Here is a 57373-nt window from a genome sequence, read left to right on the forward strand (position 1 = left end):
GCAGCAGCGCACCAGCACGCGCTCGGGTAAGGGCGCGCTCGCCGCATGCTGCAGATCTTCGATGCGGATCAGCGGGCCGCAGCCGATCGCGTGGATGACGCGGCAGGGGCCTAGATAGGCCTGCAGGTCCACCTCGGCGGCCGAGGCCACGCCATCGGCATAGTGCAGCGGCGCATCGGCATGCGCGCCCACATGGGGCGACATGGTGATGGCGCTGAGGTTCACCGGGCAGTCAGGCGAGAGGCGCGCGGTCCAGCGCAGCGCATAGGGCTCGTCGCCGGGGAAGATGGGCGCATCCTCTGCCACCAGCGGCGAGATGTCCCAGAGTCTCTTGTTCATCGGGATTCCTTCGATCGGCGCGCACCTTATCAAGGCTTCCGGTGGCGTGGTGTCGGTTAATTCCAACAGGAAACGCGCTGCCTGGAAAGTCCCGCTCGCAGCGGGGTGCGAGCGCGGGAATGTCCGTAGTCTGGCACATTTTCTATTTAATTGACACCTAAACGATCTAGGCCTAAAGTTCGCCGCAGGCTCAGTAAACATTAGGCAAGGTTCACGATCATGCGCATCACCTGCATAGGCGGAGGGCCGGCCGGCCTCTATTTCGGGCTGCTGATGAAGAAGCTCAATCCGGCGCATGACATCACCGTGGTGGAGCGCAACAAGCCCTACGACACCTTTGGCTGGGGCGTGGTGTTCTCCGATGCCACGATGGAGAACATGCGTGCCTGGGACCCGGAGACCGCCGCCGAGATCCAGGAGGCCTTCAACCACTGGGACGACATCGAGCTGCACTTCAAGGGCCGCGCCATCCGCTCGGGTGGCCATGGCTTCGTCGGCATCGGCCGCAAGAAGCTGCTCAACATCCTGCAGGCGCGCTGCGAGGCGCTGGGCGTGAAGTTGGTGTTCGAGTGCGACGCGCAGTCCGACGAGGACTACGCCGACTCCGACCTCATCATCGCCAGCGACGGCATCAACTCGCGCATCCGCGGCCGCTACGCGGAGGTCTTCAAGCCCGACATCGTGACGCGCCCGAACCGCTATATCTGGCTGGGCACGCACAAGAACTACGACGCCTTCAACTTCCTGTTCGAGAAGACCGAGCATGGCTGGTTCCAGGCCCATGTCTACAAGTTCGACGAGCAGACCACCACCTTCATCGTCGAATGCCCCGAGCATGTCTGGCTGGCCCATGGCCTGGACCAGGCCGACCAGGAGCAGTCGATCGCCTTCTGCGAGCAGCTCTTCGCCAAGAACCTGCAGGGCGCCAAGCTGATGACCAATGCGCGCCATCTGCGCGGCTCGGCCTGGCTGAACTTCCAGCGCGTGGTGTGCGAGCAATGGTCGCTGCAGAACCGGCATGGCAGCCATGTGGTGCTGATGGGCGATGCGGTGCACACGGCGCATTTCGCGATCGGCTCGGGTACCAAGCTGGCGATCGAGGATGCGATCGAGCTGACGCGGCTGTTCAAGGAGCAGGGCGACGAGGCCGGCCACATCCCGCAAGTGCTGGCCGACTACCAGGCGGCGCGCCGCATCGAGACCCTGCGCCTGCAGAACGCGGCCTGGAACGCGATGGAGTGGTTCGAGGTCTGCGGCCTGCGCTACTGCGACCAGCTGGATCCCGAGCAGTTCATGTACTCGATGCTGACGCGCAGCCAGCGCATCAGCCACGAGAACCTGCGCCTGCGCGACAAGGCCTGGCTGGAAGGCTATGAGCGCTGGTTCGCCGCCCGTGCCGGCCTCGAGCGCGACCCGGCTCAGCCCGCCGTGCCGCCGATGTTCACGCCCTACACGCTGCGCTCGGTGACGCTGAAGAACCGCGTCGTGGTTTCGCCGATGGCGCAGTACTCGGCGGTGGACGGCATTGCCGGCGACTACCACCTGGTGCATCTGGGCGCCCGTGCCATGGGCGGCGCCGGCCTGGTGTTCGCGGAGATGACCTGCGTCAGCCCCGATGCCCGCATCACCCCGGGCTGCCCGGGCCTGTGGACCGATGCGCAGGGCGCGGCCTGGAAGCGCATCGTCGACTGGGCCCACACCCACTCCGACGCCAAGATGGCCATCCAGCTGGGCCACGCCGGCGCCAAGGGCTCGACGCGGCGCGCCTGGGATGGCATCGACCGGCCGCTGCTGGAGACCGATACGGAACCGAACTGGCCGCTGATCAGCGCCTCGCCCCAGCAATACCTGGAGGGCGTGAGCCAGACCTCGCATGCCATGACGCGCGCTGATATGGACCGCGTGAAGGCTGACTTCGTCGCCGCCACGCAGCGCGCCGCCGCGGCCGGTTTCGATTGGCTGGAGCTGCATTGCGCGCACGGCTATCTGCTCTCATCCTTCATCTCGCCGCTCACCAACCAGCGCAGCGACGAGTACGGCGGCAGCCTGGAGAACCGCCTGCGCTATCCGCTCGAGGTGTTTGCCGCGGTGCGCGCCGCCTGGCCGGCGCAGCTGCCGATGTCGGTGCGCATCTCGGCGCACGACTGGGTGGAGGGTGGCATCACCCCGGCGGACGCGGTGTTGATTGCCAAGGCCTTCAAGGCGGCGGGCGCGGACCTGATCGACTGCTCCTCGGGCCAGGTCAGCAAGCAGGAAAAGATCAGCTTCGGCCGCATGTTCCAGACCCCGTTCGCCGACCGCGTGCGCCAGGAGGCCGGCATCCCCACCATCGCGGTGGGCGCGATCAGCGAGGCCGACCATGTGAACTCCATCATCGCCGCCGGCCGCGCCGACCTCTGCGCGGTGGCCCGCCCGCACCTGGCGAACCCGGCCTGGACCCTCACCGAGGCCGCCAAGATCGGCTTCACCGAACTGGGCTGGCCCAAGCAATACCGCTCGGCCAAGCCGCAGATGGAAAGCCTGTTTGCGCGGGCCAAGGCGCAGCCATGAGCGAGTTGCACGATCTGCACGCGGTGGTCACGGGTGGTGGCTCGGGCATCGGTGCCGCGGTGGCGCGCGAGTTGCTGCTGCGCGGCGCCCGCGTCACCCTGATGGGGCGTGACTTGGCGCGCTTGCAGGCGCAGCGCGCCCGCCTCGCCGAGCAGGGCCCGGTGGCCGAGCAGCGCTGCGACGTGGCTGATGAGGCCAGCGTGCAGACCGCGTTTGCCGCCGCTGTGGCGGACTTCGGCGCCATCGACATCCTCGTCAACAACGCCGGCCAGGCCCAGACCGCGCCCTTTGTGAAGACCAGCCTGGCGCAATGGCAGCAGATGCTGCAGGTCAACCTCACCGGCACCTTTTTGTGCACCCAGCAGGTGGTGGCGGGCATGGCCGAACGCGGCTTCGGCCGCATCGTCAATGTGGCCAGCACCGCTTCGCTGAAGGGCTATGCCTATGTGGCGGCCTATTGCGCCGCCAAGCATGGGGTGCTGGGCCTGACGCGCGCGCTGGCGCTGGAAATGGCCAAGAAGGGCGTGACGGTGAATGCCGTCTGCCCCGGCTATACCGAGACCGAGATCGTCGAGCAGGCGGTGGCCAATATCGTCGCCAAGACCGGGCGCAGCGCCGAGGCGGCGCGCCAGGAGCTGGCCGCGGGCAATCCGCAGGGTCGCCTGGTGCAGCCCGAGGAGGTGGCGCACACCGTCGCCTGGCTGGCCTCGCGCGGCGCCAGCGCGATGACGGGCCAGGCGATTGCCGTCTGTGGCGGGGAGTGGTCATGAATCTGATCGATGCCATCGAAGGCCTGGGGCCGGATCTGGAATCCCGTGTGGTGGCCGATGACCACCAGGCGCTCAAGCTCTGGCTGCGCCTGCTGGCCTGCACCACCCGCATCGAGGGCCAGATCCGCAAGCGCCTGAGCCAGGACTTCGCCACCACGCTGCCGCGCTTCGACCTGCTGGCCCAGCTGGAGCGCCACCCCGACGGCCTGGCGATGCGCGAGCTCTCGCAGCGCCTGATGGTCACGGGCGGCAATATCACCGGCATCACCGACCAGCTGGAGGCGGAAGGCCTGGTGCTGCGCGTGCCGCATCCCAGCGACCGGCGCTCCTTCAGCGTCAGGCTCACGCCCGCCGGCCGGCGCCAGTTCAAGAAGATGGCGGCCACCCACGAGGGCTGGATCATCGAGCTGCTGGGCGGCTGGGCGCCCGAGCAGAAGGCCCAGGTCTACGGCCTGCTGGCCGACCTCAAGCAACACCTGGGCGGCCTGGAAGCCGCGCCCGCGGCGGACATAAAGAAGCCGGCCCGCAAGGAAGCAAGAAAAAGTAGGAAGGCATCATCATGACCCGAGCCATCGATTCGCATCTGGCCGGCGGCAACCGCCGCAGCCTCGCCGGCTACCAGCCCGAGCACTTCCTCTGGCGCCAGCAGGGCGGCGTGGGCGTGATTACGCTGAACCGCCCGGAGCGCAAGAACCCCCTGACCTTCGAGTCCTACGCCGAGCTGCGCGATCTGTTCCGCGTGCTCTGCTATGTGGACGAGGTCAAGACCATCGTGGTGCAGGGCGCGGGCGGCAACTTCTGCTCGGGTGGCGACGTGCACGAGATCATCGGCCCGCTGACCCAGATGACCATGCCGGACCTGCTGGCCTTCACGCGCATGACCGGCGATCTGGTCAAGGCGATGCGGGCCTGCCCGCAGCCCATCGTGGCGGCCATCGACGGCGTATGTGCCGGTGCCGGCGCCATCATGGCGATGGCCTCGGACCTGCGCGTGGGCACGGCGCGTTCCAAGCTAGCGTTTCTGTTCTCGCGCGTCGGCCTGGCCGGCTGCGATATGGGCGCTTGCGCCATCCTGCCGCGCATCATCGGCCAGGGGCGCGCCTCGGACCTGCTTTACTCCGGCCGCTCGCTCGGTGGCGAGGAAGCCTACCAATGGGGGTTCCACAACCGCCTGGCCGAGCCCGAGGCCTTGGAGGCCACGGCCCTGCAATGGGCGCAGGAAATCGCCAGCGGCCCCACCTTCGGCCACGCCATGACCAAGAAGATGCTGCACCAGGAGTGGTCCATGAGCGTGGACGACGCCATCGAGGCCGAGGCCCTGGCCCAGGCGGTCTGCATGATGACGCAGGATTTCCAGCGCGCCTATCACGCCTTTGTCGCGAAGCAGAAACCTGTATTCGAGGGAGACTGACCATGCATCTCAAACACCTTGAATGGCCCTTCTTCGACGACAAGCATCGTCAACTCGCCGGTGAGCTCGACGCCTGGTGTGCTGCCCATCTGCATGCCGGCCATGGTCATGACATCGATGCGGAATGCCGTTCCCTGGTCAAGACCCTGGGCGAGGGCGGCTGGCTCAAGCATGCGATCGCCGGCCAGGCCCTGGGCGGCGCGGCCGAGGTGATCGACACCCGCGCCATCTGCCTCTTGCGCGAGACCCTGGCGCGCTACAACGGGCTGGCCGACTTCGCCTTCGCGATGCAGGGCCTGGGCTCGGGTGCGATCTCGCTGGCTGGCACGGACGCGCAGCGTGAACGCTATCTGCCGCGCGTGGCGCGCGGCGAGGCGCTGGCCGCGTTTGCGCTCTCCGAACCCGAGGCGGGCTCGGATGTGGCTGCGATGCAGTGCAGCGCCGTCGAGGACGGCGATGCCTATGTGCTGAACGGCGAGAAGACCTGGATCTCCAACGGCGGCATCGCGGACTTCTACGTGCTGTTTGCCCGCACGGGGGAAGCTGCGGGGTCGCGTGGGATCAGCGCCTTCATCGTCGATGCCGGGCTGCCGGGCTTCGAGATCGCCGAGCGCATCGAAGTGATCGCCCCGCATCCGCTGGCGCGCCTGAAGTTCACGAATTGCCGGGTGGCCAAGAGCCAGCTGATTGGCGCGCCGGGCGAGGGCTTCAAGGTGGCGATGCGCACGCTGGACGTGTTCCGCACCTCGGTGGCCGCGGCCTCGCTGGGCTTTGCGCGCCGCGCCCTGCAGGAGGGGCTGCAGCAGGCCAGGGAAAGAAAAATGTTCGGCGCCACGCTGGCCGACCTGCCGCTCACCCAGGCCAAGCTGGCCGACATGGCCTGCACGGTGGACAGCTCGGCGCTGCTGGTCTACCGCGCCGCCTGGCAGCGCGACCAGGGCCAGACCGTGACGCGCGAGGCCGCCATGGCCAAGCTGATGGCCACCGAGGGCGCACAGCGCGTCATCGATGCCGCGGTGCAGCTGTTCGGCGGCCGCGGCGTGAAGAGCGGCGAGATGGTCGAGTCGCTCTACCGCGAGATCCGCGCGCTGCGCATCTACGAGGGCGCCAGCGAGGTCCAGCAGCTCATCATCGGACGCGACTTGTTGAAGAACAACGGCTAGAGCAGAACACCATGAGCTATACCGCACATGTCGACACCTTCGCCCGCGACAACCTGCCGCCAGCCGATCAGTGGCCCGAGCTGATCTTCGACGGCCCCGGGCTGCAGTTCCCCGCGCGCCTGAATTGCGCCACCGAGCTGCTGGACCGCTGGGTCGAGCGGGAAGGGCAGGGCGAGCGTCTGTGCATGCAGGCGCCGGGCCTGCGCTGGAGCTATGCCGATCTGCAGGCGCAGGCCAACCGCATCGCCCATGTGCTGGTGCAGGACCTGGGTGTGCAACCCGGCAACCGCGTGCTCTTGCGCGGCGCCAACACGCCGATGCTGGCGGCCTGCTGGTTCGCCATCATGAAGGTCGGTGCCATTGCGGTGGCGACCATGCCGCTGCTGCGCGCCAAGGAACTGGCCCAGGTGATAGACAAGGCCCAGGTCAGCCATGCGCTGTGCGATGCGCGCCTGGCCGAGGAGCTGAACCTGGCCCAGGCGCAATGCGCGGACCTCAAGTCGGTGGCGCACTATATGAGCGACGCCGCCGACGGCATCGAGGCGCGCGCCGCCGCCAAGCCGGCCAGCTTCCTGAACGTGGACACCGCGGCGGACGACTGCTGCATCATCGCCTTCACCTCGGGCACGACCGGCCAGCCCAAGGGCACCATGCACTTCCATCGCGACGTGATGGCGATCTGTGCCTGCTGGCCGCCGCATGTGCTCAAGCCCGTGGCGGCGGACATCTTCATCGGCAGCCCGCCGCTGGCCTTCACCTTCGGCCTCGGCGGCCTGGTGCTGTTCCCGATGAGCGTGGGCGCTTCCACGGTGCTGCTGGAAAAGGCTGCGCCCGATGCGCTGCTGGCCGCCATCGCGCAGTACCGCGCGACCGTGTGCTTCACCGCGCCCACCGCCTACCGCGCCATGGCGGCCCAGGTGAAACAGCATGATCTCTCCAGCCTGCGCAAATGCGTCAGCGCCGGCGAGGCCCTGCCGGCCGCCACGCGCAAGCTCTGGAAGGACAGCACCGGCATCGAGATGATCGACGGCATCGGCGCCACCGAGCTGCTGCACATCTTCATCTCGCACACGGAAGAGCAGGCCCGCCCCGGCGCCACCGGCAAGCCCGTGCCCGGCTACCAGGCCTGCGTGATGAGCGACGAGGGTCAGGTCTTGCCGGCCGGCCAGGTGGGCAAGCTGGCGGTCAAGGGCCCCACCGGCTGCCGCTACCTGGCCGACGAGCGCCAGCGCGGCTATGTGATGAAGGGCTGGAACCTCACCGGCGACGCCTATCTGATCGACGCGGACGGCTATTTCGTCTACCAGGCGCGCACCGACGACATGATCATCTCCGGCGGCTACAACATCGCCGGCCCCGAGGTGGAGGCGGCCCTGCTGGCGCACCCGGCGGTGGCCGAATGCGGCGTGATCGGCGTGGCCGACGAGGAGCGCGGCCAGATCGTCAAGGCCTTTGTGGTGCTGCGCCCCGGCCATGCGGAGGATGGGGCCATGGTCAAGACCCTGCAGGACTTCGTCAAGGCGACGGTGGCGCCCTACAAATACCCCCGTGCGATAGAGTTCCGCGCCAGCCTGCCGCGCACCGAAACGGGCAAGCTGCAGCGCTTCAAGTTGAAGCAATCCATGTGACCCTCAGGAGACAAAGACAATGAAGACGAGGACGATGCTCTGCGCCGCACTGGCGCTGCTTGCGGCTCAGCAAACGACTTATGCCGCCGACAAGGTCAAGGTGGGCATGCTCAGCACGCTCTCGGGCCCCGGCGCCGGTCTGGGCGTGGACATCCGCGACGGCTTCAACCTGGCGCTCAAGCACCAGGGTGGCAAGCTGGGAGGTCTGCCGGCCGAGGTGATCACCGCCGACGACCAGCAGAACCCCGATGTGGCCAAGCAGACCACCGACCGCCTGATCAAGCGCGACAAGGTCGACTTCATGACCGGCATCGTGTTCTCCAACATCATGCTGGCGGTGGGCCAGGGCGTGTTCGACAGCAAGACGCCCTATATCAGCGCCAATGCCGGCCCCTCGCAGTACGCCGGCGAGCAGTGCAACCCCTTCTTCTTCAACGTGGCCTGGCAGAACGACAACCTGCACGAGGCGGTGGGCAAGACGGTGCTGGACAAGGGCTTCAAGAAGGTGGTGGTGCTGGCGCCCAACTATCCCGCGGGCAAGGACGCCATCACGGGCTTCAAGCGCTTCTACAAGGGGCCGAATGCGGTGGTGGCCGAGGAGATCTACACCAAGCTGGGCCAGCTGGACTATGCGGCCGAGCTGGCGCAAGCGCGCGCCGCCAAGCCCGACGCGATGTACATCTTCCTGCCGGGCGGCATGGGCATCAACTTCATCAAGCAGTTCGTCGGCGCCGGCCTGTCCAGGGACATCACCCTGTTCGGCCCCGGCTTCTCGGCCGACGAGGACGTGATCAAGGCGGTGGGCGAGCCCATGCTGGGCATGTTCAACAGCTCGCATTGGGCGCACGACATGGACAACGCCGCCAACAAGAAGTTCGTGGCCGATTTCCAGAAGGACTATGGCCGCCTGCCTTCGCTGTACGCCAGCCAGGGCTATGACGCGGCGCTGCTGATCAATGCCGCGGTGCGCGATGTGAAGGGCAAGATCGAGGACAAGGACGCGGTGCTGAAGGCGCTCAAGGCGGCCAAGTTCGAGTCGGTGCGCGGCCCCTTCAAGTTCAACAACAACCAGTACCCGATCCAGGACTACTACCTGCGCGTGATCGGCAAAGACGCGCAGGGCCGTGTCACCAACAAGACCCTGGGCAAGATCTTCGCGAACCACGCCGACGCCTATGCCTCAGCGTGCAAGATGAAGTGAGCTGAAGAGCAAGCGCGCAAATGGACTGGATCCTCGTTGCCGAGCAGGCCCTCAACGGCCTGCAGTTCGGGCTGATGCTGTTCCTGCTGGCGGCCGGGCTCACGCTCGTGTTCGGCATCATGGACATGATCAACCTGGCCCATGGCTCGCTGTACATGGTGGGGGCCTATCTGGCCGCCGCCACGGCGCTGGCGACGGGGTCTTTTGTGCTGGCCGTGGCGGCCGCGGTGATCGGCACCGCGCTGCTGGGCATGCTGCTGGAGCTGGCGCTGCTGCGCCGCCTCTACCAGCGCGACCACCTCAGCCAGGTGCTGGCCACCTTTGCGCTGATCCTGATCAGCAACGAGGGCGTGCGCATGATCTGGGGCGAGCAGCCGCTGATGCTCAACACGCCGGCCGCGCTCTCGGGGCCGGTGGAGCTGCTGCCCGGCCTGATGTATCCGGCCTACCGCCTGCTCATCATCGGCGTGGGCCTGGCGGTGGCGCTGCTGCTGTTTCTGCTGGTGACGCGCACCCGCATCGGCATGTGGGTGCGCGCCGGCGCCTCGAATCGCGCCATGGCCACCGCCATGGGCGTCAATATCAAGCGCCTCTTCACCCTGGTGTTCGGCTTCGGTGCGGCGCTGTGTGCGCTGGCCGGCGCGCTGCTGGGGCCGCTGCTGGCGGTGCAGGTGGGCATGGGCGAGAGCATCCTGATCCTCGCCTTCGTGGTGATCGTGATCGGTGGCATCGGCTCGATCCGCGGTGCCCTGGTGGGCGCCTTGCTGGTGGGCCTGGTGGACACGCTCAGCCGCACCCTGCTGCCGGCCGTGATGCGGCAGCTGGCCTCGCCCGAGGTGGCCTCCAATCTGGGCCCGGCGCTGGCGTCCATCCTGATCTATGTGCTGATGGCGGCGGTGCTGTTCTGGAAACCGCAGGGCCTGTTCCCGGCCAGGGGTTGATGCATGAGTTCCTTGAGCAGTTCCGTTTCCTTGCATCACAAGGGCCTCGGCCGCTGGGGCTCGCTGGCCCTGCTGCTGGCGCTGGCCGCCTTACCCTTTGTGCTCACGGCCCTTGGCTGGGAGTTCTACACCGGCGTGGCCACGCGCGTGCTGATCTTTGCCATCGCCGCCACCAGCCTGAATCTGATCCTGGGCTTTGGCGGCATGGTCAGCTTTGGCCACGCCGCCTTCGTGGGCCTGGGTGCCTACACGGTGGGCATCTTGATGGATGCGGGCGTGAGCAGCGCCTGGATCGCCTGGCCGGCGGCGATGCTGGCGAGCGCCGCCGCCGCGGCGCTGATCGGCGCCATCAGCCTGCGCACGCGCGGCGTCTACTTCATCATGATCACGCTGGCCTTTGCCCAGATGTTCTATTACCTGATGGTCTCGCTGAAGGCCTATGGCGGCGACGACGGCCTGCCACTGCCGCAGCGCTCGGCCCTGCTTGGCCTGGACCTGAAGAACGACCAGAGCTTTTACTTCACCGTGCTGCTGCTGGCCGCCCTGGTGATGGCGGGCGTGCAGCGCCTCCTGAATTCGCCCTTTGGCTGGCTGCTGCAAGGCATCAAGGAAAACGAGACGCGCATGGCGGCCGTGGGCACGCGCGTGTTTGCGCTGCAATGGCAGGCCTTCGTGCTGGCCGGCGCCATCGCCGGGCTGGCGGGCGCGCTGCTGGCCAATCTGAACGGGCTGGTGACGCCGCACCTGATGCATTGGTCGCAATCGGGCCAGCTGATGATCATGGTCATCATCGGCGGCGCGGGGGCGCTGTGGGGCGGCGCGCTCGGCGCGGCGGCGCTGCTGCTGCTGGAGGAGCTGCTGTCCGGCTACACGCTGCACTGGCAGATGGCGCTGGGCCTGCTGCTGCTGGCGGTGGTGCTGTTTGCGCCGCAAGGCCTCAGCGGCCTGGTGCGCAGAAGCAAGGCGGTGCGCCATGGCTGAGTTGCTGGAAGTCCAGGGCCTGGTGAAGCGCTTCGGCGCGCTGGCCGCCACCGACCACGCCAGCTTCGAGGTGCGCCGCGGCGAGGTGCATGCGCTGATCGGCCCCAACGGCGCCGGCAAGACCACGCTGATCCACCAGATCTCCGGCGCGCTGCGCCCGGATGCCGGCCGGGTGATGTTTGCTGGGCAAAACCTGACCCTGGCCAGCGTCGACACCCATGTGCGCGCCGGCCTGGTGCGCTCTTACCAGATCACCAGCATCTTCAAGCGCTTCAGCGTGCTGGACAACCTGGTGCTGGCGGTGCTGGCACGCCAGGGCGGCCAGCGCAGCGCCTGGCGCGTGGCGCGCAAGGACCATGTGGCGCATGCGCGCGCCGAGGCCCTGGCCCAGCGTGTGGGCCTCACCGCCCAGCTGGACCGTGCCGCCGGCAGCCTGGGCCATGGCGAGCAGCGCCAGCTGGAGCTGGGCCTGGCGCTGGCGGCCGAGCCGCGCCTGCTGCTGCTGGACGAGCCCATGGCCGGCATGGGGCCGGATGAATCCGAGCGCATGGTGGAGTTGCTGCAGCTGCTGCGCGAGAAGCACACGCTGCTGCTGGTGGAGCACGACATGGCGGCGGTGTTCAAGCTCGCCGACCGCATCTCCACCCTGGTGTTCGGCCGCGTCATCGCCACCGGCAGCCCGGACGAGATCCGCGAGCATCCCGAGGTGCGCAAGGCCTACCTCGGTGACGAGATGGAGAACGTATGAGCGCCGTGCTGGAGATCCAAGGCCTGGAGGCCGCCTATGGCAGCAGCCAGGTGCTGTTCGGCATTGATCTGCGCATCCGCCATGGCGAGGTGGTGACGCTGCTGGGCCGCAACGGCATGGGCAAGAGCAGCCTCCTGAAATGCCTGACCGGCTGGCTCGCGCCCAGGGGCGGGCGCATCCGCTTTGCCGGCACGGACGTGACCGGCTGGAGCGCCGATCGCATTGCGCGTCTGGGGCTGGCCATCGTGCCCGAGGGCCGGCAGATCTTCCCCAATCTGAGCGTGCGCGAGAACCTCGAGGCCTTTGCCGGCAACCGCTGTGCGGCCCGCGAGCCCTGGGATCTGGAGCGCGTCTATGCGCTGTTCCCGCGTCTGCAGGAGCGCAGCGCCCATATGGGCAACCAGCTCTCCGGCGGCGAGCAGCAGATGCTCGCGATCGGCCGCGCCCTCATCACCAACCCGCAGCTGCTGGTGCTGGACGAGGCCACCGAGGGCCTGGCGCCGCTGATACGCGAGGAGATCTGGCGCTGCCTGCGCACCCTGCGCGAGGCCGGCCAGACGATTCTTGTGGTGGACAAGTATGTGAAGCGCCTGATCGCGCTGGCCGACCAGCACCACATCGTCGAGCGCGGCCAGCTGGTGTGGAGCGGCGACTCCGCGGCCCTCGATGCCGATCACACGCTCTGGCAGCGCTACCTGGGAGTCTGACGATGAGCATCTGCTACCAACGACAGGAACTGGTGCGCTTCGGCCATTGCGACCCGGCCGGCATCGTCTTCTACCCGCGCTATTTCGAGATGCTCAATGCCTGCGTGGAAGACTGGTTCACGCTGGGCCTGGGCGTCGACTATGCCGAGCTGCTGGGGCCGCGCCGGGTGGGCATGCCGACCGTGCAGCTGAACACCGAGTTCAAGCGCGTCAGCCGCATGGGCGAGCTGCTGACCCAGGCCATCACCATCGTGAAACTCGGCCGCAGCTCGCTGACGCTGGACGTGCGCTTCAGCGGTAGCGACGGCGAGCGTGTGGCCTTTCAACAGGTGCTGGTGTGCACCTCGCTGGCGACCCACCGGCCCATCCCCTTTCCCGATGACCTGCGCGCCGCACTTGAGCGTGCGCAAGGAGTGACCCCATGAGCAGTATTTACAGCAGCAACAGCAACGGCAACGAGAAGACCATCCTGCAACCCGCGGGCTGGGCCGCCCCCAAGGGCTATGCCAACGGCGTGGCCGCCACCGGTCGCCAGGTCTTCGTGGCCGGGCAGATTGGCTGGAATGCGCAATGCCAGTTCGAGAGCGATGACTTCATCGCGCAGGTGCGCCAGACCCTCGTCAACATCAAGGCCGTGCTGGCCGAGGCCGGCGCCGGGCCCGAGCACATCTGCCGCATGACCTGGTATGTCATCGACAAGCGCGAGTACCTGGCGCGCGGCCGCGAGGTGGGCCAGGCCTACCGCGAGGTGCTGGGCCGCGAGTATGGCGTGGCGATGAGCGCGGTGCAGGTGGCGGCGCTGATGGAAGACCGCGCCAAGGTGGAGATCGAGGTGACGGCGGTGGTGAGGTGAGGGCGGGCGCGTGCTGTTGACGCGGCGCAAGCCCTGCAAGGGTCAGGCGTCACTGGTCAATGATGACGAGAGTGCCGTGGCTGCCTGAGGCTACGGCGTGGGGAAGCCCGGCGGGAACGATGAAGACCTCGCCTTGGCGAACCGGCAGAATTTGGCTGTCGATCTCAAGATTCATTTGGCCGTCCAGCACCAGCAGGGCTTCGTTGAAGTCATGCGTCTCGTAGGGGTAGGTTTGGCCGTCCATTCGGAGCACCTTCACGTTTGCATTGGCCGCTTGGCCAACGATGAGGGAGCGCCATGCGTCGGGAAGCGAAGAGGACTCGAGGAGAAGGTTGGTCTTGCTCATTCGATGAGTCTATCCAAGCAGCATAGCGGGCAGCCGCGATCGGCGCCAGCCACCCCCTCAGCCCCCGCGCCGCGCCGCCAGGAACGCCTCGCGCAACGCCGGCGCCGAGTCCTGCCGCCAGGCCGCAAACACGCGGCTGCGCTCCATGGTCTCGGCCAGGGGCTTGAACACCGCGCCCTGGATGCCGGCCTCGCGGAACGCCGCCGGCACGATGGACACGCCCAGGCCGCGCGCCACCAGGGACACCACGGAGAGCCAATGCCGGCCCTCGTGCTGCAGGCGCGGGTAGAAGCCCTGCTGGCGGCACATCTCGACGATGCGCGCGTGATAGTCCGGCGAGCCGCGGCGCGAGAACAGGATGAAGGGCTGGTCGCTGAGGCTGGCCAGCGCCACGCGGCGCTTGGCCGCGGCCGCATGCGTCTCGGGCAGGCAGGCCAGGAAGGGTTCGTCATAGAGCGCCTCGCAGGCCAGCGCCGGGGGCAGGCGGTCGGTGTGCAGCAGGGCCAGATCCAGCTCCTCCTGCAGCAAGGCCTGGATCTGGTCCTGCGAGTTCAGCTCGATCACCACCACCTCCACGCGCGGGTGCGAGGCCTGGAAGGCCTGCAGCCAGTCCGGCAGGCCGTGGAAGAGCGTGGAGCCGACGAAGCCCAGGCGCAGCCGACCCACCTCGCCGGCCTGCACCTCGCGGGCTTGGGCGCAGGCATCCTCGAAGCGCCCCAGCAGGGCCTGGGCGCTGGTGCGGAAGCTTTCGCCTGCGGGTGTCAGGCGCACGCCCTTGCTGTCGCGGTCCAGCAGGCGCGCACCCACCGCCGCTTCCAGCTGCTGCAGCGCCACCGACAGCGGCGGTTGCGACATCGCTAGGCGCTGCGCCGCACGCCCGAAATGCAGCTCCTCGGCGAGGGCCAGGAAGTAGCGCAGATGGCGCAATTCCACGCGGGACAGGGCGGCGGCTGCGGCGGAGGTGGCCATATTCGTTGCCTATCGTTGAATGGCTAGAGAGTATTGGACACGAATCGTCGCACAGGGAATACTTGCCGACCAGACGGGCACGGGAAATATCCCGGTGCATGGCAGATACGACAGGAGATCAACATCATGGCCACCAAGGCAAGCTTCCATTGGGACGACCCGCTGCTGCTGAACGAGCAGCTCAGCGACGATGAGCGCATGGTGCGCGACGCCGCCGCCGCCTATTGCCAGGAGCGCCTGGCACCGCGCGTGCTGGAGGCCTTCCGCCACGAGCGCACCGATCTGGAGATCTTCCGCGAGATGGGTGCGATCGGCCTGCTGGGCCCCACCATCGCGCCCGAGTACGGCGGCCCCGGGCTCAACTACGTGGCTTACGGCCTGATCGCCCGCGAGGTCGAGCGCGTGGACTCGGGCTACCGCTCGATGATGAGCGTGCAGAGCTCGCTGGTGATGGTGCCCATCAATGAATTCGGCAACGAGGCCACCAAGCAGAAGTACCTGCCCAAACTGGCCAGCGGCGAGTGGATCGGCTGCTTCGGCCTGACCGAACCCAACCACGGCTCCGACCCCGGCTCCATGATCACGCGCGCCAAGAAGGTGGCGGGCGGCTACAGCCTCACCGGCAGCAAGATGTGGATCACCAACAGCCCGGTGGCCGATGTCTTCGTGGTCTGGGCCAAGGACGACGAAGGTGCGATCCGTGGCTTCGTGCTGGAGAAGGGCTTCAAGGGCCTGAGCGCGCCGGCCATCCATGGCAAGGTGGGCCTGCGTGCCTCCATCACCGGCGAGATCGTCATGGACGAGGTGTTCTGCCCCGAGGAGAACGCCTTCCCCGAGGTGCGCGGCCTGAAGGGCCCGTTCACCTGCCTGAACAGCGCGCGCTACGGCATCGCCTGGGGCGCCTTGGGCGCGGCCGAGGATTGCTGGCACAAGGCGCGCCAGTACGTGCTGGACCGCAAGCAGTTCGGCAAGCCCCTGGCCGCGAACCAGCTGGTGCAGAAGAAGCTGGCCGATATGCAGACCGAGATCACCCTGGGCCTGCAGGGCTGCCTGCGCCTGGGCCGCATGAAGGACGAGGGCACGGCGGCGGTGGAGATCACCTCCATCATGAAGCGCAACAGCTGTGGCAAGAGCCTGGAGATCGCCCGCACCGCGCGCGACATGCTGGGCGGCAACGGCATCAGCGACGAATTCGGCATCGCCCGTCATTTGGTGAACCTGGAAGTGGTGAACACCTACGAGGGCACGCACGACATCCATGCGCTGATCCTGGGCCGCGCGATGACGGGCATCGCGGCCTTCTAAGGCGAGGCCATGCAGCACCGCCCTGGCATCGCCTTCATCGGTGCCGGCCGCCTGGCGCAAAGCCTGGCACCGGCGCTTGCGGCGGCGGGCTGGCCGGTGTTGGCGGTGGGCAGCCGGCGCAACGAGAGCGCGCTCGCGCTGGCCGCGCGCCTGCCCGATTGCCAGGCCCTGCCGATGGCGCAGGCGGTGGCCACGGCCGAGCTGGTCTTCATCACCACGCCCGACGACGCGATTGCCGGCACGGTGGCCGCCTTGCCCTGGCGGCGCGGCCAGATGGTGCTGCATTGCAGCGGCGCCACCGCGCTGGACGCACTCGACGCGGCGCGTGCCGCCGGCGCGCTGGTGGGTGGCTTTCACCCGCTGCAGATCTTTTCCGACCCTGAGACCGCGCGCGCGCTGCTGGCCGGCACCAGCGTGGCCATCGAGGCCGAGGCAGGCTTGCAGGCGCTGCTGCATCGGCTCGCCCATGACATAGGCATGAAACCCTTTGCGCTCCCGCCGGGTAGCCGCGCGGCCTACCACGCGGCGGCAAATCTGGCGGCCAGCTTTCTGCTCTCGATGTTGGACGAGGCCTGCCAGGTCTGGGCCGCGGCCGGCCTGCCGGCCGAGCAGGCGCTGGAGGCCTTGCTGCCGCTCTCGCGCGGCACCTTGGCGGCGGCCCAGCAGCGCGGCCTGGCGGGGGCGCTTTCGGGCCCGATCTCGCGCGGTGACGCCGCCGTGGTGGCCGGCCATCTGCAGGCACTGCAGGCCATGGGCCCGGCGCATGCGGCCTTCTACCGCGAACTGTCGCGGCGCCAGCTGCTGCTGGCGGCGCAGGCCGGGCGCCTGAGTGCCGCGCAGCAGGCCGCGCTGGCCCGCCTGATCGACGATTGATCCAGGATTACTCCGTGCCCGTCGCGGCTTGACGAATATTGCCCAAATGCATAGCATGATATATATCGAGCTATGCGAAGTGAACCATGGTGCAGGACATCGTCAAGGAACTCGGCCATCTGAGCCTGGGCACGCGCTTCAAGCGCATCGGTGATCAGCTGCAGGCGCAGGCGCAGGCGCTGCTGGCGGCGGCGGGCATGGACATGCCGGCCTCCCACTTTCCCTTGCTGGCCGCGCTGGACCGGCTGGGCCCCTTGGGGGTCGGCGAGCTGGGCCAGGCGGTGGGCGTCAGCCAGCCGGTGGTCAGCCGCTCGCTGCGCGGGCTCGAAGCCGAGGGCCTGGTGCGGTCGGCCGGCGTCGAGGGCGATCTGCGCATGCGTCACGTGCGGCTCAGCCGCAAGGGGCAGCAGCTGGTGCAGCGCGCCCAGGCCGAGGTCTGGCCGGCCATCGAGGCGGCGGTGGCGCAGGCCTGCGCGAGCCTGCGGGGCAGCCTGCTGGAGCAACTGGCGGGCCTGGAGGCCGCGCTCAGCGAGGCGCCGCTGCAGCAGCGCGCTGGCATCCCCTTATCCACGCCCGCACGGGCGCAGCGCCGCGGGAGGGCGCCAGCATGATGATGAACACCGAGGATCTCGATCGGCCCGTCTGGGCCACGCTCAGGCAGGCGCCGCATTGGGCCGAAGGCGGCGATCTGGCGCTGCGCTTCCAGCGCGACGTCAACCTGTTCGCCTCGGCGCGCGATGACAGCGCAGCCAGCCTGGCGGCGCTGCGCGAGCTGGTGGGGGCGGGCGACACCGTCTATGTGCTGCAGGTGCCCGCCATCCGCGTGCCGGACGGCCTGGTGGCCTTGCGCGAGGCCAGCGGCGTGCAGATGTTGGCCGGCCGCGCCGTCGCGCCGCCGGATGGCGCCGGTGACGATGCGGCCATCGTCGAACTCGGCGATGCCGATGCCGCCGAGATGCTGGCGCTGGCGCGCCTGACCGAGCCCGGGCCCTTTCTGGCGCGCACCCACCGCATGGGCCGCTTTGTGGGCGTGCGCATCGGCGGCCGCCTCGCGGCCATGGCCGGCGAGCGCATGCGCTTTCCCGGCGCCACCGAGCTGAGCGGGGTCTGCACCCACCCGGACTTCCGCGGCCGCGGTCTGGCACGGCGCCTGTCGGCGGCCGTGACGGCGGCCATCCAGCAGCGCGGCGAGCAGGCCTTTCTGCACGCCTGGGCGAGCAACCGGGCCGCGATCGCCCTCTACGAAGGCCTGGGCTTCGTGCAGCGCGCCGAGGTCAATGTGGCGGTGCTGCAGCGGGCCGACTGAGGCTCAAACGCTGGGCCAGACCCCCGCCTGCACGTCCAGGCGCGTGTACCAGTCGGAGGGCAGGGTGCCGGCCCACACCAGGTTGTGGTGCGGCAGCAGGCGCTTCTTGGCAAAGGTCATGCGCGCATCGGCCAGCGAGAGCAGGCTGCGTGCGCTCCAGTCCTTGCCGGCCGGGCTGGCGGCCACGCCCAGGGTGATGGTGAGGCGGGCCGGGCCCTCGGTGCCGGCGAACGCGGCTTCCACCGCGGCGCGCAATTGCTCGGCCACGGCCGAGGCGGCGAGCACATCATGGCCGGGCAGCAGCACCACGAATTCATCGCCACCCAGATGGCTTAGCTGCGCGCCCGCGGGGATGGCGCCGCTCAGCGTGTCGGCCAGCTTCAGCAGCACGGCTTGCGCGGCATCGGCGCCCTGGCTGTCCTGGTAGGCCTTGAAATGGTCCAGGTCCAGGGTCAGCAGGGAGAGCACCTTGCCGCTGCTGCGCGCTTGCGTGGCGGCTTGCTCCAGTTGTTCCAGCATGGCCTTGCGGTCGGGCAGTGTCGTCAGAACTTCATCCAAGGCCAGGGTCGAGGGCATCACAAACTCCAAGGGGATCGATGAGCCATGCTAGTGAGGCGCGCAGGCCTTCCCCATGCTCCAAAACCCTGGGGCTTGCGACAGGTCAATGTTTCAGCGGCTGTGCGAGGTCAGCTTGGCCAGCGGTGACGCCAGGCTGATGCCGGGCGCGGCGCGGCGCGCCCGTTGCGGGCTGGGCGCGGTGGCCGGGTCCTGCTCGTCCAGGTCTTCCTGTGCCGAGCCGGTCAGCAGGCCCACGCCGTCGGGGCTGCGGCGCATCGCCACGCCCACGGTGAGGATGTCGATCACCAGCAGGTGCAGGATGCGGCTGACCATGGGCAGGTGGGTGGAGACGTCCTCCACATGGTCGACGATCAGGGCCGCATCGGCCTTGCGCGCCAGCGGCGACTGGCTGGCGGTGATGGCCAGGATGGCGGCGCCGCGCTCGCGCGCCGCCTCGGCCACCGCCATCAGCTCGGGCAGCTTGCCGCTGCTGCTGATGATGACCGCCACATCGTTGGGCTTGAGCGTCTGCGCCGCCAGCAGCTGGAGGCGCGGATCGGTGTAGGCGCCGCTGGAAATGCCGAAGCGCAGGAACTTGAACTGCGCATCCTGCGCCACCACGCCGTAGTGGCCGACGGCGAAGAACTCCACGCGCGGCGCATGCACCAGCAGCTCGATGGCGCGATCGATCATGTCGCGGTTCAGCTGGCTGCGCACCTGCAGGATCGCCGAGGCGGTATTGCCCAGCACCTTGGCGCCCAGCTCGATCATGCTGTCGTCGTTGGTGACCTGGGTGTGCGTGACCGGCACCGTGCCGGTGAGGCCCGAGGCCAGGCGCAGCTTGAAGTCCGACAGACCCTCGCAACCCAGCGAGCGGCAGAAGCGGATCACCGTGGGCTGGCTCACCGCTGCGGCCTTGGCGATCTCGGCGATCGGGTCGTTGAGCGCCTTGCGCGGATGCGCCAGCACATGCTCGGCCACGCGCAGCTCGGCGGGCGAGAGCTCGCTGCGGGCGCGCCGGATCTGCTCCAGGATGGCCGAGCCCGGCGAGTGCTCGAGGCTGCGCAGCTGCGCCTCCAGGATCGCCGAGGCGCCCTTGAAGGTGGCATGCTCGGCGGTGATCACGAAGGTCGGGATCGCCGCCACATAGCTGCTGAAGCGGCCCTTCTGCTCGAAGCGGGCGCGGAACTGCGAACGGTCGAAATACTCGCCCAGGCGCGGCACGATGCCGCCGCCGATGTAGATGCCGCCCAAGGCGCCCAGCGTCACCGCCAGGTTGGCCGCGGCCGTGCCCAGCAGGGCGCAGAACAGCTCCAGGGTCTGCACGCACACCGGGTCGCTGGCCTCCAGCGCGCGCTGGGTGATGTCGGGCGCATGCAGCTCCAGCGCGGGCGCCTTCAGGTAGTCGGCCATGGCGCGGTACATCAGCTCCAGGCCGGGGCCGGAGAGCAGGCGCTCGAACGAGACATGCTCGAACTCCTTCCAGGCATGGCGCAGCAGCGCAATCTCGCGCTCGTCGCGCGGCGAGAAGCTGGTGTGACCGCCCTCGGTGCCCAGCGCGATCCAGCCATCGCCGGCCGGGATCAGGCCCGACACGCCCAGGCCCGAGCCCGAGCCCAGAATGCCGATCACGCTGTTGGCGCGCGCCTCGCCGCTGCCCACCTGGCGCAGCTCGCTGCCACGCAGGCGTGGCAGCGCCATCGCCAGCGCGGTGAAGTCGTTCACCACCACCAGGGTGTCCAGGCCAAGGCGCTGGCGCATGTCCTCGATCGAGAACTCCCAGTGGTAGTTGGTCATGCGCACCTGGTCGCCCTCCACCGGGTTGGCGATGGCGATGGCGGCATGCGCGATCTGCACCGCCGGCAGGCTGCCCAGGTAGGCGCTCACCGCGGCGTGGAAGTCGGCGTGGTCAGCGCAGCGCAGCGAAGAGATATGACCGAACTCGCCCGGCGCCGTCTCCAGCGCGAAGCGGGCATAGGTGCCGCCGATGTCGGCGATCAGCCGGGGGCTGTCGAAATCAAGCATGAATGAATGTGTGATGCGCGGGCTGGGGCGTGCGAGGGCAAATGGCGCTGGGCCATGAGCGCGTGATTATGGCCGCGCCCGTCCGGGCTGCCGAAAGGGTTCGCCCCAGGGCCCGGCCTGAGCACTCTCCGGAGATGAAATGTAGTGTGACTACAAGTCGACTTCAATGCAAGCGGGTGGCGTGGGCGGCGAATTTTCGGCATTCCTTTGGCAATAACGGGCATTTCTTCAGTGAAAACCCGCGAGATGGGGCCGCTTCGGGCTCGGCTGGTGCTTCGGCTCTTGTGTTGGTGATGTAGTTTTGCTACCTTTCGGGCCGTACACAAGACGCCGCTGGAATTGATGACCGTGCCCCATTTGTCGAACAACGCAAGCCCGAGCGCGGAGGCCTATCCCTGGTTGGTGGCCGATGTGGGTGGCACCAATGCCCGCTTTGGTTGGGTGGCCGGCCCGGATTCGGGGGTGCAGCATGTGCAGGCCCTGTCGGTGCCGGCGCATCGCGGCCTGGCGGAGGCGGCGCGCGTCTATCTGGCCGGCCTTGCGGGTCGGGTGCCGGAGGCGCGGCCGCGCCGCGCCGCACTGGCCGTGGCCACCGCCGTCACCGGCGACCAGGTCGATTTCACCAACAGCCATTGGGCGTTCTCGCGCCAGCAGCTGCAGGCGGAGCTGGGGTTGGAGGCCTTGCTGGTCTTGAATGATTTTGAGGCGCTGGCGCTGTCGCTGCCGCGCCTGCGCGCGGCGCAATTGCGCGCCCATGGTGAGCTGCCCCTGCCGAGCGGCTGCCTGGCGGTGATCGGCCCGGGCACCGGGCTCGGTGTTGCCGGCGTGGTGCAGACGGCGCATGGCTGGGTGGCGCTGCCGGGGGAGGGCGGACATGCCACGCTGGCCGCCACCAATAACTTCGAGAGTGAGTTGCTGGCGCTGGTGCGCGAGGACCATGTGCATGTGTCGGCCGAGCGCCTGCTGTCGGGCATCGGTCTGCCGCTGCTGCACGGTGCGATGGCGCGCCTGCTCGGGGGCGCGCCGCTGCAGGCGCTGAGCCCGGAGTTGATCGTGGAGCGCGGCGTGGCGGAGCAGGACGAGTTGTGCACGCGCACGCTGGACCAGTTCTGCGCCTTCCTGGGTGGCTTTGCCGGCAATGTGGCGCTCACGCTCGGTGCGCGCGGCGGCGTCTACATCGGCGGCGGCATCGTGCCGCGCCTGGGTGAACGCTTCTTCTGCTCCGAGTTCCGTCGGCGCTTCGAGGCCAAGGGGCGGTTTGAGCCTTATCTGCGCGGCATCCCCAGCGCCTTGATCACCGACACCCTGGCGGCCCTGGGTGGTGCCGCCTTGGCGATCGAGCAATTGGAGGCGTGATCGCCCGCTGCATCGGTGTCGATCAATTTGTGAATGTAGTCAAAGTACAAATGCGACACCGCGTAAACCTGTTTCTGGATGCCAAAGGTCACGAAAAATACGTATAAACCCTTGGTTATCCGATGGAATTTTCTGGAATTGTGGCGAAAAAGTGAGATTAAGGGTTTGTGTTAGCTAGTCTTGTGATCTAGTTTTAGTACAAAATTTCTGTCATCGTTGGTTCTGGATTCCCTGTAGGCGCATTGCGTCGAATCCCAGCAGGGGCATGTGTTGTTGCAAAAAGCTTCAGGAGACAAGCAATGAAGAGTTCGCAAACGAAGCGCGAGTTGTTCCGGGTCAATCCCGTTACGGCTGGCTGCCTGGTCTTGATGATCGCGGCCGGTGGCGCGCAGGCGCAGACCACCGACAAGCTCGACACCGTGGTGGTGACCGGTATCCGCAAGGGCATCGAAGACGCCATCTCGGTCAAGAAGCAATCGGACTCCATTGTTGAGGCCATCTCCGCCGAAGACATCGGCAAGCTGCCCGACGCCAGCGTGGCCGAGTCGATCTCGCGCCTGCCCGGCGTGACCGCACAGCGCAGCGCCGTGACCGGCCGTGCTTCGCAGGTCAGCGTGCGCGGCATGTCGCCCGACTTCAACGGCGGCCTGCTGAATGGCCGCGAGCAAGCCTCGACCGGCAGCAGCCGCGGCGTGGAATTCGACCAATACCCGGCCGAGCTGCTGGGTAGCGTGGTGGTCTACAAGACGCCGGACGCTTCGCTGATGGGTCAGGGCCTGTCGTCCACCATCGACCAGCAGACCGTGCGCCCGCTGAGCTTTGCCAAGCGCACCACGGCGATCAACTACCGCAAGGAACACACGACCAAGGCCGAGGACCAGCCCGGCTTCGGCACCGGCAGCGGCGATCGCGCCTCGCTGTCCTACATCGACCAGTTCGCCGATCGCACCGTGGGTGTGGCGCTGGGCCTGACCAAGTCCAAGTCCAAGGGCGGTGGCCGTCCGAACTTCAACACCTGGGGTGGCTGGGTGGCCGACGTTGACTACAACGGCGGCAAGGTGAAGACGCCCGGCGGCTTCACGACCGATATCGAGAGCACCGACTTCGACCGCACCGGTGCGATGGCCGTGCTGCAGTACAAGCCCAACAAGGACTTCGAGACCATCCTGGATGCGTTCTGGTCCAAGGGCAATTTCTCGGTCAAGAAGCGCGGCCTGGAAGGCCCGGTGGGCGGCCTCTCGGCAGGCGCGAACGACACCGGCGGCACGCTGGTCAATGCCACGGTCTCGGGCGGCGTGGCCACGGCCGGCACCTTCACCAACTGGAAGGGCGTGATCCGCAACCACAACGAGGACTACACCGACGAGCTGAAGTCCGTGGGTTGGGCCAACAACCTGAAGGCGGGCGGCTGGACGCTGAAGAGCGACCTGTCCTACTCCGACGTGAAGAAGGTCTCCGAGCGCTTCGAGACCACCGCCGGCCTGCCTGGCAACACCACCAACGTCAAGGACACGCTCTCCTACACCGGCTTCGACGGCAAGAACCTGGCCGATGTGAAGTACACCAGCGGCCTGAACTACGCCGACCCCAGCATCATCAAGCTGACCGACGTGCAGGGCTGGGCCGGCGCCAACGGCGTGCAGGACGGCTATTACGCCAACCCGGTCACCACCGACAAGATCAAGTCGCTGCGCCTGAGCGGCAAGCGCGACGTTGAACTGGGCCCTCTGGTGGCGTTCGACATCGGCGCCAACTACACCGACCGCAGCAAGGAGCGCATCACGCGTGAAGGCGCACTGGTGATCCTGGGCGGCCTGAATGCCGACGGCTCGGTGAAGAACCGCCTGATCTCGGCCGACATGCCCAACCCCAGCACCGGCGTCGGCGGCCTGACGGGCATCCCGACCCTGAACTGGAATCCTGCCGGCTCGGTGGGCTCGGTCTACCAGCTCAATGCCTGGTCCGACCACGACATCGTGGGCAAGAGCTGGGGCGTCGAGGAGAAGGTCACCACCGCCTACTTCAAGGGCGATATCGACACCACCGTCGGCAGCCTGCCGGTGCGCGGCAATATCGGCCTGCAGGTGCAGAACACGCGCCAGACGGCCACCGGCTTCAAGGTCGAGCAGGCCACTTGCGACGGCGGCACCCACCAGTGCCAGTACTCCGGCGTGAGCGCCACGCACAGCTTCAACGATGTGCTGCCCAACCTGAACCTGTCTGCCGATCTGGGCAGCGATCAGGTGGTGCGCTTCGGTGTGGGCCGCGTGTTGGCTCGTCCGAACATGGAAGACATGAAGGGCACCATCGACTTCAGCCTGAAGTCCGATGTGACCCCGGCGCGCCTGAACGGCTCCGGCGGCAACCCCTACCTCGAGCCCTTCCGCGCCGACGCGCTGGACCTCTCCTACGAGAAGTACTTTGGCAAGAAGGGCTACATCAGCGTGGCCGGCTTTGCCAAGAAGCTCAAGACCTACATCCTGAAGGTCGACCAGGTGTTTGACTTCGCGTCCTACCTGACGCCGGGTTCGACGCTGCCGCCGAGCGGCAGCACGGTGGGCTTCCTGAGCCGTCCCTTCAATGGCTCGGGCGGCAATATCCACGGTGTCGAGCTGGCCGTGAACGTGCCGCTGAACATGGTGTTCGATGCCCTGGATGGCTTCGGCGTGATGGTCAACTACTCCAACACCAGCAGCTCGCTGAAGCTGCCGGCCGCGGCCTTCCAGACCCAGAACGTCAACATCCCGTCGATCCCGCTGCCGGGTCTGTCCAAGCAGGTCACCAACCTGCGCGCCTACTACGAGAAGCATGGCTTCCAGATCGCCGTAGCCGCCCGCAAGCGCTCGGACTTCCTGGGCTCGATCTCGGACTACCAGGACAAGACCCAGCTGGTCTTCATCAAGGGTGACACCCAGGTCGATCTGCAGGCCTCGTACGAGTTCAACGATGGCTACCTGAAGGGGCTGTCGGTGCTGGCCCAGGCTGGCAATCTGACCAACTCCGAGCTGGCCTATTACGACGCTGCGAACGGCAACACCACCGATCGCAAGAAGTTCGGCAAGACCTATATGCTGGGCCTGAACTACAAGTTCTGAGCGCGCTGAGCCAACAGGTGTTTGTGCTCCCCAAGGGGCCGGGCACCTGATCTATTCTCGCGGGGGACCAAAGAGCACTTTGGTTCCCCGTTTTTCATTTCGTGAGGCATGAGCATGATGCAGCCGGCACTTCTGAAAACAATCGTCATCGTGGGCGGCGGCACCGCCGGCTGGATGACGGCGGCGGCCCTGGCCACCACCCTGCGCGGCCGTTACCAGATTCGCGTGGTGGAGTCCGACGAGATCGGCATCGTGGGTGTGGGCGAGGCCACCATCCCGATGATCCAGCTCTTCAACAAGGTGGTGGGCATCGACGAGAACGAGTTCATGCGCGCCACCCAGGGCAGCTTCAAGCTGGGCATCGAGTTCGTCAACTGGGGCAAGCTGGGCGACCGCTATATGCACGGTTTCGGCCCGATCGGCCAGGCGCTCTGGACCGTGCCCTTCGAGCAGTACTGGCGCAAGATGCACGCGCTCGGCCGCGCCCAGGGGCTGGAGAACTACTCCATCACCCGCATGGCCTGCAAGGCCAACAAGTTCATGCCCCCGCGCCACGATGTGGAGAACTCGCCGCTCAACCACATCGCCTACGCCTATCACTTCGATGCCAGCCTGTATGCGCGCTATCTGCGCAAGCTCTCGGAAGAGCGCGGCGTGCGGCGCACCGAGGGCAAGATCACCCATGCCACGCAGCGCGCCGGCGATGGCCACATCGACGCCGTGGTGCTGGAAAGCGGCGAGCGCGTGGAGGGCGATCTCTTCATCGACTGCTCGGGCTTCCGCGGCCTGCTGATCGAGCAGACGCTCAAGACCGGCTACGACGACTGGACCCATTGGCTGCCCTGCGACCGCGCGCTGGCCGTGCCCTGCGAATCGGTGCCGGTGCTCACGCCGTATACGCGCTCCACCGCGCATCGTGCCGGCTGGCAATGGCGCATCCCCCTGCAGCACCGCACCGGCAATGGCCATGTGTTCTGCAGCAACGCCATCAGCGAGGACGAGGCCGCGGCGACCTTGCTGGCCAATCTGGATGGCAAGCCGCTGGCGGACCCGCGCCTGATCAAGTTCGTCACCGGCATGCGCCGCAAGACCTGGAACAAGAACGTCATCGCCATCGGCCTGGCCAGCGGCTTCCTGGAGCCGCTCGAGTCCACCAGCATCCACCTGATCCAGGCCACCATCCAGCGCCTGATCGACTACTTCCCCGATCAGGGCTTCAGCCAGACCGACATCGACGAGTTCAACCGCCAGAACCGCTTCGAGTACGAGAGCATCCGCGACTTCATCATCCTGCATTACCACGCAAATCAGCGCACCGATTCCGAGTTCTGGAAGGCCTGTGCGGCCATGGCGGTGCCCGAGTCGCTGCAGCGCAAGATGGCGCTGTACAAGTCGCGCGGCCGCATCGTGCGCTTCAACAACGAGTTGTTCTCCGAGGTCGGCTGGCTGCAGGTGATGGAAGGGCAGAACCTCGCGACCCAGGGCTACAACCCGCTGGCTGACCTGCTGCCCGAGGGCGACACGGCCGACTACCTCGAGAGCGTGCGCGGCGTGATTGCGAAATGCGTGGACGTGATGCCGGACCATGCGGCCTATATCCAGCAGCACTGTGCGGCGCCAAAGAAGATGTAGTTTGATTACGAAAATCCGTCTGATGTCCGGGAAAACCATGCAAATATAGGTTTTGCAATCGTTATCAATGCGTAGTAAAACTACGTCATGTTGAGAAAGCACATCACCAGGCGGCAGTTCACGGCTTCCGGCATGGCGCTCGCCACCGGCCTGGCGTCGGCGGCCCCCGCGGCCCCGGCGCCCTTGGTGATCTGGTTCACCGTCGAAGGGGCCAAGGGCATGCGGCGTGTGGCCGAGGCCTTCAGCGCGGCCACCGGCGTGCCGGTGGTGGTGGAAACGCCCGACGACGGCCCTTCCAAGTTCCAGCAGGCCGCGTCCGCGGGCAAGGGTCCGGACATCTACATCTACACCCACGACCGCATCGGCGAGTGGGTGGCGGGCGGCCTGCTGCATGCGGTGACGCCTGGCAGGGCGCTGCGCGAGGACATCGATGCGCTGGCCTGGGATGGCTTTGCCTGGCGCGGCCGCAGTTGGGGCTACCCCTATGCGATCGAGGCGGTGACCCTGCTCTACAACAAGGCACTGGTGGCGCGGCCACCGGCCAGCTTCGACGAGGTGTTCGAGCTGGACGCGCAATTGTCGCGGCAGGGTCGCAAGGCCATGCTGTGGGACTACACCAATGCCTATTTCAGCTGGCCGCTGTTCTCGGCCCATGGCGGCTACGCCTTCAAGCGCCGCGTCGACGGCAGCTACGACGCCCGTGACACCGGCCTTGGCTCGCCCGGCGCGCTGAAGGGCGCGGAACTGCTGGCGCGCATGATCCGGGAGGGCCTGATGCCCGCGGGCATCGGCTATGCCGAGATGGAGGCCGCGCTGGCCCAGGGGCGCGTGGCCATGATGATCAACGGGCCCTGGGCCTGGGTGAATCTGCAGCGCGCCGGCATCGATTTCGGCGTGGCCCGCATCCCCATGGTGGAAGGCCGCGCCGCCGCGCCCTATGTGGGCGTGAAGGGCGTGATGATCAACCGCGCCACGCGCCAGCGCGAGCTGGCGGTGGAGTTCATCGAGCATTACCTGCTCACGCCCGAGGGCCTGCGGCTGGTGAACCAGGCCGAGCCGATCGGCGCGCCGGCCAGCCGCCGCTTCTATGCCGAGCTGCTGGCCGACCCGCGCCTGGGCCCCAGGATCGCCGGCATCATGGCCTCGGCCAAGGACGGCATGCCCACGCCCTGCATCCCGGAGATGGGGCGCTTCTGGGCCGCGATGAAATCCTCGCTGACCAATCTCAGCGAGGGCCGGCAGACGCCCGCCGAGGCCATGGCCGCGGCGGTGCGTCGCATCCGGGAGGGCACATGAGCGCTGCGCTGCTGCAGCGCCTGCTGCTGCCCGCCGCGGTGCTGGGGCTCTTGTATGCGCTGATGGGCGTGTATGCCAGCGGCCAGACCCTGCTGGCCGCCATGCTGCTGGCGGTGGGCGCGCTGGCGATCTGGACCTACAGCTCGCCGCGCACCGGCGCGCTGCGCTACCTCTTTCCTGGCGTGGCCGCGGCCCTGGTGTTCGTGGTCTTCCCCATGCTTTACACCTTCGGCCTGGGCTTCAGCAACTACAGCGCCAGGAACCTGCTGGACTTCGAGCGCGCGCGCGCCTATCTGCTGGAGGAGCGCATTCGCGAGCAGGGCTCGGAGCGCGAGTTCAGCCTGCACCGCGAGGGCGACGGCCTGCGCCTGCTTCTGACCGGCGCCGCGGGCGAGCTGCTGACGCCGCGCTTCCGGCCCGATGCCGAGCACCCGCAAGACCTGACCCTGGTGGCGGCGGGCGAGACGCTGGCCGCCCCCCTGGCCATGGCGGAGCGCGTGGCCCTGCTGCCCGCCCTGCGCGTACTGCGCCTGCGCGATGCGGCAGGGCAGGTCTACACCCTCAGCAGCCTGCGCGAGTTTGCACAGAGCCGGCCGCTCTATGTGGAGGCGGCGGACGGCGTGCTGACCGACCAGCTGAGCGGCACGCGCTACCAGCCCGATGCGGGCGAGGGCTTCTACACCAGTGCCAGCGGCGAACAGCTGCAGCCCGGCTACCGCGTCAACGTGGGCTGGCGCCACTACGCACGCGTGTTCACCGAGCCGCGTTTCCGCGCGCCCTTTCTGAGCGTGTTCGTCTGGACGGTGGTGTTCGCCGGCATGACGGTGCTGCTGACCACCGCGCTGGGCCTCTTGCTGGCGGTGCTGCTGAACTGGGAGAGCCTGGAGGCGCGCGCGGCCTACCGCCTGGTGCTGTTCCTGCCCTATGCGGTGCCGGGCTTCATCTCCACCCTGGTGTTCAAGGGCCTGTTCAACCAGAACCTGGGCGAGATCAACCTGATCCTGCACGGCCTGTTCGGCGTCCGGCCGGCCTGGTTCTCCGATCCGCTGCTGGCCAAGTGCATGCTGTTGATCGTCAACCTGTGGCTGGGCTTCCCCTACATGATGGTGTTGTGCACCGGCATGATCAAGGCGATTCCCGCCGATCTCTACGAGGCCTCGGCGGTGGCGGGCGCGGGCCCCTGGGCCAACTTCAAGCTCATCACCATGCCCCTGATCCTGAAGCCGCTCACGCCACTGCTGATCAGCGCCTTCGCCTTCAACTTCAACAACTTCGTGCTGATCAGCCTGCTCACCGGCGGCCGCCCGGATCAGCTCGACACCAGCCTGCCGGCCGGCACCACCGACATCCTGGTGTCCTATACCTGGCGCATCGCCTTCCAGGATTCGGGCCAGCAGTTCGGCCTGGCCTCGGCCATCTCCACGCTCATCTTCCTGATCGTGGCCGCCATCACCCTGGTGCAGATGCGCATGACGCGGCTGGACCAGGATCACAAGCGTTAGCAGCAGGGGAGCGCAGGCATGGCGATTGTTCAATCCAAGTCGCAGCGCTGGCGCAAGCTGGCGGCGCATCTGTTCCTGCTCACGCTCTGCGCCGCGGTGGTGTTTCCGTTTCTGGTGGTGCTGTCGGTGTCGCTGCGGCCCGGCAACTTCGCCTCCGGCAGCCTGATCCCGCAGACGCTGAGCCTGGAGCATTGGCGCTATGTGCTGGGCCTGCCCTATGCGGGGCCCGACGGGCGCCTGCTGGAGCCCGATCTGCCGGTGCTGCGCTGGCTGTGGAACTCGATCAAGGTGGCCACCATCTCGGGCCTCGTCACGCTGCTGTTCTCCACCACCGCCGCCTATGCGCTGGCGCGCATGCGCTTTGCCGGGCGGCGTGCCCTGCTCACCGCGCTGATGCTGATGCAGATGTTTCCGGCGGTGCTGGCCCTGGTGGCGATCTATGCCATCTTCGACCGCCTCGGCAGCGTCGCGCCCTGGCTGGGGCTCAACACCCATGCCTCCCTGGTGCTGGCCTATTCGGGCGGCATCGCCATGCATGTCTGGACGCTCAAGGGCTATTACGACACCCTGCCGCAGGAGGTGGAGGAGGCCGCGCGCGTGGACGGTGCCAGCGTCTGGCAGACCTTCTGGCGCGTGCTGCTGCCGATGGCCCTGCCTATCCTGGCGGTGGTGTTCCTGCTCGCCTTCATCGGCGCCATCATCGAATACCCGGTCGCCTCGGTGCTGCTGACCCAGCAGGACCAGCTCACCCTGGCGGTGGGCGCCAAGCTCTTCGTGCATGAGCACAACTTCCACTGGGGTGATTTCGCGGCCGCGGCAATCCTGTCGGGCCTGCCCATCACCGCGGTGTTCTTGCTGGCCCAGCGCTGGCTCATCGCCGGCCTGGCGGCCGGCGGCGTCAAAGGATGAACCCCAACGTGCGCTTCCATTCCCTCGCTCCCACCCTGCTGGCCCTGGCCTGCCTTTTGCCCTCCACATCCGTCATGAGCCAAACCCCCGCCGTCCCCGCCGCCACCGAGATGAGCCATGTGCCCTGGTCGCGCCAGGCCAATATCTACCAGGTGAATCTGCGCCAGTACACGCCCGAGGGCACGCTCAAGGCCTTTGCCGCCGAGCTGCCGCGCCTGAAGAAGATGGGCGTGGACATGCTCTGGCTGATGCCCTGGCAGCCGATCGGCCGCGAGAACCGCAAGGGCGGCCTGGGCAGCTACTACTCGATCAGCGACTACACTGCCATCAACCCCGAGTTCGGCACGCTGGACGATGCGCGCATGCTGGTCAAACAGGCCCATGCCCTGGGCATGAAGGTGATCCTCGACTGGGTGGCCAACCACACCGCCTGGGACCATCCGTGGACCCGGGCACACAAGGATTGGTACAAGCTCAATGCCAAGGGCGAGATCTACCCGGTCACATTCACCGAGGGCCCCGAGCCCGAGTACTGGACCGATGTGGTGGCCCTCAACTACGACAACCCGGCGCTGCGCGAGGCCATGATCGCCTCGATGGCCTTCTGGGTGCGCGAGGTGGACCTGGACGGCTTCCGCTGCGATGTGGCCAGCCTGGTGCCGACGCCCTTCTGGGAGCGCGCGCGCCAGGCGCTGGACGCGATCAAGCCCATGTTCATGCTGGCCGAGTCCGACAAGGCCGATCTGCACCGCGCGGCCTTCGACATGACCTACAGCTGGGATCTGGCCGACATCTTCAAGGCCATCGGCAAGGGCCAGGCCGGCGCCGCCGAGCTGCGCGCCTGGGTGGCCCGGCAGGCCGATCCCAAGACCAATGGCTACCCGGCCCATGCCTACCGCATGCGCTTCACCAGCAACCACGATTTCAACTCCTGGCACGGCACCGACGCCGAGCTCTACGGCGACGCCTACCAGGCGCTGGCGGTGCTGACCTTCACCCTGCCAGGCATGCCGCTGATCTATGGCGGCCAGGAAGCGCGCCTGGCCAAGCGGCTCGAGTTCTTCGAGAAGGACCCGATCGCCTGGAAGACGCGCGAGCTCGAGCCCTTCTATGCCGAATTGCTGGCCCTCAAGCGCCAGCACCTGGCGCTGGGCAACGGCCAGTACGGTGCGCCGGTGGAGCTGCTGGATGTCGGCAATGCGCAGCTGTTCGCGTTCCGCCGCAGCGCCGGCAGCGACGCGGTGACGGTGGTGGTGAACCTGGGCAAGCAGGCGCAGAGCTACACGCTGGCGGGTCAGCGGCTGAGCCTGCCGGCCTGGGGCTGGAGCATCTCGACGCGGCCATGAGTACGCCCGCGGACCGCTACCGTCCGGCCTGGCACTACAGCGCGCGGCGCCACTGGATCAACGACCCGAATGGCCTGATCTACGCCGATGGCGAGTACCACCTGTTCTACCAGACCAACCCCTTTGGCGATCAATGGGGCCATATGAGCTGGGGCCATGCGGTGAGCCGCGACCTGCTGCACTGGCGCGAGCTGCCGCTGGCGATCGCCGAGGACGAGCGGGTCTCGATCTACTCGGGCAGCGTGGTGATCGACCATGCCAACAGCAGCGGCTTCGGCCGCGAGGGCCAGGCACCCTGGGTGGCCATCTACACCGGCTGCCTGCGCCGCCCCGAGGGCGGGCAGGCGCAGGAGCTGGCCTGGAGCCTGGATCGCGGCCTGAGCTGGACCCAGTACGCCGGCAATCCGGTGCTGGACATCGGCCTCAAGGACTTCCGCGACCCCAAGGTGTTCTGGCACGCGGCCACGGCGCGCTGGGTCATGGTGGTGGTGCGGCCGGACGATCATCGGGTCTGCTTCTACGCCTCGCCCGACCTCAGGCAATGGCAGCATCTCAGCGATTTCGGCCCGGCCGGCGAGGTGGGTGGCATCTGGGAATGCCCCGACCTGATCGAGTTCCCGGGCGAGGGCGGCGCGCCGAGCCGCTGGGTCTTGAAGGTGGACACCTTTGCCGGCCATCCGGGCGGCACCGGCGCGCAGATCTTCATCGGGCAATTCGATGGCCAGCGCTTTGTGCCGGACCAGGCGCCAGGCGACACCGGCCGGTGGGTGGACCATGGCAGCGACTTCTATGCCGCGCTTTCCTGGGCCGGCCTGCCCGCCGGGCGCGCGCCGCTGTGGATCGCCTGGATGAACAACCATGGCTATGCCAAGCACACGCCCAGCGCGCCCTGGCGCGGCGCGATGAGCCTGCCGCGCGAGCTCGGCCTGCTGGACACACCCGCGGGCACGCGTCTGGCGCAGCGCCCCTGGCCCGGGCTGGCGGCACTGCGCGGCGCGCCGCTGAGCGTCGCGCTTCAGGCCGGCGAAGGCGAGCATGAGATCGATCTGCAGGGTCTGGATGGGCGCAGCCTGGAGCTGCGGTGGGAGCTGGAGCCCGGCTTCGCCGGCCCCTGTGCCCTGCTGCTGCGCCGCGGCGGCGGCGAGCACACGGTGGTGGGCGTGGACCCCGGCCTGGGCCAGGTCTTCATCGACCGCGCGGCCTCCGGGCACGAGGTCGATGCGCAGCGCTGGGCCGGGCGCCGGGCGGCAACCTGGGCGCCGGGCGCTGCGCCCTTGTGCCTGCGCATCTTCATCGACCACTGCTCGGTGGAAGTGTTCAGCGCCGACGGCCTGGTGGCGCTCACCGAGCTGATCTTCCCGGCCGATGCGAGCCGTGGCCTGGCCTTGCAAGTGAGCGGGTCTGGCAGCCTGCGCGGCCGGCTGACGGTCTGGCCGCTGGCCCTCGGCGCGGGTGCGCCATGAAGGTGCTGGTCACCGGCCTGCAGGGCACGCTGGCGCCACGCCTGGCCGAGGCCTTGCGCGCGGCGGGGCATGGCTTGCAGGGCTGGGACCGCCGCACGCTGGACCCCGAGGATGCCGATGCCGGCCGGCAATGGCTGGCGGCGCAGCGCTTCGATGCCATCGCCCATCTGGGCATGGGCTCGGCCGCCTGGGCGGGGCGCCTGGCCGCCCACGCGGCGCTGCATGGTCTGCCGATGGTGTTCACCAGCACGGCCATGGTGTTCCATCACGAACCTGACGGCCCGCATGCCGTCACGGCTGCGCGCACCGCCCAGGATGACTACGGCCGCTACAAGATCGCCTGCGAGGACGCGGTGCTGGCCGCCCACCCGGCCGCCAGCGTGGTGCGCATCGGCTGGCAGATCGACCCGAGCCAGCCCGGCAACAATATGCTGATGGCCCTGGACGAATGGCAGCGCCGCGAGGGCCGGGTGGCGGCCAGCACGGCCTGGATCCCGGCCTGCTCCTTCATGGCCGACACCGCGGCCGCCCTGCTGGCCTTGCTGGTGGCGCCGCAGCCGGGGCTGGTCCATCTGGACAGCAATGCCGAGGAGGGCCACAGCTTCGCCGCCCTGGCGCGGGCGCTGCAGCTGCAGTTCGAGCGCAAGGACTGGCGGGTCCAGCCACACCAGGACTATCGCCACGATCAGCGCCTGCAGGGCGGTGCCCAGCGCGTGCCCGGTCTTTTGCAACGATTACCGGCTTTGTCGCGCTTTCGCTGAGGGCAAATTGCCTATCATGGGTCCGACATCCCATCGCAGGAGTTCCCATGAGCCAGCAGAAGTACCGCCTCGTTACCCGCAGCGATTTTGACGGCCTGGTGTGTGCCGTGCTGCTCAACGAGCTCGAGCTGATCGACGACATCCTCTTCGTCCACCCCAAGGACATGCAGGACGGCAAGATCGCCATCACCGGGCGCGACATCACCACCAATCTGCCCTATGTGGCCGCCGCGCATCTGGTGTTCGACCACCATGAGTCCGAGACCCTGCGCAACAGCGGCGAGCGCCCCAACCACATCATCCGCGCCGATGCGCCCTCGGCGGCGCGTGTGGTGTTCCAGCATTACGGCGGCCAGGCCGCGTTCCCGCGCATGACCGAGGCCATGATGGACGCGGTGGACAAGGCCGACTCGGCCCAGTTCACGCGCGACGAGATCCTCGATCCCACCGACTGGCCGCTGCTGAACTACCTGATGGATTCACGCACCGGCCTGGGCCGCTTCCGCGACTTCCGCATCAGCAACTACGCGCTGATGATGGATCTGATCAAGTACTGCGCCAATCACGGCATCGAAGAGATCCTGGCCCTGCCGGACGTGAAGGAGCGCGTGGACCTGTACTTCGAGCATGCCGAGCGTGCCAAGGAGCAGATCAAGCGCTGCACCCGGGTGCACGGCAATCTGGCGGTGCTGGACCTGCGCGGCGAGGAGACCATCTGGGCCGCCAACCGCTTCATGATTTACGCGCTGTTCCCGCAGTGCAATATCTCCATCCACGTGATGTGGGGCGTGCAGAAGCAGAACACCGTGCTGGCCACCGGCAAGTCCATCCTGGACCGCAGCAGCAAGACCAATGTGGGCGAGCTGATGCTGGCCTATGGCGGCGGTGGCCATCAGGCCGCCGGCACCTGCCAGATCGCCAACGACAAGGCCGACGAGGTGCTGCGCGCGCTGATCGCGAAGATCAACCAGGACGGCTGAAGTTAGATCAAGCCCGCCCAGTCGCGGTCCGCGCGCAGAAACGCCTGGCGCAGCAGGCTGGACTGTTCGGGCGGCAAGGCGCCCTGGGCCAGCGCGGCCAGGTTCTGCTCGAAATGCGCCAGCTTGGAGGTGCCGACGATGGTGCTGGAGACACCCGGCAGGTAGGCGGTGTAGCGCAGCGCGAGTTCGTTCCAGTTGGCGCCGGGCAGGGCGGCCTCCAGCCCCATGGCCTGCCAGCGTGCCCAGTACTCGCCCTCGGCAAAGGTGTCAGGTCTTGCCGCCTGGCGCCAGACGGCGCCGGCGATCGGGCGCTTGGCGATCACGCCGATGCCGGCCGCCTGGGCGGCGGGCAGGCGCGTCGCCAGGTTGACCTGGTCGCACAGGCTGACCGAGGTCTGCACCGCGCCGAACTGGCCGCAGGCCAGCGCGAAGTCCAGCTCGGCGTTGTCGCCCGAATAGGCGGCCACGCGGATCTTGCCGGCCGCGCGGCAGTCCTGCAGCGCGCGCAGCACCTCGCCCTGTTCCAGCACATGCAGGGGGCATGAATGCAGGTGGGCGATGTCCAGCACCTCGCTGCGCAGCAGGCGCAGGGCACGCTCCACGCCATGCACGATGCAGTCGTAGCTCCAGTCGGGCACGCCCTCGACGCCATAGCCCAGCTTGGTGGAGAGCAGGAACTCGCTGCGCCGGTGCGCCAGATGGCGGCCGATGCGCTGCTCCGAGAGCCCGTAGCCACGCGCGGTGTCGATCAGGTTCACGCCCAGGTCCAGCACCGCGTTGAGCAGGCGGCCGGCTTCGGCCTCGCTCGTGCGCTCGTCGTTCAGATGCATGGCGCCGAAGCCCAGCGCCGAGACGCGCAGGCCGGTGTTATTCCCGCCGAAGCTTCTCAGTTCCATGTCAGGACGCGGCCGAACAGCGCCGGCACCGTGAGTTGCAGCCGGCCCTGGCGGGCCTGGATCGGCTCCTGGCTCAGCGCATCGCCGAAGGTCGCCCCGGCCAATGCGGGCGGCAGCTGGAGCGTGATGGTCTGCGGTGTGGCGGCGTTGTTGGTGGCCGTGATGGCCCAATGCCGGCCATCCTGGCGCAGCAGCACGATCACATGCTCGTCCAGGTACAGCGGCGCGCCCAGGCTGCCATGGCGCAGCACCGGCAGCGCATGGCGCATCGCGGTGAGGCGCTGGACCTCGGCCAGCAGGGCCTCGTCGGGCCGGCCGCCCTGGTCGGCCCAGGGGTAGGTGGCGCGGTTGTAGGGATCGTCACCGCCGGCCACGCCGACCTCGTCGCCATAGTAGATCGCCGGCGCGCCGGGATACATCATCTGGAAGAACATGGCCAGGCGCAGACGCTGCTTGGCGTCCTTGAGCTTGGCCTGGTCCCCATCGTCCAGGTAGCCGAAGTGGTGCAGGGCGCGTGCCTGGTCGTGCGAGGAGATCAGGTTCATCAGCGCGTAGAAGGCCTGGGGCGGATAGGCCTCGCGCATCAGCTCGAGCTGGGCCGCCAGCTTGCGCGCATCGCCGCCGGCCGCGTAGTCGAGCAGCGCGTTGCGGAAGATGTAGTTCATGGTCGAGTCGAAGCTGTCGCCGAGGAAGAACTTGCTGGCATCGAACCAGGTCTCGGCGATCGTGATCGCGTCGGGCTTGTGCGCCTTGATGGCGGTGCGCCATGCGCGCCAGAAGTCGTCCGGCACCCAGGGCGCCACGTCCATGCGCCAGCCGGCCGCGCCGCGGTCCAGCCATTGCTTCATCACCGAGTCGGGGTTGCCGTAGGCGAAGGCGCGGAAGGCCGGCGAGGCCTTGTTGATCTCGGGCAGGTCCAGCACGCCGACCCAGCCCTTGAACTGCCGGTCGGGCTCGGCCTGGCTGGCATCGAAGCTGAACCAGCCGGCATAGGGCGAGGCCGGGTTGATCTTGGCGCTCTCGAAGGCGCCGCCCGACTTGAAGTTGCCGAAGCGGTCGAAGTAGATCGAGTCGCTGCCGACGTGGTTCAGCGAGGTGTCCGGGATGACGCGGATCCCGCGCTTGGCCGCTTCCGCACACAGGCGCGCGAAGTCGGCATTGGTGCCGAAGGCCGGGTCCACCTGGGTGTAGTCGGCGGTGTCGTACTTGTGGTTGCTGGCGGCGCGGAAGATCGGCGTCATGTAGATCGCGTTGGCACCCAGGCTCCGGATGTAGTCCAGCTTCTCGATGATGCCGGCCAGGTCGCCGCCGAAGAAGTCGTTGTTGTAGACCGCGTCCGAACCATCACCCGTGCCTGGCTTGAACGGCTTGTCCAGCCAGTTGGCATGCAGCTCGACGTCCTTGTCCTGGTAGCGGTCGCGGCCGGGCTGCGGATCGTTGCGGCGATCGCCGTTGCGGAAGCGCTCGGGGAAGATGTAGTAGTAGACGGTGTCGCGCGCCCAGTCCGGCACCTTGAAGTCGGCGGCGTAGACGGTCTGGCGGTAGCGGCGCAGTTGCTGGAGCTCCGCAGGCAGGGCCTCGGCCAGGCCCAGCCCCATGCTGCCGGCTTCCTTGGTCCAGTGGACCGGATCGGCGTTGTTCTGGTAGACATAGGGCCGGCCGCCGATGCGCAGCTCGAAGTGGTAGCCATAGATGGCCGGCGCGCCGAAGCGGTAGGGCACGCTCCATTGCTCAAGCCCGCCATGGCGGCGCGTCTTCTTCTGCATCGGCAGCCTGGCGAGCTCCCGGTACTCGATCAGGTCCTGGTTGCCCTCGAGCCGGCGCTGCGCGACGACCAGGGTGGCCTGTTCCACACCGGGCAGGGCCTGCAGCGTGAAGCGCACCTCGCTGCCGGCGGTGACGGCGCCAAAGGGCTTCTTGTGCTGCAAGGCGCGCGAGTCGAAGCGCAGGCTTTGCACGATCTGCTCGGCGTTGCCGGCCGCTTGCGCGCCCAGGCCGGGCAGCAGGCAGGCTGCCGCCAGCGCCGCCAGGCGCTTGATGCGAAGAATCATGTGATCTTCCCTTAACCCTTGACACCGCCAGCCGTCAGGCCGGAGACGATCCAGCGCTGTGCCAGCAGGAACACCAGCGTGATCGGCAGGCCCGAGAGCACCGCCGCGGCGGCGAAATCGCCCCACAGGAAGCGCTGGTCATGCAGGAAGTACTTGGAGCCCACCGCCAGCGTCAGGTTGCCTTCCTCGCGCAGCAGCACCGAGGCCACCGGGTACTCGATGATGGTGCCGATGAAGGCCAGCACGAACACCACCATCAGGATGGGCACGGCCATCGGCAGCAGCACGCGGCTGAAGGCCTGCCAATGGGTGGCGCCGTCGACCTTGGCGCATTCCTCGATCTCCACCGGGATGGTCTCGAAGTAGCCCTTGATGGTCCAGATATGCGTGGCCACGCCGCCCAGATAGGCCATCACCAGGCCCGCATGCGTCTCCAGGCCGAAGGCCGGCACATAGGAGCCGATGGTCTCGAAGATCGCGTAGATGGCCACCAGGGCCAGCACCGGCGGGAACATCTGCAAGAGCAGCATGCTGTTGAGGATCGGCGTCTGGAAGCGGAACTTCAGGCGCGCGAAGGCATAGGCCGCGGTGGTCGAGATCGCCACGATCAGGAAGGCCGAGAGCGTGGCCACCTTGATCGAGTTCCACAACCAGGTCAGCACCGGGAAGGGTGGCTGCACCAGGCTGCCGTCGCTGGCCTGGTAGGGCAGGCCCAGGGCCAGCTTCCAATGCTCCAGGCTGATCTCGGTGGGGATGATGTGGCCGGTGGCGAAGTTGCCCGGCCGCAGCGAGATGCTGACGATGGCCAGCAGCGGGAACAGCGTCAGCGCCAGGAAGATCCACAACACGGCATGTGCCGCAAAGACGCGCCAGCGCGCCTGCTTGCCTCGAACAATAGCCATATCAAGTCTCTTTGCGGTCGAATTTCAAGCCACGGGGCCCCATCCCCGCTGGTGAGCTAACGAGCCGAGCGAGGCCCGAGGGTCCGGCTTCGCCGGTCCTGCGGGCCTGCCCCCTTGAGGGGGCGCGCGAAGCGCGTAGGGGGTGGGTCATTGCTGGGTCTTGCGCATCAGGCGCAGGTTGATGAGGGACATCGCGGCGACGAGGAAGAAGATCAGCGTCGAGATCGCGGCGGCGAGGCCGAAGTCCGAGCCCGAATCCTTGAAGGCGATGCGGTAGGTGTAGCTCACCAGGATGTCGGTCTGGCCGGCCGGGATCTTGGTGCTGAGGAAGTCGGGGCGGCCGTCGGTGAGCAGCGCGATCAGCACGAAGTTGTTGAAGTTGAAGGCGAAGGCGCTCACCAAGAGCGGCGCCAGCGGTTTGATGACCAGGGGCGCGGTGATCTTGAAGAAGTTGGTGAGCGGGCCGGCACCGACGATCGCCGAGGCCTCGTACAGGTCCGAGGGGATGGCCTTCAGCAGGCCGGTGCACAGAATCATGATGTAGGGGTAGCCCAGCCAGACGTTCACGATCAGCAGCATGATCTTGGCCAGCAGCGGGTCGGCAAACCAGGCCGGCTTGACGCCGATGAGCGCGTCCAGGATGGCGTTGATCTCGCCGAAGTTCTGGTTGAACAGGCCCTTGAACACCAGGATGGAGATGAAGCCGGGCACCGCATAGGGCAGGAACAGCAGGGTGCGGTAGGTGGTGCGGTACTTGAGGTCTTCCCAGTTCAGCATCACCGCCAGGAACATGCCGATCGCGGTGGCGCAGGCCACCGTGGCCAGCGAGAACATCACGGTCCAGCCGAAGATCTTCAGGAAGGGACCGCGGAACTCGGCGTCCAGCACCATGCGGGTGTAGTTCTGCCAGCCCACCAGCACCTTGAAGCCGGGCTGCATGGCCTCGCCCTTGCTGTTCTCGTAGTAGCCGGTGTCCAGGTTCGGCTTGTAGACCTGGCCATCGCTGGTGCGCGTCAGGCTGCCATCGGCATTCGCCTGCCAATGGCGCTTGATGGGGCCGAACTCGCGCAGGCCCAGGTAGTGCAGCTCGGCGAGGCCCGCCGCGGCGGGCAGCACCAGCTGCAGCTGCTTGAGGGCGTCGCGGTGCCTGATCAGCTCGCGCAGCGGCAGCGCTTCCTGCAGCGGTGCGCGCAGCGGCAGATGCTCGGCGGCGGCGGGCAGCATCTCCACCTTCAGCGGCGCCTTGGCCGCGCGCAGCGCCAGCGGGGGTGAGACCCATTTGGCCGCGGTGCCTTCGTCGCCGCCGCGCAGCACCAGACGGAACTCCGGCCCGTCAGCATGCAGGGTGAAGGCCTGCACCTGCGACTCGATCGCCTCGTGCTGGTCCAGCAGGTATTCGCGCACGCGCTCCTGGCTCAGCAGATGGGCCGAGGAATAGTTGGTGAAGCCGATCTGTGCCGTGTACAGCAGCGGGAAGGCGATGAACACCAGCATGCCCGCCAGGCCCGGGAACAGGTAGCGGTAGGCGAAGCCGGCGTTCGAGACATAGACGTAGAAGCCCGCCGAGAACAGCATCAGCGCGCCCACCGCCCAGAGCGTCTGCCCGGCGCTGTGGATCATGAAGACGAGGTAGAGCGCGGCCAGCATGGCGGCGCCGGTGATGGGCCAGCGCAGCAGGCGGGCGGCCTTTTCCAGCGCCGAGGGTGGCACGCGGCCGTAGCCGGAGGAGGGCAGGGTGGCGGTCGCGCTCATTTGTTCAGCAGCATGCGGCCGGCCGCGCCGTCGAGCGCGTCCTTGGGCGATTGCAGTCCGTTGGTGATGGCCTCGAGGGCCGCGTCCATGGCGGTCCAGAAGCGGCCGACTTCGGGCACATTGGGGATGGGCTCGCCCAGGCGGGCGTTCTCCATGCTGGCGCGAATCAGCGGGTTCACCGCCAGCTCGGCATAGAAGGCCTTGTTGGCGGGCACGCCGATCGGTACATCGGCATCCAGGATCTTCAGCGCCTCGGGGCGCATCAGGTGGTTTTCGATGAACTCGCGCGCGATGTCCTTGAGCCTGGAGGGCGCGGCAATCATGCAGCCCAGCACGCCCACGAAGGGCTTGGAGGGCTTGCCGGCCACCACGCCCGGGATGGGCGCGACGCCGAAATCGATCTTGGCCTTCTTGGCGTTGTCCCAGGCCCAGGGGCCGGAAATCATCATCGCCACCTCGCCGCGCGCGAAGCCGGTCTCCATCTCCGAGTAGCGTGCGCCCTTGGGCATATGGCCCTCGCGGATCAGGCGGTTGATCATGCTGGCGCCGGCCAGTGCGCCGGCGTTGTTGACGCCCACCTTGGCGGTGTCGTACTCGCCCTGGGTGTCGCGCGGGAAGATCTCGCCACCGGCGCCGGCCAGCAGCGGCCAGCTGAAGAAGCTCTTGTTGTAGTCCCAGAGGATGGCGTGCTTGCCCTGGCCTTGCAGCTGCTTGTCCAGCGCGATCAGCTCGTCGAAGCTGGCGGGCGGTTTGGGCACCAGGGCCTTGTTGTAGATCAGCCCGGTGGTCTCGATCGCGATCGGGTAGCCCCAGAGCTTGCCCTGGTAGCCCAGCGCCTTCCAGGCCCAGTCCTCCGATTCGGCGTAGAGCTTCTTGCCGGGGCGGATGGCGGTGAGCAGGCCGGACTTGGCCCACTCGCCCACGCGGTCATGCGGCCAGCAGAACACGTCCGGGCCCTTGCCGGCACCCACGGCCTGCTGGAACTTGTCGGTGGCATCCACCGGATGCTCCACCACCACCTTCACGCCCGAGGCCTGTTCGAAGGCGTTGCCCACCTTCTGCAGGCCGTTGTAGGCCTTGTCGCCATTGATCCAGACCAGCAGCTTGGGCGGTGTTTGTGCCAGCGCCGCACCCGACAACAGCGCCACAAGAGCGATGCATGCCCTCATGCCCCCAGCTCCGGCGCGGCCAGGCGGTGGAAGGCGCGGCCCTCGGCGTCGAACAGGTAGATCGCCTCGGGCGGCAGGCGCAGTTGCAGCGCGTCACCGGCGCGCAGCCGGTCGCAGCCGTTGCGGCCCTCGAACTGGCAGGTGAGGGGCTCCTCGATGCCGGGGTAGGGGCAGTAGGCGAAGGTCGTGCCGCCCAGCGACTCGACAAAGGCCACGGTGCTGTCGAGCCGGTTGCCCTCGCCACCGATGCGCATGTGCTCGGGCCGGATGCCCAGCGTCAGCATGGCGCCGGGCGTGGCGCGCCGGGCATCGACGCGGGCGCGCATGGTCTCGCCGCCGGCCAGCTTCAGCTCGGCCTCGGTGTCCGTGGCGCTGAGCAGTTCGGCATTGAGAAAATTCATCTTCGGGCTGCCGATGAAGCCGGCCACGAACAGATTGTCCGGGTGCTCGTAGAGCTCCAGCGGCGTGCCCACCTGCTCGATCTTGCCGGCCGAGAGCACGACGATGCGGTCGGCCAGCGTCATCGCCTCGACCTGGTCGTGGGTCACATAGACCATGGTGGTCTTGAGCTCGTCGTGCAGCTTGGCGAACTCGTAGCGCATGCGCACGCGCAGCGCGGCATCGAGGTTGGAGAGCGGCTCGTCGAACAGGAACACGTCGGGCTTGCGCACGATGGCGCGGCCGATCGCGACGCGCTGGCGCTGGCCGCCGCTCAAGTCCTTGGGCTTGCGGTCCAGCAGATGCTCGATGTGCAGGATCTTGGCGGCGTTGCGCACCAGGGTCTCGGTCTCGGCCTTGGGCACCTTGGCCAGCTTGAGGCCGAAGGCCATGTTGTCGAACAGATTCATATGCGGGTAGAGCGCATAGGACTGGAACACCATGGCAATGCCGCGCTCCGCGGGCGGCACGTCGTTGACCAAGCGGCCGCCGATGCGCAGCTCGCCACCGGTGATCTCCTCCAGGCCGGCGATGGAGCGCAGCAGGGTGGACTTGCCGCAGCCCGAGGGGCCGACAAAGACCATGAACTCGCCATCGCGAATCTCCAGGTCGATGCCATGCAGGATCTTGGTCTCACCGTAGGCCTTGGCCACGGCTTGCAGTTTCACGTCCGCCACATTCGGTCCTCCGCGCCAACGTCCCAGGGGCTGCAGGCGCTTGTCTCACGCGGTACCACCCGGCTGGGGTGGCGCTGTATTTGTAGAGAATATACAGGTCAAAATGTAGTCATACAACAGCGCTACACCCTAGATCCATCGATCAATTCATTGGAAATCAATGGGTTAGAATGTTGTTCGGGATTTCCCGATGTAGTGAAACTACACAAAATCCGGGTCGTGGGCGATACTTTGCCCATCGCTGCCGCTGATGCGGCTCTTGTGCTCCGGCCAGCCATCGCGCTCCCTGCCCCTTCGTCGGGCCATCTTCGTGGAGACGCTGTCGTGGCCCCATTGCTGAACACCCTATGACCGCCTCCGCCCTCCACGCCATCAAGGCACGATTCAAGAGCGTCACCACCATGAACGACAAGCCTCAATCCGAGATGCAAGCCCAGCTGCAGGCCCAATTCAAGGCCGCGCTGCAGCGCGAGCTGAGCCAGTCGACCCAGGCGCCCAGCCGCGAGACCCTGATGCGCGCCGCCGCCAGCGCCTGCCGCGAGCTGCTGAGCCAGCGCTGGGCCGCGACCCAGGCCGCCGACGCCCAGCGCGGCGAGCAGGCGCCGGTGCGCCGCGTGCACTATCTCTCGATGGAATTCCTGATGGGGCGGGCGCTGGGCAATGCCATCGCCGCCCTGGGTCTGGACGAGACCCTGCGCGAGGCCTTTGCGGCACAGGGTCAGGCCTTGCCCGATGTGCTGGAGCGCGAGCACGACGCCGCGCTGGGCAATGGCGGCCTGGGCCGCCTGGCCGCCTGCTTCCTTGATTCCTTCGCCGAGCTGGGCCTGCCGTCCTTCGGCTATGGCCTGCGCTACGAGTACGGCATGTTCGCCCAGGCGATCCAGGACGGCCGCCAGGTCGAGGCGCCCGATGATTGGCTGGCCCTGGGCAATGCGTGGGAAGTGCCGCGCCCCGAGCTGCGCTATCCGGTGGGCTTTGGCGGCCGCGTGGTGGCCGAGGCCGATGGCAGCCGCCATTGGCAACCGGCCGAGCAGCTGCTGGCGCAGGCGGTGGACTTCATCGTGCCGGCGCACCACAGCGAGCGCGTCTCGACGCTGCGCCAATGGCAGGCCAGCGCCGCCAAGCCGATCGATTTCAATGCCTTCTGCCGCGGCGACTACGCCGCCGCCGCCCAGCACCGCGTGGCCGCCCAGGCCATCAACTGGGTGCTCTATCCCGACGACTCCACCGACGCCGGCCGCGAGTTGCGCCTCAAGCAGGAGGCGCTGCTGGTGAGCGCCTCGCTGCAGGATCTGATCGCGCGCCATCTGCGCGAGTTCGGCACGCTGCACAACCTTGGCAAGCGCAACGCCATCCACCTCAACGACACCCATCCGGCCCTGGCCCCCGCCGAGCTGATGCGCCTGCTGCTGGACCAGCATGGCCTGCAGTGGGACGAGGCCTGGGCCATCACGCGCGACGCGGTGTCCTACACCAACCACACGCTGATGCCCGAGGCGCTGGAGAAGTGGCCGCTGCAGATGATCGAGGCGCTGCTGCCGCGCCATCTGGAAATCATCTTCGAGATCAACCAGCGCTTCATGGACGAACTGCGCCAGCGCTTCCCGGGCGACGAGGCCTTGATGAGCCGCGTCTCGCTGATCGAGGAAGACGGTGGCTACGGCAGCGGCGGCGAGCGCCGCGTGCGCATGGCCCATCTGGCCATCGTGGCCTCGCACCGCGTCAACGGCGTGGCGGCGCTGCACTCGGAGCTGATGGTGCAGACCATCTTTGCCGACTACGCCCGCATCTGGCCCGAGCGTTTTCATAACGTCACCAATGGCGTGACGCCGCGCCGCTGGCTGCAGCAGTGCAACCCACAGCTGGCTGCTGTGCTGGATCGGCATATCGGCCAGGGCTGGCGCCAGGATCTCTCCGAACTCGCCAAGCTCAAGGGCCTGGCCAAGGATGCTGCGGTGGTGCAGCAGTTCCTCGGCGTCAAGCGCGCCAACAAGGAACGCCTGGCGGCCCTGATCCGGCGCGAGCTGGGCGTGGCGGTGAACCCCGACAGCCTCTTCGATGTGCAGATCAAGCGCATCCACGAGTACAAGCGCCAGCTGCTCAACATCCTGCATGTGATCGCGCGCTACCAGGCCATCGTCGCCAACCCGCAGGCCAACTGGACCCCGCGCACCGTGGTGATTGCCGGCAAGGCGGCCTCGGCCTACTTCATGGCCAAGCTCATCATCCAGCTGGCGCATGATGTAGGCCGCGTGGTCAACAGCGACCCGCGCGTGGGCGACAAGCTCAAGCTGGTGTTCCTGCCCAATTACGGCGTCTCGCTGGCCGAGACCATCATCCCGGCCGCTGACCTCTCCGAGCAGATCTCCACCGCCGGCACCGAGGCCTCGGGCACCGGCAATATGAAGTTCGCGATGAACGGCGCGCTCACCATCGGGACCTGGGACGGCGCCAATATCGAGATGGCCGAGGCCATGGGCGTGGAAAACATGTTCGTCTTCGGCCTGCGCACCGACGCGGTGGCGCGCATCAAGGCGCTGGGCTACGACCCGCGCCTGCATGTGGAAGAGAACAAGCAGCTGCAGGCCGTCATCGACGCGATCGCCACCGGCCAGTTCTCGGCCGGCGACACGGCACGCTACCGCCCGCTGGTGGACAAGCTGCTGGGCAGCGACCCGTATATGCTGATGGCCGATTTCGCCGACTATGTGGCCACCCAGGCACGCGTCGATGCGCTCTACCAGGACCAGGCGGCTTGGGGCGAGCGTGCCGTGCTGAACGTGGCCGGCATGGGCTGGTTCTCGGCCGACCGCACCATCGCTGAATATGTGGAGCGCGTCTGGTCCGTCAAGAGTCTGGGCTGAACGGAGCTTGAACCGATGCTGGATGCGAGCCAGGTCAGCGCGCTGCTGGAAGCGCGCCACAGCGATCCCTTTGCGGCCCTGGGCCTGCACGAGGACGCGACCGGCCGCCTCTGGCTGAGGACGCTGCTGCCCGGTGCCGGCGCGGTGAGCGTGCTGGAAGCCGGCAGCGGTAGACAGTTGGCGGTGCTGACTGAGCGTGCGCCGGGTTTCTTCGAGGCCGCGATCCCGCGCCGCAGGAAGCGCTTCGACTACCGCCTGGCGGTGCAATGGGCCGACGGCGCCGCCGCCGAGCTGGCCGACGCCTATGCCTACGGTCCCCAACTCGGCGAGCAAGACCTGACCCTGCTGCGCGAGGGCACGCATCCGCGCCCCTACCTGGCCCTGGGCGCCCAGCCGCTGCAGCATGGCGAGGTGGCCGGCGTGCGCTTTGCCGTGTGGGCGCCGAATGCGCGCCGCGTCAGCGTGGTGGGCAGCTTCAACCACTGGGACGGCCGCCGCCATGCGATGCGCTTGCGCCACGACGCCGGCGTATGGGAGATCTTCGTGCCGCATGCGGCGCCGGGGGACCTCTACAAATACGAGCTGGTCGGCGCCGACGGCACGCTGCTGCCGCTCAAGGCCGACCCCTATGCGCGCGCCGCCCAGCTGCGCCCGGATACCGCCAGCGTGGTGGCGGCCCTGCCGGCCGCCTTGCCCCTGCCGGCCGAGCGCGCCGGCGCGAATCGGCGCGACGCCGCCATCGCCATCTACGAGGTGCACCTGGCCTCGTGGCGGCGCCGCGATGGCGGCGATGGCGGCGATCGCGAATTTCCGAGCTGGGACGAGCTGGCCGCCGAGCTGCCCGCCTATGCCGCCGATCTGGGCTTCACGCACCTGGAGCTGATGCCCATCAGCGAGCATCCCTTCGACGGCTCCTGGGGCTACCAGACCCTGGGCCTGTACGCCCCCTCGGCCCGCTTCGGCCCGCCGGAGGGCTTTGCGCGCTTCGTGGCCGCCTGCCATGAACGCGGCCTGGGCCTGCTGCTGGACTGGGTGCCGGCGCATTTCCCGGCCGATGCCCATGGCCTGGCGCAGTTCGACGGCAGCCATCTGTTCGAGTACGCGGATCCGCGCGAGGGCTTCCATCGCGACTGGAACACGCTGATCTACAACTTCGGCCGCAGCGAGGTGCGGCAGTTCCTGGTCGGCAATGCGCTCTACTGGGCCGAGCGCTGGGGCGTCGACGGCCTGCGCGTGGACGCGGTGGCCTCGATGCTTTACCGCGACTACTCGCGCCCCTCGGGCGAGTGGCTGCCCAATGTGCACGGCGGGCGCGAGAACCTCGAGGCGATCGCGCTGCTGCGCGGCATGAACGAGTTGCTGGGCCGCGAGGCGCCCGGCGCCATCAGCGTGGCCGAGGAGAGCACCAGCTTCCCGGGCGTGTCGGCGCCCACCTACAGCGGCGGCCTGGGCTTCCACTACAAGTGGAATATGGGCTGGATGAACGACACCCTGCGCTATATGCACGAGGAGCCGGTGCACCGCCGCTGGCACCACGACAAGATGAGCTTCGGCCTGGTCTACGCCTTCAGCGAGAACTTCGTGTTGCCGATCTCGCACGACGAGGTGGTGCATGGCAAGGGCTCGATGTTCAACAAGATGCCTGGCGACGACTGGCAGAAGTTCGCCAATCTGCGTGCCTACTACGGCTTCATGTGGGGCCACCCCGGCAAGAAGCTGCTCTTCATGGGCCAGGAGTTCGGCCAGCCCGGCGAGTGGAACCACGATGCCGCGCTGCCCTGGGAGCTGCTGGCCGATGCGCGCCACGCCGGCGTGCAAGCCCTGGTGCGCGACCTGAATCGCCTCTACCGCGCGCAGCCGGCCCTGCACCGGCTGGATTGCGAGGCCGCGGGCTTCGAGTGGCTGCAGCAAGAAGACCGCGAGCAGTCGGTGTTCGCCTGGGCGCGTCACGACGGCGCGGGTGGCAGCGTGATCGTGGTGAGCAACTTCACCCCGGTGCCGCGCCATGGCTACCGCCTGCCGGTGCCGGCCGGCACAGACTCGACGGTGGGCGCCTGGCGCGAACTGCTGAACACCGATTCGGCCCATTACGGCGGCAGCAATGCCGGCAACCTCGATGCTGCGCTGCCGGTGGCGCAGGGCGCCATCACGCTGAGCCTGCCGCCGCTGGCCACCCTGTTCCTGGTGCCGGCATGACGCTCACCCATCTGCCCACACGGATCGAGGAGGGCCGCCACGAGCCGCTGGGCGCGCTGGCGCGCGACGGCGGCGTCAACTTCGCGGTGTTCGCCGAGCACGCGCATTCGATGGAACTGTGCGTCTTCGACGGCAGCGGCCAGCGTGAGCTGCGCCGCTATGCGCTCAACGGCCCGCACGATGGCGTCTTCCATGGCTTCCTGCCCGGGCTGGGGCCAGGTCTTGTCTATGGGCTGCGCGCGCACGGCCCCTACCAGCCCGAGGCCGGTCAGCGCTACAACCCGCACAAGCTGCTGCTGGACCCCTACGCACGCGAGATCGTCGGCCACTTCGGCTGGCATGCCGAGCACCATGGCTACGAGCTCGGCCATCCGCAGGGGCCGCGCTCCTTCGACGCGCGCGACAACGCCGCCCAGGCCCTCAAGGCGCGCGTGCCGGCGGCGCTGGAGGGCCCGAGCCCGCGCGCCAGCGCGCCGCGCCATGCTAGCGCCGACCTGGTGCTGTACGAGGTGCATGTGAAGGGCTTCTCGCAGCTGCACCCCGGCATTCCGGCGGCCTTGCGCGGCAGCTATGCAGCGCTGGCGCATCCGGCCGCGATCGCGCACTTCAAGGCGCTGGGCGTGAGCACCCTGTCACTGCTGCCGGTGCAGTACTGCGTGGACGAGCCGCATCTGGCCGACAAGGGCCTGCACAACTACTGGGGCTACAACACCCTGGGCTTCTTCGCGCCGGATCCGCGCCTGGCCCAGGCCGCGCACCGGCAGGACCCGAGCGCCGTGGTGGCGGAGTTCCGCGCCATGGTCCAGACCCTGCATGAGCACGGCCTGGAGGTGGTGCTGGACGTGGTCTACAACCACACGCCCGAGGGCAACGAGTTCGGGCCCACGCTGTCCTTCAGGGGCCTGGACAACCGCAGCTACTACCGCCTGGTGCCGGACGATGCCAGCCGCTGCGAGAACCTCACCGGCTGCGGCAACACCCTCAACACTGCCCATCCGCGCGTGGCCCAGTTCGTGCTGGACTCGCTGCGCTACTGGGTGCAGGAGCTGGGCGTGGACGGCTTCCGCTTCGACCTCGCGCCGGTGCTGGGCCGCACCCGGCATGGCTTCGACGGCAATGCCGCCTTCTTCACCGCGCTGCGCCAGGATCCGGTGCTGGCGGGTGTGCACCTGATCGCCGAGCCCTGGGATGCCGGCTACGACGGCTACCAGCTGGGGCGCTTCCCGGGCCGCTTCCTGGAGTGGAACGACAAGTTCCGCGACGCGGTGCGCGGCTACTGGCTGCAGTCCGGCTTGCAGGGCGGCAAGGTCGGTCGCGGCGAGTTCGCGCGCCGCTTCACCGCCTCCAGCGATCTGTTCCACCATGCCCAGCGCAGCCCCAGCGCCTCGGTGAACTTCGTCGCCGTGCACGATGGCTATACGCTCAACGACGTGGTGAGCTACAGCCACAAGCACAACCACGCGAACGGCGAGGACAACCGCGACGGCCGCGATGGCGAGCTGAGCAGCGGCTTCGGTGCCGAGGGCCCCAGCGATGACGCGGCCATCCGCGCCAGCCGCGAACGCGTGCGCCGCGCCATGCTGGCCACCCTGCTGCTGGCCCAGGGCACGCCGATGCTGAACGCGGGTGACGAGATCGCCAACAGCCAGGGCGGCAACAACAACGCCTACTGCCAGGACAACGCGATCGGCTGGCTCAACTGGGACCAGGCCGACCACGGGCTCGCCGCCTATGTGGGCGAGCTGCTGCGCCTGCGCCGCGAACACCGCCTGCTGCGCCATGCGCGCTGGTATGCGGGCCCGGGCTGCGGCGGGGCCGGCGACGCCTGCATCGCCTGGTACAGCCCGGCCGGCCACGAGATGCAGGTGCACGACTGGCACCATGGCGGCGAGCATGGCTTCGCCTGCCTGCTGAGTAATGCGGGCGATACCGAGGCCAGCCTGGCCATCCTCTTCAACCCCGAGGCCGCGCCGCAGGGTTTCACGCTCACGCCCCAGCGCTGGCGCCTGCTGCTGGACAGCAGCGGCGAGCTGAGTCCGCAAGACCTGACCCCCGGCCAGGGCGTGCAAGTTCCCGCACGCAGCATGTTGCTGCTGCGCTCCTAGAAAGTCGCTATGGATCTGACCCAACGCACCGCCGGTGTGCTGCTGCACATCACCTCGCTGCCCGGCCCGCATGGCATGGGCGATTTCGGCCCCGATGCCTATCGCTATGTGGACTGGCTGGCCAGCGCCGGCCAGGGCCTTTGGCAGCTGCTGCCCACCACGCCGATCGGCCCGGGCGACTCGCCCTACCAGGGCGTCTCGGCCTTTGCAGGCAGCCAGTGGATGGTGGCCTTCGAGCCCCTGGTGGCGAAGGGCTGGCTGGCGCCGCCGCGCCTGCCCGAGGGCGGCTTCGACGCCCACCATGTCGACTATGGCCGCGTGCTGCCCTGGCGCGAACAGCAGCTGCGCCTGGCAGCTGCCGGCTTCTTCGCGCAGGCCGGCGCGGCCGACCGCAGCGCCTTTGCCGACTGGTGCCAGGCCAACGCGAGCTGGCTGGACGACTACGCGCTCTTCATGGCGATCCGTTCGCCGCTGAACGGCCAGGCCTGGTGGACCTGGACGCCGGCGCTGGCGCGCCGCGAGCCGGCCGCGCTGGCCGCCGCTCGCCTCAGCCATGCGGAGGAGCTGCGCTTCTGGCAGTTCGTGCAATGGCAGTTCGACGTGCAGATCGGCGCGCTCAAGAGCTATGCCAACGGCCGTGGCGTGCGCATCATGGGCGACCTGCCCATCTTCGTGGCGCATGACAGCGCCGACTGCTGGTCGCGCCCCGATCTGTACCACCTGGACGAGCAGTTCCAGACCACGGTGGTGGCCGGCGTGCCGCCGGACGCCATGTCCACCGAGGGCCAGCGCTGGGGCAACCCGCTCTATCGCTGGGATCGCATGGCGGCCGAGAATTACCGGTGGTGGACGGCGCGCGTCAAGCGGGCCCTCAGCCAGGCCGATGTCTTCCGCATCGACCATTTCCGCGGCTTCGCCGGCTATTACGAGATCCCCGGCAGCAGCCCGGATGCCAAGCAGGGGCGCTGGGTCGCCGGCCCGGGCAAGGCGCTGTTCGACGCCATCGAGGCGACGCTGGGCAAGCTGCCCATCGTGGCCGAGGACCTGGGCTTCATCACCGACGATGTGCATGCGCTGCGCGACGGCTGCGGTTTCCCCGGCATGAAGATCCTGCAGTTCGGTTTCGGCGGCGACGCCACGCACGAGTTCCTGCCGCATATGTGGCCGCGTGCCAGCGTGGCCTATACCGGCACGCACGACAACGACACGGTGCGCGGCTGGTGGGACGCCGCCTCGGCGCGCGAGCGCGCCTATGCCGGCAGCTACCTGGCCTGCGGCGCGCACGATGTGCACTGGGCCATGATCCGCGCCTGCTGCAACTCGGTGGCCAATATCGCGGTGTTCCCGATGCAGGACGTGCTGGGCCTGCCCAGCGCCCACCGCATGAACATCCCGGGCATCCTGGGCGGCAACTGGGGCTGGCGCTTCAGCTGGGACATGGTGGGCGCGGAGCCGGGGCGCGTGCTGGGCGTGATCAGCGCCGCCAGCGGCCGCGGCCCGCTGGCCCTGTTGCAACTGCCCTGAGGCTCAACCGAATCCCAGCATGAACACCACCGAAATCTTCCTGATCGCGATGGCGATCATCTTCACCGTGCCCTACCTGGTCTGGCGCCTCGGCGGCACCGACTATTTCGCGCCCCTGGTGGTGGTGCAGATCATCGCCGGCATCCTCCTGGGCCCGGGCGTGCTGGGCCGCGCCTACCCCGATTACTACCAGTTCGTCTTCAACGCCCAGGTGGTGCAGTCGCTCAACGGCATCGCCTGGTGGGCGGTGATGCTGTTCGTCTGGATCGCCGGCATCGAACTCGATCTCAAGAAGGCCTGGCAGCACCGCGTCGAGAGCGGCATCACCGCCGGCCTGGCGCTGGGCGCGCCGCTGGCACTGGGCTGCGTGGTGGCGTTGGGCATGCTGGCCAGCGCGGGCTGGATGGGCCCCAAGGCGCTCAGCTGGCAGTTCGTGCTGGGCGTGGGCATGTCCTGCGCGGTCACGGCCCTGCCCATCCTGATCCTGCTGATGGAGAAGCTGGAGATCCTGCGGCAGCCAATCGGCCAGCGCATCCTGCGCTATGCCAGCGTGGACGACATCGCGATCTGGGGCGTGCTGGCGCTGATCCTGATGGACTGGGGCCGGGTCGGCAAGCAGGGCCTGTTCCTGCTGGCCTTTGCCGGTCTGACCTGGGCCTTCCGCCACTTGATGCGGGCGATTCCCGAGCGCGACCGCTGGTTCGTGGGCCTGATCTGGCTGGCCCTGTGCGCCTTCGGCGCGGACTGGTCGGGCCTGCACTTCATGGTGGGCGCCTTCCTGGCCGGCGCGGTGATGGACGCCGACTGGTTCGACCAGGCCCAGATGGACCTGCTGCGCCAGCATGTGCTGCTGGTGATGATGCCGGTGTTCTTCCTTAGCACCGGCCTGCGCACCAACTGGGCCATGGGGGGCGCGGCGGTGTTCGTGGCCGCCGGTGCGCTGCTGCTGGCCTCGGTGGCGGGCAAGCTGATGGGCGTGCATCTGGCCGGCCGCATCCTGAAGTGGCAGCCGGGCGAGGCCTCCATCATCGGCTGGCTGCTGCAGACCAAGGCCCTGATCATGATCATCTTCGCCAACATCCTGCTGGACAAGCAGATCATCACCAGCGAGACCTTCACGGCCCTGCTGCTGATGGCGGTGGCCAGCACCATGCTGACCGTGCCGGTGGTGGCGCCCAAGCTGCAGCGGCTGAAGGCGCTGATCTTCCGCGCCGCCTGAGGAGCGCGGGAGCGGCGGCTAGCGGGCGCGCTTGGCGCGGTACATGTCGGCGTCGCTGCGCTCCATCAGCGCCTCCAGGCTCTCGCCGGGGCGCCGCTCGGCCAGGCCCAGGCTGATGCCGACCTGCAGGCCCGGCGCCAGCCGGCCCCAGTCGTAGGCGCGCACGCTTGCCTGCAACCGCTCGCACACCTGCTGGGCGCGGCCCAGGCCGGCATCCACCAGCAGCAGCACGAACTCGTCGCCCGCCAGGCGCGCGGGCAGGTCCTGCTCGCGCACATGCTCACGCAGCAGCTGGGCCAGCGCCTTCAGCACCGCGTCGCCCACGCCGTGCGAGTAGTTGTCGTTCACCTGCTTGAAGTGGTCCACATCGATCAGCGCCAGGCAGGGCGGCATGCGCTGCTCGCCCTGCAGCAGCAGGCGCAGATGCTGCTCGAAGTGGCGGCGGTTCGGCAGGGCGGTGAGCATGTCGCGCATCGCCAGCTGCTCCATCTGCTGCGAGCGCTGCGCCAGCTGCTGGACATCCCGCCGGTGCTGGCGCAGCTGCAGCTGCCAGTCGATCACATGGGCGCGGTTCTGCAGGCTTTGCTTGCGCGTCTCCTGCTCGTGGCGCGAGAGCTCGCGCAGCGCTTCCAGCGCCTCGCGGTACCGGCCCTGCTGCTCGCACAGATAGCTCACCAGGTTCTGCCCCAGCTGTATGAAACCCTCGTGGCGCGCCTGCTGGCCGCAGGCGCTCATGCGGCGCGCGGCGGCCTCGGCCTCGGCCAGCTCGCCGCGCGCCAGCGCCAGCTCGGCCACGCACCAATGCACCGAGGCGCTGACCCAGGCCTGGGCGAAGCTGGTCTCGTAGTCGCGCAGGCGGTTCAGCTCGGCCTGGCCCTGCGTGATGTCGAGCCGCCAGCAGTGGTGCAGGGCGCGCGCCAGCGTGGCCTTGACCTGCAGCGCATGCAGGCTGCCGGGCGCCATGGCGTTGAGCTCATGCGCCTGGTGCGGCGTGGCGGCGGCATCGTCCAGATGGCGGGCCAGGCGCGGTAGCGCCGTCGGTGCCTGGCCGAGGCGGCGCTCGTTAGCATGATCTGCAATCGCCACCAGGGCCATATTGATGTGCAGCTCGTAGGTGTTGAGCGGCGGCTCGCAGCGGCGCGAGATCGCCACCGCATTCTCGAAGGCGCGCTCGGCCTCGGCATAGTTGCGGCCGCTGTGTGCGGCCACGCCCAGCGCATGGTGGGCCATCACCTGCTCGCGGCCCGGCGGCAGCGCCTCGCCCAGGCGCACCGCCAGCAGCGCGCTTTCCACCGCCTCCTCGTAATGCCCCAGGCGGGTGGAGGCGATGGCATGGGTGCAGAGCGCCAGTGCCTCGCCGGCGGCGAGGTCGCAGCGCTCGAACAGCAACGCGGCGCGCTGCGCCAGCTCATGCGCCTGGCGGTAGCCGCCCAGCAGGCGCAGCTGGCAGCTCGACAGGCACAGCATGGCCTGCGCCTGGATCTCGAGGTCGCCGCTCTGCTGCCCCAGCGACAGCGCCTGCTCGGCCAGCTCCACCGCCTGCGCGGCCTGGCCGATATTGGCCAGGGTCTCGGCCCTGGCCAGCAGCTCGGCGGACTTGGCCCTGGACTTCATTCCGTCTGGTGCAGGCGCTTGGCCACCGGGTTGGGGCGCAGGCGGTAGGCGTCGGGCATGCCCGAGCCCAGCAGCGGGCGCAGATAGAGGCGGAAGGCGTCGGTGATGTCGGTGCCGCAGGGGCTGATGAACTCGTCCTCCATCACGCGCGTCTTGCCGGCCACCGCCTCCAGCGGCAGCAGCTCGTAATCGGCCGAGTAATAGCCGTTGCGCTTGATCGCCACCGAGCCGTCGCGGTCGCCCCAGATCGCGTACTGCACCGCCTTCTCGCCGACCTCGCGCGCCTCGCGCTGGTCCACGTCGGAGACGCAGCCGACGAAGCTGCGCTGCAGATAGCCGAAGGTGTCGCCGCGCACGCGCTTGATCTTGAGCTTGCTCTTGATCTCCTCGCACAGCAGGTCGGCCAGGGCGCCGGTGCCGGAGAGCTGCACATTGCCATGCGCATCGCGCTCCAGGTCCTTGGCCAGCTGGGCGGCGATCGCCTCGCCCGAGGCGTCGTGGATGCCCTCGGAAACGGCGATCACGCAGCGGCCATGGCGCTCGTACATGGTCTTCACGTCGACCAGGAACTGTTCCAGCTCGAACACCCGCTCGGGCAGGTAGATTAGGTGCGGGCCGTCGTCGGGGAACTTCTTGCCCAGAGCGGCGGCGGCGGTCAGGAAGCCGGCATGCCGGCCCATCACCACGCCCACATAGACGCCGGGCAGGGCGGCGTTGTCGAGGTTGGCGCCGGCAAAGGCCTGGGCCACGAAGCGCGCCGCCGAGGGGAAGCCCGGCGTGTGGTCGTTGCCGACCAGGTCGTTGTCGATGGTCTTGGGGATGTGGATGCAGCGCAGCGGGTAGCCGACCTTGGCGGCCTCCTGGCTGACGATGCGCACGGTGTCGGAGGAGTCGTTGCCGCCGATGTAGAAGAAATGCTCGATCTCATGCGCCTGCAGCACCTTGAAGATCTGCTGGCAGTAGGCGAGGTCGGGCTTGTCGCGGGTGGAGCCCAGCGCCGAGGCCGGCGTGCCGGCCACCAGCTCCAGGTTGTGGCTGGTTTCCTGCGTCAGATCGACGAAGTCCTCGTTGATGATGCCGCGCACGCCATGGCGGGCGCCATAGACCAGGCTCACGCTCTTGTGGCGGCGCGCCTCCAGCACCACGCCCACCAGCGACTGGTTGATCACCGCGGTGGGGCCGCCCCCCTGTGCAACAAGGATTTTTCCACTGGCCATGCTGGGCTCCTGTCGATACCGGAGCCCTCATTGCAACACATCATTGCAGTTCCAGAACCAGGCTTGAGCGTGGCGGCAGGTTCAGCGAGGAGCCCAGCTCGTGGCGCTGGCCGCTGATGACGTCGACCGCATGCGTGCGGCCCGCCAGCGACTCGGCAAAGCGCGCCAGCGCCAGCGGGGTCTCGGTCTTGTTCTTGTTCAGCACCACCATCACGCGCTGCCTGGCATCGGCGCGGAAGTAGACGTAGACCCCGTCCAGCGGGTTGTAGTGCACCAGGCTGCCGCCGTGCACCGCGCTGGCCGTCTTGCGCCAGTTCAGCAGCCGGCGCAGCCAGGCCTGGAACTCGCGCTGGGCGGGGGCCAGGCCCGCGCCGCTGAAGCCGTTGCTGGCGTCGCCGGCCCAGCCACCGGCGAAATCGCTGCGCACCACGCCGTCGTCGCGCTCCAGCGGGCTCTTCATCAGCAGCTCGGTGCCGTAGAAAAACTGCGGCGTGCGCCGGGTGGTGGCGATCACGGTGGCGGCCATGCGCATCAGGGCTTCGTCCTCGCCCAGCGCCGAGAAGATGCGGTTGGTGTCGTGGTTGCCCTCGAACAGCACCATGCGGGCGGGCTCGGGGTAGAGGGCGTCGTTCATCATGGCCTCGTAGAGCTTGCCCAGCCCCACACCATAGCCGCGCCCCTCGGGCTCGGTGAGCGCATCGCGCAGGCGGCCATGCAGCGGGAAGTCCATCATGCTGGGCATGGCCGAGACATAGCCGTCGGCATTGCGCCGGCCCTTGAGCCAATGCGCCACCATCAGCGGGTTGTCGCTCATCTCCTCGCCCACCATGGTGAGCCCGGGATACTCGGCCATGATGGCGGCCGACCAGCGCGCCAGGAAAGCCTTGTCCGAATAGGGATAGGTGTCGACGCGCAGACCGCTGAGCCCCGCGTACTCGATCCACCAGACGGCGTTCTGCACCAGGTAGGTGGCCAGCAGGGGCTGGCGCTGGTTCAGGTCGGGCATGCTGGGCACGAACCAGCCGTCCTGGAAGCGCTGGCGGTCGCTGGCGGCGGCGTAGGGGTCCTGCACCGTGCTGTGGCGGTGGTTGGTCTCCAGATAGGGCTGGCCGGGGTTGACCCAGTCGCGGCTGGGCGGGTCCTGCATCCACCAATGGCCCGAGCCGATGTGGTTGGGCACGATGTCCTGGATGAAGCCCAGGCCCAGCGCCTTGGCGCGCGCCACCAGCTGGCGGTAGTCCTCGTTGCTGCCGAAACGGGGGTCGATCCTGTAGAGGTCGGTGGGCGAATAGCCGTGGTAGGACAACTCGGGCTGCTTGTTCTCCAGCAGCGGCGTGGGCCAGACCTGGGTGAAGCCCATCGCGGCGATGTAGTCGAGGTGCTGGGCCAGGCCGGCCAGATCACCGCCATGGCGGGCGCTGGGGTTGCCGCGGTCGAGGCGGTCGCCCAGCGCGTCGAGCTGGTCGTTGCGCGGCTCGCCATTGGCGAAGCGGTCGGGCACCACCAGGTAGATCGCGTCGCGCGGGCCGAAGCCCTGGCGGCGGGCCGAGCCGGGCGCGCGCGCCCACAGCGGGTAGGCCGGGCTCAGCACCGTCTTGCCGGCGCGCTGCAGTTCCAGTTGCAGGCTGCCGGGGCGGGCGCCGGGCTGGATCTCCAGGTCCAGGAACAGGTAGTTGGGGCTGTCGCTGCGCTGGCTGCCCAGCATGCGCACGCCGGCATAGGGCCGCAGCCGCGC

At 68.1% G+C, this 57373-nt stretch carries 46 protein-coding genes (2 of these 46 running past the window's edge); 32 read left to right on the forward strand and 14 right to left on the reverse strand.

Translation table 11 applies throughout. From position 1 onward, the window contains the following. On the reverse strand, window positions 1-339 hold the 5' portion of the coding sequence (kynB, locus tag PFX98_RS16445) for an arylformamidase (RefSeq protein WP_285231568.1). It extends 291 nt beyond the left edge of the window; 339 of the gene's 630 nt are visible here — the first part of the coding sequence; it begins with the start codon at window positions 337-339; its stop codon lies off the left edge, out of view. A 219-nt stretch (window positions 340-558) separates the two neighbouring features. Between kynB and PFX98_RS16450 the strand changes: the two genes are divergently transcribed. The 13 genes from PFX98_RS16450 to PFX98_RS16510 are packed head-to-tail and all read left to right on the forward strand — an operon-like array spanning window position 559 to window position 13292. Then, window positions 559-2889: a bifunctional salicylyl-CoA 5-hydroxylase/oxidoreductase gene (locus PFX98_RS16450; RefSeq protein WP_285231569.1), complete on the forward strand. Its 2331-nt coding sequence runs from the start codon at window positions 559-561 to the stop codon at window positions 2887-2889. Continuing rightward, on the forward strand, window positions 2886-3659 hold the full coding sequence (locus tag PFX98_RS16455) for an SDR family NAD(P)-dependent oxidoreductase (protein ID WP_285231570.1): 774 nt from the start codon (window positions 2886-2888) through the stop codon (window positions 3657-3659). The genes PFX98_RS16450 and PFX98_RS16455 overlap by 4 nt, the downstream gene beginning before the upstream one ends. After that, window positions 3656-4222, forward strand: coding sequence for a MarR family winged helix-turn-helix transcriptional regulator (locus tag PFX98_RS16460; protein ID WP_285231571.1), 567 nt, complete (start codon window positions 3656-3658; stop codon window positions 4220-4222). Before PFX98_RS16455 ends, PFX98_RS16460 begins: the two co-directional genes overlap by 4 nt. Then, window positions 4219-5070, forward strand: coding sequence for an enoyl-CoA hydratase family protein (locus PFX98_RS16465; protein ID WP_285231572.1), 852 nt, complete (start codon window positions 4219-4221; stop codon window positions 5068-5070). The genes PFX98_RS16460 and PFX98_RS16465 overlap by 4 nt, the downstream gene beginning before the upstream one ends. 2 nt (window positions 5071-5072) lie before the next feature. Further along, on the forward strand, window positions 5073-6233 hold the full coding sequence (locus tag PFX98_RS16470; protein ID WP_285231573.1) for an acyl-CoA dehydrogenase family protein: 1161 nt from the start codon (window positions 5073-5075) through the stop codon (window positions 6231-6233). 11 nt (window positions 6234-6244) lie between these two features. After that, window positions 6245-7861 carry an AMP-binding protein gene (locus tag PFX98_RS16475; protein WP_285231574.1) on the forward strand — a complete coding sequence of 539 codons (1617 nt, stop codon included), beginning with the start codon at window positions 6245-6247 and terminating at the stop codon, window positions 7859-7861. Between the two features lie 19 nt (window positions 7862-7880). Beyond that, the gene (locus PFX98_RS16480; protein WP_425334615.1) at window positions 7881-9062 is read left to right on the forward strand and encodes an ABC transporter substrate-binding protein; all 1182 of its coding nucleotides are present in this window, start codon (window positions 7881-7883) and stop codon (window positions 9060-9062) included. Window positions 9063-9082: 20 nt separating this feature from the next. Further along, a complete protein-coding gene (locus PFX98_RS16485) occupies window positions 9083-10003 on the forward strand; it encodes a branched-chain amino acid ABC transporter permease (protein WP_285231575.1) in 921 nt (306 codons plus the stop codon). A 12-nt stretch (window positions 10004-10015) separates the two neighbouring features. Further along, complete coding sequence (locus tag PFX98_RS16490; RefSeq protein ID WP_425334616.1) at window positions 10016-10984, forward strand: branched-chain amino acid ABC transporter permease; 969 nt, start codon at window positions 10016-10018, stop codon at window positions 10982-10984. Continuing rightward, window positions 10977-11732, forward strand: coding sequence for an ABC transporter ATP-binding protein (locus PFX98_RS16495; protein WP_285231577.1), 756 nt, complete (start codon window positions 10977-10979; stop codon window positions 11730-11732). Before PFX98_RS16490 ends, PFX98_RS16495 begins: the two co-directional genes overlap by 8 nt. Next, window positions 11729-12439 (forward strand): ABC transporter ATP-binding protein, encoded by a 711-nt coding sequence (locus PFX98_RS16500; RefSeq protein ID WP_425334617.1) that lies wholly within the window; start codon window positions 11729-11731, stop codon window positions 12437-12439. Before PFX98_RS16495 ends, PFX98_RS16500 begins: the two co-directional genes overlap by 4 nt. Window positions 12440-12441: 2 nt before the next feature. Next, window positions 12442-12864 (forward strand): acyl-CoA thioesterase, encoded by a 423-nt coding sequence (locus tag PFX98_RS16505; RefSeq protein WP_285231578.1) that lies wholly within the window; start codon window positions 12442-12444, stop codon window positions 12862-12864. Beyond that, window positions 12861-13292: a RidA family protein gene (locus tag PFX98_RS16510; protein WP_285231579.1), complete on the forward strand. Its 432-nt coding sequence runs from the start codon at window positions 12861-12863 to the stop codon at window positions 13290-13292. Before PFX98_RS16505 ends, PFX98_RS16510 begins: the two co-directional genes overlap by 4 nt. Window positions 13293-13341: 49 nt before the next feature. Here PFX98_RS16510 and PFX98_RS16515 read toward each other — a convergent pair whose 3' ends face one another. Further along, window positions 13342-13638, reverse strand: a complete 297-nt coding sequence (locus PFX98_RS16515; protein WP_285231580.1) for a cupin domain-containing protein — start codon at window positions 13636-13638, stop codon at window positions 13342-13344. A 57-nt stretch (window positions 13639-13695) separates the two neighbouring features. Continuing rightward, on the reverse strand, window positions 13696-14607 hold the full coding sequence (locus PFX98_RS16520) for a LysR family transcriptional regulator (RefSeq protein ID WP_285231581.1): 912 nt from the start codon (window positions 14605-14607) through the stop codon (window positions 13696-13698). Window positions 14608-14733: 126 nt separating this feature from the next. On the opposite strand from PFX98_RS16520, the gene PFX98_RS16525 reads away from it, so the two are divergent. From PFX98_RS16525 to PFX98_RS16540, 4 genes are all read left to right on the forward strand, one after another. After that, window positions 14734-15912 (forward strand): acyl-CoA dehydrogenase, encoded by a 1179-nt coding sequence (locus PFX98_RS16525; RefSeq protein ID WP_285231582.1) that lies wholly within the window; start codon window positions 14734-14736, stop codon window positions 15910-15912. Window positions 15913-15921: 9 nt separating this feature from the next. After that, window positions 15922-16785 carry a Rossmann-like and DUF2520 domain-containing protein gene (locus tag PFX98_RS16530; RefSeq protein ID WP_285231583.1) on the forward strand — a complete coding sequence of 288 codons (864 nt, stop codon included), beginning with the start codon at window positions 15922-15924 and terminating at the stop codon, window positions 16783-16785. A gap of 86 nt (window positions 16786-16871) precedes the next feature. Beyond that, window positions 16872-17396, forward strand: coding sequence for a MarR family winged helix-turn-helix transcriptional regulator (locus tag PFX98_RS16535; protein ID WP_285231584.1), 525 nt, complete (start codon window positions 16872-16874; stop codon window positions 17394-17396). Further along, complete coding sequence (locus PFX98_RS16540) at window positions 17393-18091, forward strand: GNAT family N-acetyltransferase (protein WP_285231585.1); 699 nt, start codon at window positions 17393-17395, stop codon at window positions 18089-18091. Before PFX98_RS16535 ends, PFX98_RS16540 begins: the two co-directional genes overlap by 4 nt. Before the next feature lie 3 nt (window positions 18092-18094). Here the strand turns inward: PFX98_RS16540 and PFX98_RS16545 are convergent, their stop codons facing one another. Together PFX98_RS16545 and PFX98_RS16550 are read right to left on the reverse strand one after the other, a co-directional pair. Beyond that, window positions 18095-18667 (reverse strand): GGDEF domain-containing protein, encoded by a 573-nt coding sequence (locus PFX98_RS16545; RefSeq protein ID WP_285231586.1) that lies wholly within the window; start codon window positions 18665-18667, stop codon window positions 18095-18097. A gap of 93 nt (window positions 18668-18760) precedes the next feature. Next, window positions 18761-20674 carry a glucokinase gene (locus PFX98_RS16550; RefSeq protein ID WP_285231587.1) on the reverse strand — a complete coding sequence of 638 codons (1914 nt, stop codon included), beginning with the start codon at window positions 20672-20674 and terminating at the stop codon, window positions 18761-18763. Window positions 20675-21022: 348 nt separating this feature from the next. Here PFX98_RS16550 and glk point away from each other — a divergent pair, with 348 nt between their 5' ends. The 10 genes from glk to PFX98_RS16600 all read left to right on the forward strand — a co-directional run bounded on the left by glk (window position 21023) and on the right by PFX98_RS16600 (window position 35014). Further along, window positions 21023-22030, forward strand: a complete 1008-nt coding sequence (gene glk / locus PFX98_RS16555; RefSeq protein WP_285231588.1) for a glucokinase — start codon at window positions 21023-21025, stop codon at window positions 22028-22030. A gap of 299 nt (window positions 22031-22329) precedes the next feature. Beyond that, window positions 22330-25125, forward strand: coding sequence for a TonB-dependent receptor (locus PFX98_RS16560; protein ID WP_285231589.1), 2796 nt, complete (start codon window positions 22330-22332; stop codon window positions 25123-25125). 117 nt (window positions 25126-25242) lie between these two features. After that, a complete protein-coding gene (locus PFX98_RS16565) occupies window positions 25243-26757 on the forward strand; it encodes a tryptophan halogenase family protein (RefSeq protein ID WP_285235618.1) in 1515 nt (504 codons plus the stop codon). Between the two features lie 87 nt (window positions 26758-26844). Continuing rightward, window positions 26845-28053 carry a maltose/maltodextrin ABC transporter substrate-binding protein MalE gene (malE, locus tag PFX98_RS16570; RefSeq protein WP_285231590.1) on the forward strand — a complete coding sequence of 403 codons (1209 nt, stop codon included), beginning with the start codon at window positions 26845-26847 and terminating at the stop codon, window positions 28051-28053. Next, a complete protein-coding gene (gene malF, locus PFX98_RS16575; RefSeq protein WP_285231591.1) occupies window positions 28050-29555 on the forward strand; it encodes a maltose ABC transporter permease MalF in 1506 nt (501 codons plus the stop codon). Before malE (PFX98_RS16570) ends, malF (PFX98_RS16575) begins: the two co-directional genes overlap by 4 nt. 18 nt (window positions 29556-29573) lie before the next feature. Further along, window positions 29574-30464 (forward strand): maltose ABC transporter permease MalG, encoded by an 891-nt coding sequence (gene malG, locus PFX98_RS16580; RefSeq protein ID WP_285231592.1) that lies wholly within the window; start codon window positions 29574-29576, stop codon window positions 30462-30464. Between the two features lie 74 nt (window positions 30465-30538). Then, window positions 30539-31810 carry an alpha-amylase family glycosyl hydrolase gene (locus PFX98_RS16585; RefSeq protein WP_285231593.1) on the forward strand — a complete coding sequence of 424 codons (1272 nt, stop codon included), beginning with the start codon at window positions 30539-30541 and terminating at the stop codon, window positions 31808-31810. Next, complete coding sequence (locus PFX98_RS16590; RefSeq protein ID WP_285231594.1) at window positions 31807-33273, forward strand: glycoside hydrolase family 32 protein; 1467 nt, start codon at window positions 31807-31809, stop codon at window positions 33271-33273. The genes PFX98_RS16585 and PFX98_RS16590 overlap by 4 nt, the downstream gene beginning before the upstream one ends. After that, window positions 33270-34034 carry a sugar nucleotide-binding protein gene (locus PFX98_RS16595; protein WP_285231595.1) on the forward strand — a complete coding sequence of 255 codons (765 nt, stop codon included), beginning with the start codon at window positions 33270-33272 and terminating at the stop codon, window positions 34032-34034. Before PFX98_RS16590 ends, PFX98_RS16595 begins: the two co-directional genes overlap by 4 nt. Before the next feature lie 47 nt (window positions 34035-34081). Beyond that, window positions 34082-35014, forward strand: coding sequence for a DHH family phosphoesterase (locus PFX98_RS16600; RefSeq protein ID WP_285231596.1), 933 nt, complete (start codon window positions 34082-34084; stop codon window positions 35012-35014). 2 nt (window positions 35015-35016) lie between these two features. Here the strand turns inward: PFX98_RS16600 and PFX98_RS16605 are convergent, their stop codons facing one another. The 6 genes from PFX98_RS16605 to PFX98_RS16630 all read right to left on the reverse strand — a co-directional run bounded on the left by PFX98_RS16605 (window position 35017) and on the right by PFX98_RS16630 (window position 42899). Beyond that, a complete protein-coding gene (locus PFX98_RS16605; RefSeq protein WP_285231597.1) occupies window positions 35017-35910 on the reverse strand; it encodes an aldo/keto reductase in 894 nt (297 codons plus the stop codon). Further along, window positions 35901-37961 (reverse strand): glycoside hydrolase family 13 protein, encoded by a 2061-nt coding sequence (locus PFX98_RS16610; protein ID WP_285231598.1) that lies wholly within the window; start codon window positions 37959-37961, stop codon window positions 35901-35903. Before PFX98_RS16610 ends, PFX98_RS16605 begins: the two co-directional genes overlap by 10 nt. An 11-nt stretch (window positions 37962-37972) precedes the next feature. Beyond that, complete coding sequence (gene malG / locus PFX98_RS16615; protein WP_285231599.1) at window positions 37973-38863, reverse strand: maltose ABC transporter permease MalG; 891 nt, start codon at window positions 38861-38863, stop codon at window positions 37973-37975. Between the two features lie 147 nt (window positions 38864-39010). Next, window positions 39011-40615, reverse strand: a complete 1605-nt coding sequence (malF, locus tag PFX98_RS16620) for a maltose ABC transporter permease MalF (RefSeq protein WP_285231600.1) — start codon at window positions 40613-40615, stop codon at window positions 39011-39013. After that, on the reverse strand, window positions 40612-41784 hold the full coding sequence (malE, locus tag PFX98_RS16625) for a maltose/maltodextrin ABC transporter substrate-binding protein MalE (RefSeq protein ID WP_285231601.1): 1173 nt from the start codon (window positions 41782-41784) through the stop codon (window positions 40612-40614). Before malE (PFX98_RS16625) ends, malF (PFX98_RS16620) begins: the two co-directional genes overlap by 4 nt. After that, window positions 41781-42899, reverse strand: coding sequence for an ABC transporter ATP-binding protein (locus PFX98_RS16630; protein WP_285231602.1), 1119 nt, complete (start codon window positions 42897-42899; stop codon window positions 41781-41783). Before PFX98_RS16630 ends, malE (PFX98_RS16625) begins: the two co-directional genes overlap by 4 nt. A 401-nt stretch (window positions 42900-43300) precedes the next feature. Here PFX98_RS16630 and PFX98_RS16635 point away from each other — a divergent pair, with 401 nt between their 5' ends. The 5 genes from PFX98_RS16635 to PFX98_RS16655 are packed head-to-tail and all read left to right on the forward strand — an operon-like array spanning window position 43301 to window position 52807. Continuing rightward, window positions 43301-45763: a glycogen/starch/alpha-glucan phosphorylase gene (locus PFX98_RS16635; protein WP_425334703.1), complete on the forward strand. Its 2463-nt coding sequence runs from the start codon at window positions 43301-43303 to the stop codon at window positions 45761-45763. A gap of 15 nt (window positions 45764-45778) precedes the next feature. After that, window positions 45779-47959 (forward strand): 1,4-alpha-glucan branching protein GlgB, encoded by a 2181-nt coding sequence (gene glgB / locus PFX98_RS16640; RefSeq protein WP_285231604.1) that lies wholly within the window; start codon window positions 45779-45781, stop codon window positions 47957-47959. Beyond that, complete coding sequence (glgX, locus tag PFX98_RS16645; protein WP_285231605.1) at window positions 47956-50064, forward strand: glycogen debranching protein GlgX; 2109 nt, start codon at window positions 47956-47958, stop codon at window positions 50062-50064. Before glgB ends, glgX begins: the two co-directional genes overlap by 4 nt. 9 nt (window positions 50065-50073) lie before the next feature. Next, window positions 50074-51588, forward strand: coding sequence for a 4-alpha-glucanotransferase (malQ, locus tag PFX98_RS16650; protein WP_285231606.1), 1515 nt, complete (start codon window positions 50074-50076; stop codon window positions 51586-51588). A gap of 19 nt (window positions 51589-51607) precedes the next feature. Then, the gene (locus PFX98_RS16655) at window positions 51608-52807 is read left to right on the forward strand and encodes a cation:proton antiporter (protein ID WP_285231607.1); all 1200 of its coding nucleotides are present in this window, start codon (window positions 51608-51610) and stop codon (window positions 52805-52807) included. A gap of 18 nt (window positions 52808-52825) precedes the next feature. Here PFX98_RS16655 and PFX98_RS16660 read toward each other — a convergent pair whose 3' ends face one another. The 3 genes in view from PFX98_RS16660 to PFX98_RS16670 are tightly spaced (at most 40 nt apart) and all read right to left on the reverse strand, a layout consistent with a single transcriptional unit that may run on beyond the window. Next, on the reverse strand, window positions 52826-54421 hold the full coding sequence (locus tag PFX98_RS16660; RefSeq protein ID WP_285231608.1) for a tetratricopeptide repeat-containing diguanylate cyclase: 1596 nt from the start codon (window positions 54419-54421) through the stop codon (window positions 52826-52828). Next, window positions 54418-55638, reverse strand: a complete 1221-nt coding sequence (locus PFX98_RS16665) for a 6-phosphofructokinase (protein WP_285231609.1) — start codon at window positions 55636-55638, stop codon at window positions 54418-54420. Before PFX98_RS16665 ends, PFX98_RS16660 begins: the two co-directional genes overlap by 4 nt. A 40-nt stretch (window positions 55639-55678) precedes the next feature. After that, window positions 55679-57373, reverse strand: partial view of a glycoside hydrolase family 13 protein gene (locus PFX98_RS16670; protein ID WP_285231610.1) — the 3' portion only. The gene runs 195 nt beyond the window's last position; the window shows 1695 of its 1890 coding nt (coding positions 196-1890); its start codon lies beyond the right edge, outside the window — the gene reads right to left on this strand; the stop codon is at window positions 55679-55681.

The sequence above is a fragment of the Paucibacter sediminis genome (genome assembly GCF_030254645.1).
In the GTDB taxonomy this organism is placed as follows: Bacteria; Pseudomonadota; Gammaproteobacteria; order Burkholderiales; family Burkholderiaceae_C; genus Paucibacter_B; species Paucibacter_B sediminis.

Bases quoted from the DNA above. Each gene is read 5' to 3' on its own strand.
- glgX (WP_285231605.1), top strand. From the start codon at position 47,956: ATGACGCTCACCCATCTGCCCACACGGATCGAGGAGGGCCGCCACGAG.
- malQ (WP_285231606.1), top strand. From the start codon at position 50,074: ATGGATCTGACCCAACGCACCGCCGGTGTGCTGCTGCACATCACCTCG.
- PFX98_RS16485 (WP_285231575.1), top strand. From the start codon at position 9,083: ATGGACTGGATCCTCGTTGCCGAGCAGGCCCTCAACGGCCTGCAGTTC.
- malG (WP_285231592.1), top strand. From the start codon at position 29,574: ATGGCGATTGTTCAATCCAAGTCGCAGCGCTGGCGCAAGCTGGCGGCG.
- PFX98_RS16610 (WP_285231598.1), bottom strand. From the start codon at position 37,961: ATGATTCTTCGCATCAAGCGCCTGGCGGCGCTGGCGGCAGCCTGCCTG.
- malE (WP_285231590.1), top strand. From the start codon at position 26,845: ATGTTGAGAAAGCACATCACCAGGCGGCAGTTCACGGCTTCCGGCATG.
- PFX98_RS16540 (WP_285231585.1), top strand. From the start codon at position 17,393: ATGATGATGAACACCGAGGATCTCGATCGGCCCGTCTGGGCCACGCTC.
- PFX98_RS16465 (WP_285231572.1), top strand. From the start codon at position 4,219: ATGACCCGAGCCATCGATTCGCATCTGGCCGGCGGCAACCGCCGCAGC.
- PFX98_RS16470 (WP_285231573.1), top strand. From the start codon at position 5,073: ATGCATCTCAAACACCTTGAATGGCCCTTCTTCGACGACAAGCATCGT.
- PFX98_RS16455 (WP_285231570.1), top strand. From the start codon at position 2,886: ATGAGCGAGTTGCACGATCTGCACGCGGTGGTCACGGGTGGTGGCTCG.
- PFX98_RS16635 (WP_425334703.1), top strand. From the start codon at position 43,301: ATGAACGACAAGCCTCAATCCGAGATGCAAGCCCAGCTGCAGGCCCAA.
- PFX98_RS16460 (WP_285231571.1), top strand. From the start codon at position 3,656: ATGAATCTGATCGATGCCATCGAAGGCCTGGGGCCGGATCTGGAATCC.
- PFX98_RS16660 (WP_285231608.1), bottom strand. From the start codon at position 54,421: ATGAAGTCCAGGGCCAAGTCCGCCGAGCTGCTGGCCAGGGCCGAGACC.
- PFX98_RS16505 (WP_285231578.1), top strand. From the start codon at position 12,442: ATGAGCATCTGCTACCAACGACAGGAACTGGTGCGCTTCGGCCATTGC.
- malE (WP_285231601.1), bottom strand. From the start codon at position 41,784: ATGAGGGCATGCATCGCTCTTGTGGCGCTGTTGTCGGGTGCGGCGCTG.
- malG (WP_285231599.1), bottom strand. From the start codon at position 38,863: ATGGCTATTGTTCGAGGCAAGCAGGCGCGCTGGCGCGTCTTTGCGGCA.
- PFX98_RS16665 (WP_285231609.1), bottom strand. From the start codon at position 55,638: ATGGCCAGTGGAAAAATCCTTGTTGCACAGGGGGGCGGCCCCACCGCG.
- PFX98_RS16480 (WP_425334615.1), top strand. From the start codon at position 7,881: ATGAAGACGAGGACGATGCTCTGCGCCGCACTGGCGCTGCTTGCGGCT.
- malF (WP_285231591.1), top strand. From the start codon at position 28,050: ATGAGCGCTGCGCTGCTGCAGCGCCTGCTGCTGCCCGCCGCGGTGCTG.
- glgB (WP_285231604.1), top strand. From the start codon at position 45,779: ATGCTGGATGCGAGCCAGGTCAGCGCGCTGCTGGAAGCGCGCCACAGC.
- PFX98_RS16595 (WP_285231595.1), top strand. From the start codon at position 33,270: ATGAAGGTGCTGGTCACCGGCCTGCAGGGCACGCTGGCGCCACGCCTG.
- PFX98_RS16545 (WP_285231586.1), bottom strand. From the start codon at position 18,667: ATGCCCTCGACCCTGGCCTTGGATGAAGTTCTGACGACACTGCCCGAC.
- PFX98_RS16600 (WP_285231596.1), top strand. From the start codon at position 34,082: ATGAGCCAGCAGAAGTACCGCCTCGTTACCCGCAGCGATTTTGACGGC.
- malF (WP_285231600.1), bottom strand. From the start codon at position 40,615: ATGAGCGCGACCGCCACCCTGCCCTCCTCCGGCTACGGCCGCGTGCCA.
- PFX98_RS16500 (WP_425334617.1), top strand. From the start codon at position 11,729: ATGAGCGCCGTGCTGGAGATCCAAGGCCTGGAGGCCGCCTATGGCAGC.
- PFX98_RS16525 (WP_285231582.1), top strand. From the start codon at position 14,734: ATGGCCACCAAGGCAAGCTTCCATTGGGACGACCCGCTGCTGCTGAAC.
- PFX98_RS16585 (WP_285231593.1), top strand. From the start codon at position 30,539: ATGAGCCAAACCCCCGCCGTCCCCGCCGCCACCGAGATGAGCCATGTG.
- PFX98_RS16475 (WP_285231574.1), top strand. From the start codon at position 6,245: ATGAGCTATACCGCACATGTCGACACCTTCGCCCGCGACAACCTGCCG.
- PFX98_RS16515 (WP_285231580.1), bottom strand. From the start codon at position 13,638: ATGAGCAAGACCAACCTTCTCCTCGAGTCCTCTTCGCTTCCCGACGCA.
- PFX98_RS16560 (WP_285231589.1), top strand. From the start codon at position 22,330: ATGAAGAGTTCGCAAACGAAGCGCGAGTTGTTCCGGGTCAATCCCGTT.
- PFX98_RS16605 (WP_285231597.1), bottom strand. From the start codon at position 35,910: ATGGAACTGAGAAGCTTCGGCGGGAATAACACCGGCCTGCGCGTCTCG.
- PFX98_RS16565 (WP_285235618.1), top strand. From the start codon at position 25,243: ATGCAGCCGGCACTTCTGAAAACAATCGTCATCGTGGGCGGCGGCACC.
- PFX98_RS16450 (WP_285231569.1), top strand. From the start codon at position 559: ATGCGCATCACCTGCATAGGCGGAGGGCCGGCCGGCCTCTATTTCGGG.
- PFX98_RS16590 (WP_285231594.1), top strand. From the start codon at position 31,807: ATGAGTACGCCCGCGGACCGCTACCGTCCGGCCTGGCACTACAGCGCG.
- PFX98_RS16550 (WP_285231587.1), bottom strand. From the start codon at position 20,674: ATGCTTGATTTCGACAGCCCCCGGCTGATCGCCGACATCGGCGGCACC.
- PFX98_RS16655 (WP_285231607.1), top strand. From the start codon at position 51,608: ATGAACACCACCGAAATCTTCCTGATCGCGATGGCGATCATCTTCACC.
- PFX98_RS16510 (WP_285231579.1), top strand. From the start codon at position 12,861: ATGAGCAGTATTTACAGCAGCAACAGCAACGGCAACGAGAAGACCATC.
- PFX98_RS16530 (WP_285231583.1), top strand. From the start codon at position 15,922: ATGCAGCACCGCCCTGGCATCGCCTTCATCGGTGCCGGCCGCCTGGCG.
- PFX98_RS16520 (WP_285231581.1), bottom strand. From the start codon at position 14,607: ATGGCCACCTCCGCCGCAGCCGCCGCCCTGTCCCGCGTGGAATTGCGC.
- PFX98_RS16495 (WP_285231577.1), top strand. From the start codon at position 10,977: ATGGCTGAGTTGCTGGAAGTCCAGGGCCTGGTGAAGCGCTTCGGCGCG.
- PFX98_RS16535 (WP_285231584.1), top strand. From the start codon at position 16,872: ATGGTGCAGGACATCGTCAAGGAACTCGGCCATCTGAGCCTGGGCACG.